This window comes from uncultured Dietzia sp. (assembly GCF_937873725.1).
Classification (GTDB): Bacteria; Actinomycetota; Actinomycetes; order Mycobacteriales; family Mycobacteriaceae; genus Dietzia.
Map to the genome: position 1 here is coordinate 1 of NZ_CALMYY010000046.1, position 47,434 is coordinate 47,434.

A 47,434-nucleotide genomic window follows, 5' to 3' on the forward strand; every position below is an offset into this window, starting at 1 on the left:
GGGGCGGGGGGGGGGGGGGGGCGGGGGGGGGCGGGGGGGGGGGGGGGGGGGACGGGGGCCGTCGGCGGGCGCCGCCCGGGCCCCGCCACTCGGAGGCCTCGTCGTCGAACGGGGCGCTCGGCTCGAGCAGCTTGGTGTCGTCCGGGTTGAGGACGAAGTGCAGGAATCGCCGCAGCGACGACCCGCGACCGGTCACCGACTTCTCCAGGTCCGAGTCGCCCACGTAGTTCGCCAGATCGGTGATGAACTCCACGGCCAGCCCCAGCTGCTCCGGGTCGACCATGCCGGGGCCGACCTCGATGTCGCGGTCGAGGCCGGCCACGACGTAGGAATTGTCCTCGGTCACGTGCACGTCGAGGCTGCCGTCCGTGGCGGCGATCTTGATCCGCTCGTACGTGGCCACGCGGCTGAGCGTCGCGTCGTCGTTGTCCGCCAGGTAGCGGGCCAGGCCGCGTGCGCTGGTGAACACGTACACCTGGTCGCCGTCGCCGAGGAACACCGGCCGGTCGCCGAGGTAGCACCGCAGGGTCAGGTACTCCTGGTCGGCAAAGACGATCCTGATCGGATCGATCCCGACCGTCTCCCAGATCGACCCCTCCGGGTAGCCGGTGGGGGCGGGCTCCGGCTCCGGCTCGGGCTCCGGGAGGGCGGCCTGCGCGGCCTCCAGGTCTCCGCGGGCGCGGTCGACCTCGGCGGGATCCAGTTCGGGGGTGGTCATGACGGCCTGGATCGCGTCCAGCACGTCGTCCCAGCCCTTGGCGACGGTCTTGCGGATCGACTTCCACAGCTTGAGGCCGTCGCGTCCGTAGAACTCGTCCATCCCGCGGGTGACGGCGGCGAGGATCGGGTTGCCGTTGAAGAACTTGGTGACCGTGTCCAGCTCGCAGACCTCGCCGATCGAGCGGGCGATCGCGAAGGACTGGTCGATCTCGTCGACCGACTCCTCGGTGGGGTTCTCGCCGAGGAGTTCCAGGACGCCCACGAGGTCGTAGCAGTCGTCGTCCGAGGCCCGGAACGCCAGGACGTCGGACTCGGCGAACCCGGCCCACGACGGGTGGTCCTGGAGGTCGTGCGGGGCGCCGCTCCGGACCAGGGCGACGAGCTCGGCGGTCGACTCGAACGCGTAGAGGTCCTCGTCCAGCCCCAGGAACGCCTCCCAGTCGTCGTTGTCCTCGCGCCAGCTGGGCGCCCAGAGGGTCGTGACGTCTCCCTCCGGGAGACCGAGCTCGATCGGGACGATGTCCTTGGCCATGCCGGTCAGCATATCCACGCCCGGTCAGCCGGTGCCACGGGCCGCCGCCCGGGCCTCGACGAAGCGGGCCGCCGCGCCCTCGGCGGCCCGCTTGCGGCCGCTCACCGCGAGCTCGACGGAGCCCGAGACGAGTTCCGCGCGGCGGGCGTTGGCCTGCTCGACGGCGGCGGACGTGGCCTCGAGGATCGAGGTCGACACCGCCTGGCAGCCGTGCCCACGCAGGCCCGGCGCCAGGGTGAGGTCGATCACCGCGCCTCCGGAATCCGCGGTGGCGGTGGCCAGCCGATCGCGGCTCGAGGCCACCACCCGCAGTGTCTCCAGCTGGTCGTGGGCGGACTCCCACTCCGCCGCGATATCCCGCAGCCGGTCGAGGAACGCGTCGACGTCCAGCGCGCCGCCGCTCACCGCACGCCCTCGCGCCACTCGTCGTCACCGCGTCCGGGGTCGTCCCACTCGTCGCCCTCGGCGTCGTCCCATTCCTGCTCCGCGAGCTGCTCGAGGAGGTCCCGGGCCCCACCCGCCGCCGCGGTGAGGGCGCGCAGGACGGCCCGTGCGACGTCGGCGGGAGCGCGATCGAGCAGGTTCTCGGGCAGGGCCAGGCCCACCGGCACGCCGTCGGTACCGACCTCCGCGACCACTCCGGTCATCGGGTCGGTATGGCGGCAGGTGTGGGACGTCATCCGCCGGTCGGGCGGTAGAAGCCGTGGAAGGACATGCCGATATTGTCCGTCCGCAGCCCCGATACGGCTACGGGGTCCCCGGCCTCGACGAGTTGGCCGTTCCCGATGTACATGGCGACGTGGCCGTCCCACACCGCGAGGTCGCCGGGCATGAGGTCGGCCTGCGCCACCGGGACCCCGACGTCCTGCTCCTGGGCCAGTCGGGGGATCTCCACCCCGGCGTCCCGGTACGCCCACTGGGTCAGGCCGCTGCAGTCCAGTCCCTGGCCGGGGGTCGTGCCGCCCCACACGTAGGGCACGCCCTGCTGGCTGAGCGCGTTGCGGACCGCCCCGGCCGCCTGCTCGTTGGGGGCGGTGGCCACGGACCCGTCGGGCAGGACCACCTCGACGCCGGCCCCGACGAACCCCGCCCCGGAACCGGCGCCACCCGCCGCGCCGGCGGCCCCGTCCCCGGCCGGCGACCCATCCCCGGCCGCCGCCCAGGTCCCGGCCTCGGTGCCGGCGACCGGCGAGGCGACCGGCGAGGTGAGCGCGGTGCCGGTGCTCGAGTCGGGGCTGATCACACCCGGCATCCGGGGGGCATCGGGGATGCCGGCGGCGATCGCACGCAGTTCGGCCGTGGGCCCCTTGAGCTCGAGTTGGACCCGCTCGGCCACCTGGATGCCCCGGGCCAGGTGCTCGGCGGCCAGGCCGAGCAGGGCGGCCTGGCCGGGTGGGGTCATGAGGGTCGGTCCCAGCGCGGCGGCGCGGGCGAGGAACTGCTGGACGATCCCGATCACCTCGACGGTGCCGCGGACCACGATCTCCGCGGCCACCGCCGTGACGCGCGCGATCTCCGCCGCGGACTCCGCGAGCGCCCCCACCGTCCGGCCGACCTCGGCCACCGACCGGGCCGCGCCGAGCGAGGCGAGGGAATCCCAGGACTCCGAGAGCAGCCGCTCGAGCGGGGGGCCCAGGCGCTGCGCCACCTCCAGCCCGTCGCTCACGGGCCGCATGACGTCCCGGGCGGGCTCGGGGACGAACTCCTCCGCCGAGAGCAGGTCGAGGATCTGACGGATGGGCCCGGCGTAGGCCAACGCGTCGGCGATCACGCGATCATCCCTCCGCCGTCGGACACGCCGGAGCCGGCGGCGCCGATCGCCTCGGCCCCGCCGGAGTCGGTGTCCTGGTACACCCGGGCCGTCTCCAGGACCAGCCGCCCGGCCGCGTCGCTCACCCGGGCCGCACCGGCGAGCACCTCGCGGTGCCGCGCGGTCGCCGCCAGCAGCGCGGACAAGAAGTCCGCGCCCACCGGGCCGACCACTGGGGCCACCGCGTCGATCGGCAGGGTGTCCACCGCCTCGAGCGCCCCGCGCAGGGTGTCCGCCAGCGCCGTCAGCCCCGCGCCCAGGTCACGCAGTCCGTCGACGTGGACGTCGATCGCTCCGTCCGCCATTGCCCCGCCCCTCGTCGCCTCTTATCCCGTCACAGGGTTCGACGCGCCGATCCCGGCGTCCGGTTCCACCAGGATCGGAAAATCCGCCCGTGTGGAATCCTGTCGGTCATGGACATCAACGTCGTGGACCACCCACTGGTCGGGGACCGGCTCCGTACGCTGCGGGATGCGGCCACCACCACCGCCGGTTTCCGGGCCGCGATGGACGCCCTCGGGACCATGCTCTGCTACGAGGCCTTCCGGACCATCCCGACCGTCGAGGTGCCGGTGACCACGCCCGTCGCCGAGACGACCGGTGTCGAGGTGGACGGCGTCCCCCTGGTGGTGCCGGTCCTCCGCGCCGGTCTCGGCCTCCTCGAGCCGGCCACCCGGCTACTCCCCGGGGCGCAGGTCGGGTTCGTCGGCCTGGCGCGCGACGAACAGACGCACGACCCGGTCTCGTACCTCTGCTCCCTGCCCGAGAACCTGGCCGGGCGTCACGTCGTGGTCCTGGACCCCATGCTCGCCACGGGCGGTTCGCTGGTGTCGACGCTGGAGACGCTCGCGGCGCGCGGGGCGACCGGCGTCACCGTGGTGTGCGTGCTGTGCGCGCCGGAGGGGGTCGAGAAGGTGCGCTCGTCGGGACTGGCGGCCACGCTGGTCACCGCGACGATCGACGACAGGCTCGACGACGACGCCTTCATCGTCCCCGGGCTGGGCGATGCCGGGGACAGGCTCTTCGGGCCCCGCTGACCGTCCTCAGGGCCTCGTCGCCGCGGCGACCGCACCGGCGAGCGCGTCCAGCCTCCGCGCGGCGTCGTGGACGTCGGCGCGGGACGGGTCCGGTGGGGTCCACGCCTCGACGTAGGTCTTGAGCAGCGGCTCGGTGCCCGAGGGGCGGACCACCGCGCGGGCCCCCGCCACGTCCACCCGGAAGCCCGGGGTGCCGTCCAAGAGGGTCACCGTGCCCGTAGAGGACAGCCGGTCGGCCGCCCGCGCGAGCGCGGTCGACGGGTCGGACCCGGCCCCCAGCGCGAGCGGCTCGTTGCGCCGCAGGTGCGCGCCGAACTCGCGCGCCAGCGCGTCGAGCCTCGCGCCCACCGGGGGCCCGCCGGACCCCACCATCGCGCACCAGGCCCCGGCCGCCGAGATCCCGTCCTTGTCCGCCACCACGTCGGGCAGCACGCAGTGCCCGATCGCCTCCTCGTACGCGTACCGCAACGGTTCGCCCGCCCGGACCAGCCACTTGAACCCCGTCAGCGTCTCCACGTGGCGGCCGCCCCGGGCCGGGACCAGCAGCGACGGCAGCCGCGAGGACACGATCGTCGACGCCACCACCGGCGCCACGCCGGCCCCGCCCGGCCCGGCCGACCCCGGTAGCGGCTCGCGGGGCGGGGGGTCGGCGAGCACCGCGCCCCCGGCGTCGCCGTCGAGCATCCGCCAGCGGCCGCCCGGGGCCCGGAACCCCACCGCGCAGCGGTCGGCGTCCGGGTCCAACGCGATCGCGACGTCGGCGTCGATCTCCTCCGCCAGCCGCAGCAGCCGGGCCGTGGTGGCGGCCCGCTCGGGGTTGGGGGAGTCGACGGTCGGGAAGTCCGGGTCCGGGGCGGCCTGATCGCCGACCATGGTGACGTCGCGGACCCCGATCCCCGCCAGGACGCGGCGGCAGATCTCGCCCCCCACCCCGTGGACGGGGGTCAGCGCCACGCGGGGGGGCCGCGCGGGCGAGGGCAGGCCGGCGATCACGGAGGCCACGTAGTCGTCGACGAGCGTGGGGTCGACCCGCACCCCCGTGCCCCGGGCCGCCGGGGCGGCGACCCCCTCCCGCGCCGCGGCGCGGAGGTGACGCTCGATCCCGGTGTCGGTGGGCGGGACGATCTGCGCCCCGCCGCGGCCGAAGACCTTCATGCCGTTGTCGGTGGCGGGGTTGTGCGAGGCCGTCACCATGAGCCCGGCCACCGCGCCGCGCGCGCGGACGGCCGCGGCGACGACGGGGGTGGGGACGGGCGCGCCGGGGACGACGACGACGAGGCCCTCCGCCGCCAGCACCGCGGCGGCGACGTCGACGAACCGGGCCGACCCGTGCCGGGCGTCCCCACCCACGATCACGGTCGACCCGGATGGTTCACGCTCGCGCAGGTAGCGGGCGAGGGCGGTCGCGACCAGGGTGACGGTGCGGTCGTTCATCCGGTCGGGCCCCGGGCCGAGCGGGGCGCGGACGCCGGCGGTGCCGAAGGTCAGGGTCACGGGCGGTCCGGGCTCTCCTGCGCCGTCACGCCCGGGCGACGGCGGGGACGAGGGCGCGCAGCGCCGCGGTGAGACGCGGGGTGCCGGCCGCGCCCGCCGCCAGGACCTCGGCGTGGTCGAGGGGCTGCCCGGTGACCCCCGCCGCGAGGTTGGTCACCAGCGAGGCGGCCACCACCTCCAGCCCGAGCGCCCTGGCGGCGATCACCTCCGGGACGGTCGACATCCCCACCAGGTCCGCGCCGAGGGCGCGCAGCATGCGGATCTCGGCCGGGGTCTCGTACTGGGGCCCGGGCGTGGCGGCGTAGACGCCCTCGGGCGGTCGCCGCCCGGTGGCGGCCTCCAGCGCCCCGGCGGCCGCGGCCCGCAGGCGGGGGGAGTAGGCGTCAACCAGATCGACGAACGCGGCACCGGTCAGCGGGGTGCGGCCGGTGAGGTTGAGGTGGTCCGAGAGGAGGACCAGGTCGCCCACCGCGAGTCCGTCCCGCACCCCGCCGGCGGCGTTGGTGAGCACGAGCGCGCGGGAGCCGACCGCGGCCGCCACGTGGGCGGGATGGACGACGGGGTCGGTACCCAGGCCCTCGTACAGGTGCGTCCGGCCGGCCACGGCCAGCAGCGGGACGCCGTCGACCAGGCAGCTGGTGACGGTCCCGCGGTGGCCCGCCGCCGACGGGGGGACGAACCCCGGCAGCCCCGCCACGGGGACGGTGACCGCGCTGCCCGGGTCGGCCAGCCCGGCGACGACCTCCGACCAGCCGGAACCCAGGACCAGGGTGATCTCGTGGGTCGGGCGCCCACCGGCGCGGGCGACCGCGTGGGCCGCCGCGCGGGCGTCCGGGGAGGGACTGAGCATCGCCGACACGGCGTCAGGCGCCCGGGCCCACGTTGCGGGACTCGCGGGTGCGCAGGTGCCGGACGTAGGCGTCGGGCGCTCCCGCGCACTCCGCCGCGTCGGCCAGCAGACCCAGGTAGCGGGCCGACGGCAGGCCACCCTCGAAGGCGTCCATGACGTAGAGCCACACCAGCACGGTGTCCTCGGCGTCCACCGTGGTGGACGACGGGACGGCGAACTCGGACTCCTGGGCGCCGACCGGGGGACCGGCGGGCACGGTCGGGTGCCGCTCCACGCGCACCCGGATCTTCCGGGCGGGCATCAGGTCCGTGCCCTCCCAGCGGTCCATGGCGCGGACGTCGTCGTCGGGGACGTCGTAGAGCACCACGAACACGCGAGAGCCGGAGTCCTCGACGAGGGTGGCGACCGCGCCCTCCCAGGTGGGGTCGTCGCCCGCGAAGGTCAGGCGCCAGCCCTCCAGCCACCCGGTTCCGGCGAACGGGGAGTGCGGCGCGCGGGTGTTCATCTGCTCGGGATGCATGTTGGTCCCGTACGCGGCGTAGAGAGGCACGTGGACCACAGTAGTCCCTCCGCCGGGTGTGGCCACGGCGTGCTCCGGCCGCGCGCCGGTCGTTCGACTACCGTGTACCGCGGACGCGACGCGAACTCCGCTACAGCGGGAGGCGGCGCCCGGCCCCTGACCCCGTGAGCCGTGGAGGACCCCCAGTGACCCAGCGCATCATCATCATCGGCGGCGGCCCCGCCGGTTACGAGGCCGCGCTGGTGGCCGCGCAGCACGGTGCGGACGTCACGATCGTGGACTCGGACGGGATCGGCGGCAACTGCGTCCTGCACGACTGCGTCCCCTCCAAGACCTTCATCGCCACCACGGGCGTCCGGACCGACATGCGCCGCGCCGAGGAGATGGGCGTCGAGGCGCACTTCGACCCCACCGCGTACCGGCTGACCCAGGTCAACGGCCGGGTCAAGTCCCTCGCGCGGGCCCAGTCGGCCGACATCCGCTCGCAACTCCAGCGCGAGGGTGTCCGTCTGCTCTCGGGCTCCGCCCGGCTGCACGACTCCGCGCCGGGGTTGGCCGCCCACCGCATCGCCGTGACCTTCGAGGACGGCCAGGAGAAGATCTTCGACGCCGACGTGGTGCTGATCGCCACCGGCTCCAGCCCGCGGATCCTCGCGGACGCGGAGCCGGACGGAGAGCGCATCCTGACCTGGCGGCAGCTCTACGACCTCACCGAGCTGCCCTCGCACCTGGTCGTGGTGGGGTCCGGGGTCACCGGCGCCGAGTTCGTCTCGGCGTTCACGGAGATGGGTGTCAAGGTCACCATGGTCTCGAGTCGGGACCGGGTCCTCCCGCACGAGGACGCCGACGCCGCGCTCGTCCTGGAGGAGGCCCTCAGCGAGCGGGGCGTGTCGCTGGTCAAGCACGCGCGCGCCGACGCGGTCGAGCACCACGAGGGCGGCATCATCGTCCGCCTCGGCGACGGCCGGACCGTCAAGGGGTCCCACGCGCTGATGTGCGTGGGCTCGGTCCCCAACACCGAGGGGCTCGGCCTGGAGAGCGCGGGCATCGAGTTGCAGCGCAGCGGCCACATCAGGGTCGACCGCGTCTCCCGGACCAGCGCCGCGGGGATCTACGCGGCCGGCGACTGCACCGACCTCTTCCCGCTCGCCTCGGTCGCCGCCATGCAGGGCCGGATCGCCATGTACCACGCCCTGGGCGAGGGCGTCAGCCCCATCAAGCTCCGCACCGTGGCCTCCGCGGTGTTCACCCGCCCCGAGATCGCCACCGTCGGCATCTCCCACGCGCAGATCGAGAGCGGCGAGGTGCCGGCGCGTGTCGAGGTCTTCCCGCTCGCCGGCAACCCCCGCGCCAAGATGCGCAGCCTGCGCCGCGGCTTCGTCAAGTTGTTCTGCCGCCCCGCCTCGGGCGTGGTGATCGGCGGCGTGATCGTGGCGCCGACGGCGTCCGAGCTCATCCTGCCGGTCTCGGTGGCGGTGCGGAACCAGCTCACCGTGGGCGACCTCGCCGCCTCCTTCTCCGTGTACCCGTCCATGACGGGCTCGATCACGGAGGCGGCCCGTCACCTCATGCGGCACGACGACCTGGACTGAGGCCCGAGCAGGCGGCCCCGGCGCTCCCGGCGTGTGCCCGCGGCTAAGTTGAGGCTAAGCTCACTCGTGGTGCCGCTACCGCGGTGCCGGGACTGTGAAGGATGACCGTGATGACTGGACGCCGTCTGGCCGCTCTCGCCGCGGCCGCTTCCCTCGTGGTGGGCCTGGCCGCCTGCGCCTCCGGTGGTTCGGGCGACGAGCCCGGCGCGCTGGTGGTGTACTCCGGCCGCAGCGAGAGCCTGGTGGGCCCGTTGCTGGCCCAGATCGAGGACTCCACCGGCATCGACCTCGAGGTGCGCTACGCGAGCACCCCCGAGATGGCCGCCCAGATCGCCGAGGAGGGGCAGGCCAGCCCGGCCGACATCTTCTTCTCCCAGGACGCCGGCGCGCTCGGCGCCCTCTCCAAGGCCGGGTTGCTCGCCCCGCTCGATCCCACGGTGGTCGCCGCGGTTCCCGCCGGGTACCGCGCCCCCGACGACACCTGGGTCGCGACCAGTCTCCGAAGCCGGGTCCTCGTCTACGACTCGGAGGTGCTGGAGGAGTCCGAGGTGCCGGACACCATCGACGCGCTCACCGCCCCCGAATGGAAGGGCAAGGTCGGCTATGCCCCGACCAACGCGTCGTTCCAGTCGTTCGTCACCGCGCTGCGCGTGGACCGGGGCGACGAGGCCGCGGAACAGTGGCTGCGCGACTTCCTGGCCAACGACCCCAAGTCCTACGACAACAACGTGGCGCTGCTCGAGGCCACCGACACCGGCGCCGTCGAGCTCGGTCTCACCAACCACTACTACTGGTACAACGCCGCCGCGGAGAAGGGGCCCGAGAACATGCGGGCCCGGGTCCACTACCTGGCCAAGGGCGACCCCGGGGCCCTGGTCAACGTCGCCGGGGTCGGGATCCTCGCCTCGTCGGATCGGCCCGACGACGCGGCGCGGGTGGTGGAGGCGCTGCTCAGCGAGCAGTCGCAGCTCTACTTCCTCGAGGAGGCCAGCGAGTACCCCGTGCTGCCCGGCATCACCTCCGACGCCGTCGACCTGCCGCCGCTCGAGAGCCTCGGCGGCCCCGACATCGAACTCGGTGACCTCGACGGCCTGGAACAGACCCAGCAGATGCTCACGCGCGTGGGCATGATCTGACGGACACCGTCATAGACCTCCGGTCCCGCCTGCGCCGCGGCCGCCCCCTGCTGGGTGCGGCCGCGGTGCTCGCGTGCTCGGCCACGCTCATCCCGCTGGTCTACCTCGTCATCCGCGCGGGCGAGCGGGGGCCGGGGTACGCGCTCGAGGTGGTCCGCACCGGCCGGTCGGCGGAGTTGCTCGCCAACACGGTCGTGCTCGTGGTGCTGGTGACCGCCATCAGCGTGGTGGTGGGAGTGGCGCTCGCGTGGCTCACCGTCCGGACGGACCTTCCCGGCGCGCCCGTGATCGGCGCGCTCCTCTGCGTGCCCCTCGCGATGCCCTCCTACGTCCTGGGTTACCTGTGGGTGGCCGACTTTCCGCAGGTGATGGGGCTGCCGGGGTCGGTCATCGTGCTGACGATCTCGTGCTACCCGTACGTCTTCCTCCCCGCCGCCGCGGCCCTGCGGACGGTGGACCCGGGCCTGGAGGAGGTGGCCCGGAGCCTCGGTCGCGGAACCGCCAGGGCGGTTCTCGGGGTCACGTTGCGCCAGATCCGGCCGGCGGTGGCCGCCGGCGGCCTGCTCGTCGCGCTCTACACCCTCTCCGACTTCGGTGCCGTGGCCATGCTCCGCTACGAGGCGTTCACGGTGGGGATCTACCACAGCTACCGGGCATCCTTCGACCGCGTTCCGGCCGCCGTGCTGGCGTGCGTGCTCATCCTGGTCGCCCTCGTGGTGATGGTGGGCGAGCGGCGGGCCCGACGCGGTGAGGTGGCGCGGGTCGGCGGCGGGGTGGACTCGGTTCCCGACCGCCTCCCGCTCGGGTGGCGTCGGCTTCCCGCCCTGGCGGTGGTCGCGGCCGTCCTCGCCGGCGGCGTGGCGGCCCCCCTCATCGGGCTGTTCAGGTGGGTCCGGGCCGCGGCCGAGGTGGACGTGTCCTGGGGTCCGGTCCTCGCCGCGGCGGGCACCACCGCGAGCGTGTCCGGCATCGCGGCGCTCGTGACGATCGTCCTGGCGCTGCCCATCGGGGTGCTCGCCGCGCGCTCGGGCGGACCGCTGTCCCGGACCACCGAGGCGGTGGCCCAGATCGGGTTCGCGCTTCCCGGGATCACCGTCGGCCTCGCGGTGGTCTTCGTCGGGATCCGCCTCGTCCCGGGGCTGTACCAGCGGGTCCCCATGCTCGTGTTCGCCTACGTCGTGTTGTTCCTCCCGCTCGCGGTGGGGGTCGTCCGGTCCGCGGTCGACGCCATTCCCACCGCGCTCGAGGACGCGTCGGAATCCCTGGGCTCCGGCCGGGTGCGCACGTTCCTCCGGGTGGTCGCGCCCCTCGCGGCCCCCGGTGTCCTCGCCGGCGGGAGCCTGGTGTTCCTCAGCGTGGCCAAGGAGCTCCCGGCCACGCTCCTGCTGCGCCCCACCGGTGCGGAGACGCTGGCGTCGGCGATGTGGGCACACACCGAGGTGGCGGCCTATTCGCAGGCCGCGCCCTACGCCGCCATGCTCGTGGCCGTGGCGGTGATCCCCGCGGCCGTACTGGGCCGGTCGTTCGGGTGGGGTTCCGGAGGGTCCGGCCGGGGCGTCCCGGAGCGGGCCGCGATCGCGGCGCAAGCGGAGAGGACCGAGGTGGGGCGGCGATGACGGTGGGAAGAAACCCGGGCGGGGTCCTCGAGCTGGAGGGGGTGGCCGGCGGGTACGGCGGGACCACGGTCGTCCGTGACCTCGACCTGCGGGTGGGGTCCGGCGAGTCGCTGGCCGTGCTCGGCGCGTCCGGATCGGGCAAGACCACGGTGCTGCGCATGATCGCGGGTCTGCACCCGGTGTCGGCGGGCCGCATCCTCGTGGACGGCCGACGCGTGGACACCCTGCCCGCCCAGCGGCGCGGGATCGGCCTCGTCCCCCAGCAGGGGGCGCTCTTCCCGCACCTGACGGTCGCGCAGAACGTCGGGTTCGGGCTGGTTCCCGTCGACCCGGTCGCTCGCTGGCGCGGTCGAGCCGGGCGGGCGGACCGGGTGCGCGAGGTCCTCGAACTGGTCGGGCTCGCGGACCGCGCCGACGACCGCCCGTCGCAGCTCTCCGGAGGCCAACAGCAGAGGGTCGCGCTCGCGCGGGCGCTCGCGCCGGGCACCGGGCTCATCCTGCTCGACGAGCCGTTCAGCGCGCTCGACGCCGCGCTGCGCGGCCGGGTGCGCGCGGAGGTCGCCGCCCTGCTCTCCGAGTCCGGCGCCACCTCCGTGCTCGTCACACACGACCGCGCCGAGGCGCTGGCCACCGCCGACCGCGTCGCCGTCCTCATCGACGGGCTCCTCGCCCAGGTGGACGCACCCGAGCGGCTCTACCACCATCCGGCGAGCAGGGAGGTGGCCCGGCTGTCCGGCGACGTGGTGCTCCTGCCGGCGACCGCGGACGGCCCCGTCGCGCACTCCGTCCTCGGTCGGGTCCCCCTCGACACGGCCGCGCGAGGGGTCGGGACCGTCCTGTGGCGTCCGGAGAACCTGGCGGTCCACCGGGTCGCGTCAGGCGGGCACGGCGTGTGCACCGGGGTCGAGTTCGTCGGTGCGTCGACCCTCGTCCGGGTGTCGTTCGACGGCGCCGACCACAGCTTCGCGATCCCCGTGTCGGGAGGCGAGGTGGTCGAGGTCGGCGCCCGGGTGGAGGTGACGCCGCAGCGGCCGGCCGTGTTCCACCCGGGGTCCTCGGATCCGGCGTGATCGCCCCGCCGCGCTGATCGCCCCTCGCCGTCGGTCACCCCTCCGCGTGGGTCATCCCTCCGCGACGGCCCAGTCCGGCGTCCGTCCCCCCGCGTCGTCCCAGGGGCCCCACGGGCGCCGGCGCTCTTCGGCGGACGTCCGCGGCCCCCTGCGGGGGTCTCCCCGCCACAACTCGCGGAGCCGGTCGGGGGAGTCCCACTGTCCCACCGCGAGCCCGGCGGCGAACGCGGCCCCCAGCGCGGTGGTCTCGGTGACCTCCGGCCGCACCACGTCGATGCCCAGGATGTCGGCCTGGAACTGCATGAGGAAGTCGTTGACCACCATCCCGCCGTCCACGCGGAGCGACTCGGCGACCTCCCCGGCATCGGCGGCCATCGCGTCGGTCATCTCACGGGTCTGGAACGCGGTGGCCTCGAGCGCGGCTCGCGCCAGGTGCGCCCGGGTGTGGAACCGCGTCAGCCCCACCAGGGCCCCGCGGGCGTCCGGCCGCCACCGCGGCGCGAGCAGGCCGGAGAACGCGGGGACCAGGTAGCAGTCGCCGTTGTCCTCCAACGACGCCGCCAACTCCTCTGTCTCGCCTGCCCCCGAGATCACCCCGAGGTTGTCGCGCAGCCACTGCACCAGCGACCCGGCCACGGCGACCGAGCCCTCCAGTGCGTAGACCGGATCGGCGTCGCCCAGCTGGTAGCAGACCGTGGTGAGCAGGCCGTTCTCGCTGAACTGGGGGGTGGTGCCGGTGTTGAGGAGCAGGAACGCCCCGGTGCCGTAGGTGTTCTTGGCGTCGCCGGGGTCGAAGCAGGTCTGGCCGAACATGGCGGCCTGCTGATCGCCCAGGATCCCGGCGATCGGGGTGCCGCCGAACATCCGTCGCGCGGTGACGTGCCCCACGACCCCTGACGAGGGGACGATCTCGGGCAGCATCGTCCGCGGCACCCCGATCTCGCGGCAGAGCTCCTCGCTCCACTCGAGCGTCCGCAGATCCATCAGCAGCGTCCGTGACGCGTTGGTGACGTCGGTGACGTGGAGCGCGGGTTCGCCGTGGTCCCCGCCCCGCCGGCCGCCGGTGAGATTCCAGATCAGCCACGAGTCCATGGTCCCGGCCAGCAGTTCCCCGGCCTCGGCCCGTTCGGTGCCGCGCTGACCCTCCTCGTCGAGGTGCTCGAGGATCCACCGGATCTTCGGCCCCGCGAAGTAGGTGGACAGCGGCAGCCCGGTGACGTCCCGGAAGCGGTCGTCGCCGTCGGGGTGCTCCGCTGCGAGCCGGGCGCAGATCCCGGAGGTGCGGGTGTCCTGCCAGACGATCGCGTTGTAGACCGGCCTTCCCGTCTCCCGCTCCCACACCACCGTGGTCTCGCGCTGGTTGGTGATGCCGATCGCGGCGACCAACGCCGGTTCGAGGTCGGCGAGGCCGGCCACCTGGGCCATGGCCGTGCGGACGTTCTCCCAGATTTCGAGGGGGTCGTGTTCGACCCACCCGGCCCGCGGCAGGATCTGTCGGTGTTCGACCTGGGCCGTGGCCGTGGGGACCGGGAGACCCTGCTGATCGAAGAGGATGGCCCGGGAGGACGTGGTCCCCTGGTCGATGGCGAGGATGTAGGTGTTGCGCGTCACAGGCCAAGACTACGTCCGGCCGGGCGTAGAGTCGGGCGCGACCGGCCGGAACCCTCACCCGGCCCCGGAGGGGAGTGCGATGCCCACGATCAGATCCCGGTCCGTCCTCGGCCCGGAACACAGGGCCCAGGCGTGGCGCAGGTTGTCGGAGGAGTCCTTCGACGTGGTGATCGTGGGCGGGGGTGTCGTCGGCACGGGCAGCGCGGTGGACGCGGCCACGCGCGGCCTGAGCGTGGCGTTGGTGGAGGCCCGCGACTACGCCGCCGGCACCTCCTCCCGCAGCTCGAAGATGTTCCACGGCGGGCTCCGGTACCTGGAGCAGCTCGACTTCGGGTTGGTCGCCGAGGCCCTCCACGAGCGCGAGCTGAGCATGACCCGACTCGCCCCCCACCTGGTCAAACCCCTCAAGTTCCTCTTCCCCCTCACCCGCCGGTTCTGGGAGCGCCCCTACATGGCCGCGGGCTTCGTCCTGTACGACGTGATGGGGGGCGCCAAGAGCGTCCCGCCGCAGAAGCACTACAGCCGTGCGGGTGCGCACCGGGTGGCCCCGGGGCTCCGGGAGGACGTCGTGGTGGGCGGGATCCGCTACTGGGACACGCTGGTGGACGATGCCCGCCACACCCTCACGCTCGCCCGTACCGCCGCCCACCACGGGGCGGTGGTCGCCAACTCCACCCAGGTGATCGGGTATCTGCGGGAGGGCGAGCGGGTGACCGGCGTGCGGGTCCGGGACGCCGAGACGGGCCGCGAGACCGACGTGCGCGCCGGGGTCGTCCTCAACGCCGCCGGCGTGTGGACCGATCACCTCAAGGAGATGCTGGGCGAGGAGGGGGGCTTCACGGTCCGCGCCTCCAAGGGGGTCCACATCGTGGTGGACCGCGACAAGGTCGACTCGGAGGCCGCGCTCATCCTCCGCACGGAGAAGTCCGTGCTCTTCGTGATCCCCTGGGGCGAGTACTGGATCATCGGGACCACCGACACCGACTGGCAGCTCGACCTGGCGCACCCGGCGGCGACCGGCGCGGACATCGAGTACATCCTCGGGCACGTCAACGCGGTGCTCACGGAGCCCATCGGGCGGGAGGACATCCGCGGCGTGTACGCGGGGCTGCGTCCCCTGCTCTCCGGTGGGGCCGATTCCACCACCAAGCTCTCGCGGGAACACGCGGTGATGACCGTGGCCCCGGGCGCGGTGGTGGTCGCCGGCGGAAAGTACACGACCTACCGGGTGATGGCCGCCGACGCCGTCGACGCCGCGGTCGTGGAACTGGGGGAGGAGCGCGCCCGGAGCGTGCCGGCCTCCACCACCGAACGGATTCCGCTGCTGGGCGCGGACGGCTATCCGGCCATGGTGAACCGCGCCGACCGGATCGCCGACCACTACGAGATCCGCGAGGAGCAGGTCCAGCATCTGCTCGGCCGCTACGGCTCCCTGCTCGAGGAGGTCCTGGAGACGGCGTCCGATCGCCCCGACCTGCTCGAGACGCTCACCGGCGCGGAACGGTACCTCCGGGTGGAGATCGTCTACGCCGCGCGGGCCGAGGCCGCTCTCCACCTGGAGGACGTCCTGGTCCGTCGCACGCGGATCTCCATGGAATACCAGCACGGCGGGGTGGAGTGCGCCAGGGAGGTCGCCGGGCTCATGGCCGAGGTGCTGGGCTGGGACGCCGACCGCGTGGAGCGGGAGGTGGATCTGTTCGAGCGGCGGGTCGCCGCGGAACTGGCCAGCCAGGTGTCGGAGTCCGACGACGAGGCCGACGGTTTCCTCCGCCGTGTGCCCGAGGTCCGCGAGTTCCTCGTGGACGCGGCCGTCGACCCCGCCACTGCGGAGCCGGTCGTCGACCGACCGGTCCTCCGGCGCGGCTGAGGCGGCACTCCGGCGCCCCACCTCCCCGCACACACGAAATCCGCTACCCCGCCGCGTGATCCGCTGCCCCGATTCGGGGAGCGGATGGTGCGGGGGAGTAGCGGATCTCGTCGAGGGGGGGACGGGCGGCGCCGTCAGGAGATCACTTGATCTCGCAGAGCACCGCACCCTGGGTCACGGCGGCGCCGGCGTCGACGGACAGGTCGGTGATCACGCCGTCCTTGTGCGCGGTGACCGGGTTCTCCATCTTCATGGCCTCGAGCACGGCCACCAGGTCGCCGGTCTTGACCTCCTGGCCCTCCTCGACGGCCACCTTGACGACGGTGCCCTGCATGGGTGCCGACACGGCGTCGCCGGAAGCGGCGGCACCGGCGGCGCCGCCACGGGTGCGGGCCTTGGCCTTGCGGCGGACGGTGCCGCCGTTGTGCGAGCCACCGAAGGCGAGGTCCCCGGGCAGGGACACCTCGACGCGGCGGCCGTCCACCTCGACGACGACCTTCTTGCGCTCGACGGGCTCGTCGTCGTCGACGGGGGCGCCGGTCGGGGTCCACGGCTCGAGCGGGTTGTCCCACTCCTCCTCGATCCACTTGGTGTAGATGTCGAAGCCGTCGCCGTCGCCGACGAAGGCGGGGTTCTCGACGATGTGGGCGTGGAACGGCAGGACCGTCGCCATGCCCTCGATCTTGTACTCGGCGAGCGCGCGGGCCGAGCGGGCGAGCGCCTGGTCGCGGTCCTCGCCCCAGACGATGAGCTTGGCGAGCATCGAGTCGAACTGGCCGCCGATGGTGTCACCCTGCTCCACGCCGGAGTCCATCCGGACGCCCGGGCCCGTGGGCTCGTGGTAGCCGGTGATCGTGCCGGGGGCGGGCAGGAAGCCGCGGCCGGCGTCCTCACCGTTGATGCGGAACTCGAACGCGTGGCCGCGCGGGGCCGGGTCCTCGGTGAACTCGAGCACCTCGCCCTCGGCGATCTTGAACTGCTGCAGCACCAGGTCGATGCCGGCGGTCTCCTCGGTGACCGGGTGCTCCACCTGGAGGCGGGTGTTGACCTCGAGGAACGAGATGGTGTCGCCCTGGACCATGTACTCGACGGTGCCGGCGCCGTAGTAGCCGGCCTCCTTGCAGATGGCCTTGGCCGAGTCGTGGATCCGCTTGCGCTGGTCGTCGGTGAGGAAGGGTGCCGGGGCCTCCTCGACGAGCTTCTGGAAGCGGCGCTGCAGGGTGCAGTCGCGGGTGCCGGCGACGATGACGTTGCCGTGCTGGTCGGCGAGGACCTGGGCCTCCACGTGGCGGGCCTTGTCGAGGTACTGCTCGACAAAGCACTCGCCGCGGCCGAAGGCGGCGGTGGCCTCGCGGGTGGCGGAGTCGAAGAGGTCGGAGACCTCGGACATCTCGTGGGCGACCTTCATGCCGCGTCCGCCGCCACCGAAGGCGGCCTTGATGGCGATGGGCAGGCCGTACTGCTCGGCGAACTTCACGACCTCGCTGGCGTCCGAGACCGGGTCCTTGGTTCCGGCGGCCATCGGGGCGTTGACGCGCTCGGCGATGTGGCGGGCGGTGACCTTGTCGCCGAGGTCGCGGATGGCCTGCGGCGGCGGGCCGATCCAGATGAGGCCGGCGTCGATGACGGCCTGGGCGAAGTCGGCGTTCTCGGAGAGGAAGCCGTACCCGGGGTGGATGGCGTCGGCGCCGGACTTCTCGGCGGCATCGAGGATCTTGTCGAAGACCAGGTAGGACTCCGCGGAGGTGGTGCCCCCCAGGGCGAAGGCCTCGTCGGCCAGCTTGACGAACAGCGCGTCCGCGTCGGGCTCGGCGTACACGGCGACGCTGGCCAGGCCGGCGTCCTTCGCCGCGCGGATCACACGGACGGCGATCTCGCCGCGGTTGGCGACGAGGACCTTGGTGATGTGAGAGCTGGCATGACTGGGCACTCAGGGCCTCCTGGTGATGGACGTCTCTAGAACCGGCGCGCCCGGTGGGGCCGCCGATGTTCCTCCGCAGTCTAATGAGAGGTCCACCTCATGTGTGGGATTGGGGGTCCATGGGCCACCCCGTGGGGGCGGTCCCGGTGGCACGCCGCGGCCGCGACCTGCGGTTCAGGGGCGGAGTTCGGGACGCCACACGCGGTGGGCGTGGAGCCCGGCCCCCTGGAGGAGCCGCCGCAGGAGCGGCAGGCTGAGCCCGATGACGCTCGACGGGTCGCCCTCGATCCGGTCGATGAACCACCCGCCGAGGGACTCGATCGTGAAGGCGCCCGCGCATTCCAGCGGCTCGCCGGTCCGGAGGTACACGTCGAGGTCGGCGTCGGAGGGGGCGCCGAAGTGGACCGTGGTGTCGGAGGTGTCCTGACCGGAATGTGTGACGACGAGGTGGTCGTTGCCTGCGTGGTCGTCCCCCGCGAGGTCGGCCACGATGAGGGCGTGGCCGGTGAGCAGCACCCCGTGGCGCCCGCGCATGGCCCTCCAGCGCTCCATGGCCCTCTCGTAGGTGTGTGGCTTCCCCTGGAGCCGGCCGTCCACGAGGAGCATCGAATCGCAGCCCACCACGATCAGCGTGTCCGCCCCGGCCGCGCGGGCCTCGGCCGCGAGCCCCGGACCCTCCCGGTCCAGGACCTCCTCCGCCTTGGCCCGCGCGAGCTCCTCGACCACCCGGACGTGCGGGGTCCCCTCGGGCAGCGAGGCCTGCAGGGCGTCCTCGTCGACCCGCGGGTGCCGGACCAGCGGATCCACCCCGGCCTGCTCGAGGATCCGCAGGCGGGACGGGGAGGCGGAGGCGAGGACGAACGCGATCATGGGGTCAGCGTAGCCACGGCGTCAGGGGCGCGGCAGCAGCATGGTGACGGTGAGGGTGGTGGGCTCGAGCGCCAGGACCCGGTGCCGCAGCTTCGCGGTGAGGTGCAGGACCTCCCCGGTGCGCAGGTCGAGCGTGCGGTCCGGCAGGCCGAACTCCACCCGGCCCCGCAGCACCTGGATCAGCACGGGGTGGAACGCGGCGTGGTCGGGCAGCTCATGGCCCTCGGCGAACTCGAACGCCACGATCTTGGTGGTCTCGTCCACGTGGACGATCGAGGCGCGGGGGCGGTCGGGGAACGGCTCCACACGGCCGATGATCCCCGTCACGTGGGTCGCGGTGCCGTCGTCGGTGCCGGCGCGCTCGCCGTGTTCGCGGTCCTCTGCACCGGGGTCCAGCCCGACCTCGGCGGCGGTGGGGTCGTCGGACATGGGGTACCTCCCGGACTCGGCTGGCCCCCGAGCCTACCCACTCCGGGGACGCGACAGCCGCCCCCCGACCGCGTGGTGGGGGGCGGCTGTCGATGCCGGTGCCGGCCGGTGTGGCAGGTGTCGGTCAGTACTGCCGACGGTTGAGGAACGAGCTCGGGTTGTAGCCGAACGGCGGGCGCAGCCGGTCGGAGTACGAGCCCCAGTCGTCCTTGACGCCGGTGGGGGAGTCGCCGGCGCTCACCGCGTTGCCCTGCGCGGTCGCCAGGATGGCGGAGAGCACGCCGACCTCGACCGCGGTGGGGTTCCCGCGCACGACCTCGAAGAACGGGGAGGGCGCCGTGGTGTCCCCGGCCTGCGCGCTCACAGCGGGATGTTCCCGTGCTTCTTGGCGGGCACCTCGACGACCTTGCGGTCGAGGAGGCGGAGAGCCTGCGCCACCTGCAGCCGCGTGTGCGACGGGGGGATGACCGCGTCAACGTAGCCGCGCTCGGCGGCGACGTACGGGTTGACGAGGGTGTCCTCGTACTCCGCCTGCAGCGTCAGGCGCAGCGCGTCGACGTCCTCGCCGTTCGCGGCGGCCTGCTTGAGCTCGTTCCGGTAGACGAACCCGACGGCGCCGGAGGCGCCCATGACGGCGATCTCCGCGGTCGGCCACGCGAGGTTGATGTCCGCGCCCATGTGCTTGGACCCCATCACGTCGTAGGCGCCGCCGTAGGCCTTGCGGGTGATCACGGTGACCTTGCCGACCGTGGCCTCGCCGTAGGCGTAGAGCAGCTTGGCGCCGCGGCGGATGATGCCGTCGAACTCCTGGCCGGTGCCGGGCAGGAAGCCCGGGACGTCGACCAGGGTGAGGATCGGGATGTTGAAGGCGTCGCAGGTGCGGACGAAGCGCGCGGCCTTCTCGGACGCCTTGATGTCCAGGCAGCCCGCGAACTGGGTGGGCTGGTTGGCCACCACCCCGACGCTGCGGCCCTCGACGCGTCCGTAGCCGACGATCACGTTCATGGCGTACTGCGCCTGGACCTCGAGGAACTCGCCGTCGTCGACGATGCGCGAGATGACCTCGTGCATGTCGTACGGGCTGTTCGAGGAGTCCGGGACGATCGTGTCCAGCTCGTGGTCCTCGGGGGTGAGGTTGTCCTCGATCGCGCCCTCGGCCTGCGGGAACGGCAAGCGGGGGGCCTCGGCCCGGTTGTTGCTCGGCAGGTAGGAGAGGAGGTCCTTGACGTAGTCGAGGGCGTCCTGCTCGTCGCTCGCCGTGTAGTGCGAGACGCCCGACTTGGTCATGTGCGTGGTGGCGCCGCCCAGCTCCTCCTGGGAGACCTCCTCGCCGGTGACGGTCTTGATGACGTCGGGGCCGGTGACGAACATCTGCGAGGTCTTGTCCACCATCACGGTGAAGTCGGTGAGCGCGGGGGAGTACACGTGACCGCCGGCGGACGGCCCCATGACCAGGGAGATCTGGGGGATGACGCCGGAGGCCTGCACGTTGCGGTGGAAGATCTCGCCGTAGAGGCCGAGCGAGACCACGCCCTCCTGGATCCGGGCACCCGCGCCGTGGTTGATGCCGATCATCGGGCGGCCGGTCTTGAGCGCCAGGTCCATCACCTTGACGATCTTCTCGCCGTAGACCTCGCCGAGCGATCCGCCGAACACCGTCGCGTCCTGCGAGAACACGCAGACGCTCCGACCGTCGATCGTGCCGTAGCCGGTGATGACACCGTCGCCGAGCGGCCGTCGCTCGGCCAGGCCGAAGGTGGTGGCGCGGTGGCGCGCGAGGGCGTCGATCTCGACGAACGACCCCGGATCGAGCAGATTCTCGATCCGCTCGCGGGCGGTCATGAGGCCCTTGTCGTGGGTCCTGTCGATCGCGGCCTGGCCCATCGGGGCGCGGGCCTCGTCGAGGCGCCGGCGCAACTCGGAGAGCTTCCCGGCCGTCGTGTGGATGTCGGGCGTCGCAGCGTCGGTCTGGACGTCGTCACTCACGTCCGGTTCTGAGGCAGTCGTCATGTTGTAGGACTCTAACGACTCGGGACGGGCCGTGGCGATGTGACCCGGTCGACTCCCCCTGCGGGCGACCCCGCCCGGGGTCGGGGTTCCGACCTACTCTGGACGCCGTGAACCCGGAGACCGGAATCCATGACCTGCGCCCGTTGGACGTCGACGCGCTCCGCGGTGCGTTGGTCGAGGGGCCCGGCGCGCCGTACTCCGCGCTCGAGGTGGTCGAGGAGATCGGCTCCACGAACGCCGAGATGATCCGACTGGCGGGCCTCGGGGCCCCGGACCGCAGCGTGCTCCTGGCCGAGTACCAGGCCGCCGGCCGGGGCAGGCTCGGCAGGAGCTGGGTCGCGCCGCCGCGGACGCAGGTCGCGGTCAGCGTCCTGCTCCGGCCCGGGGCGGTCTCGCCCACGCTGTTCGGGTGGCTGCCGCTGGTCACCGGCCTCGCCGTCCGCGACGGGCTCGCGGCCGCGGGCGGGGTGGACGTCACGCTCAAGTGGCCGAACGACGTCCTGGTGGACGGGCGCAAGCTCGCCGGGATCCTCGCCGAGATGACCACCGTCCCGGGTGGCGGCGACTTCGACATCCGGCTGCCGGCGCTGGTGGTGGGCATGGGGATCAACGTGGGGCTGACACGGGAACAACTGCCGGTGCCGCACGCGACCTCCCTCGCCCTGGCCGGCGGGACGACGGACCGGGACGCCGTCGCGCGGGCGGTGCTCGAGGCCCTGGCGCGCCGACACGCGCAATGGCGGGCCTGCGACCGGGGGAGCGGATCGTCGATCTCGGACGAGCTCATGGCGGAGTACTCCGCGGCCTGCTCCACCCTCGGCGCCGACGTGCGGGTGGAGCTCCCGGGAGCCCAGGTGCGCACCGGGAGGGCCGACCGCGTGGACAGGGACGGCCGCCTCGTCGTCGTCACACAGGACGGCGAGTTCACCGTGGCGGCCGGAGACGTCACCCACATCCGCCCCGCCGCCGGCCGGTGGGGCGGCTGACCCGTGGGGTTCGTCGGGTCGGTCCTCGCGCCGGGGGAGACGCTGATCGTCCACAGTCACCCGCACTGGCGGGGGCTCGTGCGGCCGGCGCTCGTCACGGTGATCGGCGCCGGGCTCGCGGGGATCGTGGCCGGGTTCATCGAGGTCCAGGTCGTGCACGCACCGGATCGCGCCGCGACCTGGGCGATGGTCGCGGGGCTCTACGCCCTGCTGGTCCTGCGCTTCGGGCTGTGGCCGGCGATCCGGTGGGTGCGGACCGACCTCGTGGTGACGGACGAGCGGGTGCTCTACCGGCCGGCCGGGTCCTCGCGGCGGTGCGTCGACGTGCCGCTCCGCCGGGTGAGCGCGGTGCGGTTCCGGCACACGCTCGCCGACCGCGCGCTGGGCACCGGGTGCCTGATCCTGGAGTGCGGACACCTCCCCCCGGTGGAGATCGACCACGTCCCCGACGTGGCCGGCGTGCACGCCGCGGTGTACGACGAACTGCTCCGGCTGCCCCCTCCGCCGCCGCCGGTGCCCCTCGCGCCGGCGCCCCGGTTCCGCTGGGGCCTCCCGGGGTGGCGGTGACCGACCCGCCGCGCGTGAGACCATGGGCGGCGTGAACGACGACTCGCGCATCCGCCGCAACCCGCTCGGCACCCCCGTCGTGGCGATGATCGGGGGAGGACAGCTCGCCCGCATGACCCACCAGTCGGCCGTGGCGCTCGGGCAGACGCTGCGCGTGCTCGCCGCCGACCCGCTGGATCCGGCCGCGCAGGTGACCCCGGACGTGGTGATCGGCGCCCACGACGACCCGGACGCCGTCCGCCGGGCCGCCGCCGGGGCCGACGTGGTGACGTTCGACCACGAGCACGTGCCGCCCGAGATCCTGCTCGGGCTCGAGTCCGCGGGCGTCGCCGTGCGCCCCCGCGCCTCGGCGCTGATCCACGCCCAGGACAAGCTCGTCATGCGGCGCGCCCTCGCCGAGATCGGCGCGCCGGTCCCGCCGTTCACCGGCGTCGAGTCGGTCGAGGACGTCCGACGGTTCCACGCGGAGCAGGAAGGGCGGATCGTCCTCAAGGCCGCCCGCGGCGGATACGACGGTCGCGGCGTGTGGATGCCGGACTCGCTCGCCGAGGCCGAGCGGATCGCCTCCGACCAGCTCGCCGCCGGCGTGCCGATGATGGCGGAGGCCCGCGTGCCGTGGACCCGCGAACTGTCCGCGCTCGTCGCCCGCTCGCCGTTCGGCCAGGGCGCGGTGTGGCCGGTCGTGGAGACGGTCCAGCGCGACGGCATCTGCGCCGTGGTGGTGGCGCCGGCCACCGGGCTGCCGGACGACCTGCGCTCGGCCGTCCAGGCGACCGCGCTGCGCCTGGCCGAGCACCTCGACGTGACCGGGGTGATGGCGGTGGAGCTGTTCGAGGTCATCGGCTCGGACGGTCGGCCGGGGGTGCTGGTCAACGAGCTGGCCATGCGGCCCCACAATTCCGGCCACTGGACCATGGACGGGGCCACCACCAGCCAGTTCGAGCAGCACCTGCGCGCGGTGCTCGACTACCCGCTCGGCTCGACGGTCCCGACCGCACCCGTGACCGTGATGGCCAACGTGCTCGGCGCGGGCGAGGCCCCGCTGATGAGCATGGACGAGAGGGTCCACCACCTGGGCGCCCGGTTCCCGCACGCCAAGGTGCACCTCTACGGCAAGTCCGAGCGGCCGGGGCGCAAGATCGGCCACGTCAACGTCCTGGGCGACCCCGGGGTCGATCCCGACGACCCGGATCAGGTCGGCACCGTCCGTGCGGTGGCCGAGCTCGCGGCGCACTGGCTCTCCCACGCGGAATGGACGGACGGCTGGGACCCCCACGCGGGGGCGCCCGTCGGGTCGTACGACCGCTGATCCCAACTCGAGGAAAGGAAGCGACATGACTTCGCGACAGGGCGGACCGCAGGTCGGCCTGATCATGGGCAGCGACTCCGACTGGCCCACCATGGAGGCGGCCGCGGAGGCGCTCGCCGAGTTCGGGATCCCGTTCGAGGTGGGGGTGGTCTCGGCGCACCGCACCCCGCAGAAGATGCTCGACTACGCCCGCTCCGCCGCCGGGCGCGGGATCAGGGTCGTGATCGCCGGTGCCGGCGGGGCGGCGCACCTGCCCGGGATGGTCGCCTCCGCCACCCCGCTGCCGGTCATCGGCGTGCCGGTTCCCCTGAAGTACCTCGACGGGATGGACTCCCTGCTGTCGATCGTGCAGATGCCCGCCGGCGTGCCCGTGGCCACCGTGTCGATCGGCGGCGCCCGCAACGCCGGGCTCCTGGCGGTCCGGATCCTCGCGGCCTCGGACCCCGCGCTCCTGGTCCGGATGGAGAGCTTCCAGGCGGACCTCGAGGCGATGGTGGAGCGCAAGGACGCCGCGCTGCGGGAGAGCCTGCTCGGCTGACCGGGTCCCGGGCCGCGAGCCGGTTACCCGCTGGTAACTTGGGGGCCGGACGCCCGCGGACCGACATCGCGGCGATAATGACGACCAGACGTGCGTCGTCGGCATCGCCGGGAGATGACCGGGACGGTGTCCGCCGCGCGACCAGCACCGACGATTCCCTCATGGAGGCCCGCACATGTCCGGTAACCCCGACTTCGATCTGTACCGCCCGGCGGAGGAGCACGAGGAGCTCCGCGCCGCGATCCGCGCTCTCTCCGAGAAGGAGATCGAGCCCCACGCCGCGGACGTCGACGAGAGCGAGCGGTTCCCGCAGGAGGCCCTCGACGCGCTCAACGCGTCGGGCTTCAACGCCGTCCACGTCCCGGAGGAGTACGGCGGGCAGGGTGCGGACTCGGTGGCGTCGTGCATCGTCATCGAGGAGGTCGCCCGCGTCTGCGGGTCGTCCTCGCTGATCCCGGCCGTCAACAAGCTCGGCACCATGGGGCTGATCCTGGCCGGCGGCGACCACCTCAAGAAGATGGTCCTGCCCGAGATCGCCGAGGGCAAGATGGCGTCCTACGCGCTGTCCGAGCGCGAGGCCGGCTCGGATGCCGCGGCCATGCGCACCCGCGCCCGCCGGGACGGCGACGACTGGATCCTCAACGGCAGCAAGGCGTGGATCACGAACGGCGGCAAGTCCACCTGGTACACCGTCATGGCCGTCACCGACCCGGAGAAGGGCGCCAACGGCATCTCCGCGTTCGTGGTGAACGCCGCCGACGAGGGCTTCGGCGTCTCCAAGACCGAGAAGAAGCTCGGCATCAAGGGCTCGCCCACGGCCGAGCTGTACTTCGAGAACGTCCGGATCCCGGGCGACCGCATCATCGGCGAGCCGGGCAGCGGCTTCAAGACGGCGCTCCAGACGCTCGACCACACCCGTCCGACCATCGGCGCCCAGGCCGTGGGCATCGCCCAGGGCGCCCTCGACGCGGCGATCGCCTACACCAAGGAGCGCAAGCAGTTCGGGCGCGCGATCTCGGACTTCCAGAACACGCAGTTCATGCTGGCCGACATGGCCATGAAGGTGCAGGCCGCCCGCCTGATGGTCTACACCGCCGCCGCCAACGCCGAGCGGGGCACCGCCCCGGGTGGCGAGAAGCTCGGCTTCATGGCCGCGGCCTCCAAGACCTTCGCCTCCGACGTGGCGATGGAGGTCACCACCAACGCGGTGCAGCTCTTCGGCGGTGCCGGCTACACCCGTGACTTCCCGGTCGAGCGCATGATGCGGGACGCCAAGATCACGCAGATCTACGAGGGCACCAACCAGGTCTGCCGCATGGTGATGGCGCGCCAGGTCCTCGCCTGACCCGAGGCGCGCCCCGCGGCGCGCCCCGCGCCCGCGCCCCGCGCCCCGAGCCCCGCGCCCGAGATCCGCTACCCCGAGGCCGGATCCGCTACCCGCACAGGAGTAGCGGTTCCGGCGGGAGGGTAGCGGATCTCGGCGTTGCGGGGTGTGGCGTTGCGGGGTGCGGCGTTGCGGGGTGTGGCGTTGCGGGGGCGGTGTCCGGGCCGGTGCCGGGTGAGCGCGTCAGAGCGCCAGCGTGGTGCGCTCGGTCGCGGCCACCTCGGCGACGCGGGGATCGCCGGGGTCGGCGCCGGTGACGAGCACGGCCGTGCCGCCGGAGGCGAACACGCGGGCGAGGACGGTCACCACGTCGTCGCGAGAGCGTCCCGCCACCAGGACCCGACCGCGCAGGGCCGGGTCCGCGAGCCGCCCCACGGCCACCCCGTCCAGCGCGTGCGCGCCGCCGCCGGACGGCACGAACGCGTCCGGATGGATCCGGCACGCCTCGGCGAGGTCGGTGACCCCCGGCGGCACGTCCACGCCCAGGGAGGCCAGCGGGCGGCCCATGGGGTCGGTGGTCATGAGGAGCGTCTCCACGTCGGCCGGGTGGCGGTCCAGGCGTTCCGGGACGGTGATGACGGCGACGGCGGTGGCCGCGTCGGATGCCTCGGTGCGGACCTCCGCGCCCGCCCACCAGGCGCCGAGCAGCACGCCGGCGGTGAGCCAGTGCGCGGGGAGGTCGCACACCACGACGTCGCCCGGGGCGACCCCCACCTCGTCGCGCAGGAGCCCGGCGATCTTGGCGGCCCAGTTGGCGGTCGAGACCACGGACAGCTCGATCCGGGACGGTGCCCCGAGGTCGTAGTGGGTGATGAGCGGCGCTCCCGGATCGGCGGCGAGGAGCGGGCCGAGCACGGTGTCTGCGGCGGTGGTCACGGGCGTCCTCCGGGGTGGTGGATCAGTTCACGCAGGGGACGTCGGATCCGCCCGCGTCGAATGTCGGGCGCTGGGCGATGGACGGCGGCAGCGGCGCGTAGCTGGTCGTGGCCGGGGTGAGGGACTCGATCCCGGTGGCGTCCCCGGCGGGCCCGCTGTAGTCCTCGGCCAGGACCACGCGCACCGACCCGGCGGGGATCGCCGGGTCGACCTGCACGGGCAGGCCGCCCAGGGCGTCGGATACGGCGAACGCGGCGGCGTCGTCCGCGGAGGACGCGGCGACGTGGGAGGTGTACGCGACGGCGGGGTCGGTGAGCAGGTCCCCGGGGGTGTAGCCGAGTTCCGCGAGCGAGCCGGACACGCGGGCGGCCAGTCCGTCGATCGCGGTGGTGTTGACCACCGAGACCGTCACGTCCGCGGGGACGACCCCGCCGCCGGCGGTGGCCTCGGTGGTCCCGGTGGTCTCGTCCTCGGTACTGGCGAACCCGCCCACGAACTCCGCGACCTGGGCGGGGTCGACGGTGACGATGGACTCGCCCCACTCCGTGACCGAGTCGATGCTCGTCACGGGGATGGTCTCGAACCGCACGTTGCCGCCGCTGATGTCCTGGAGCTTCATGGCGAAGTCGACGAAGTCCCAGTTCTCGTCGATGACGAAGGACCGCTTGGCCGCGTCGGCGAGGGCGCTGAGCTTGGAGGGGTCCGCGAGGGTGCCGGCGGACAGCGTCCTCTTGACCAGCTGGGACATGAACACCTGCTGGCGGACGATCCGGTCGAGGTCGCCGGCGGGCAGGTCGTGGCGCTGGCGCACGAAGCTCAGCGCGTCCGAGCCGGAGACCGTCTGGACCCCCGCGGCGAACTTCGCCCCCGACAGCGGCTCGTCGACATCGGCGTTGAGGCATACCTCGACCCCGCCGACGGCGTCGGTGAGCAGGACGAATCCCAGCAGCCCGATCTCGGCGTAGTGGTCGACCGACACCCCGGTGAGGTCACGGATGGCCTCGATGAGGCCGTTGCGGCCGGCCTGGACGGCGTCACGCTGGTCCTGGTCGGTGAGCGAGCCGTCGGGGCTGGCGGCGAGGGCCTCCTCGAGGTAGGCCTCCTTGTACGCCGAGTAGACGCCGTTGATCTTGCTCCCGCCGATGGTCGGCGTCTCCACGTAGACGTCCCGGGGGATGGAGATCGCGGTGGCCGAGCTGCCGTCCTCGGGGATCCGGATGAGCAGGATGGTGTCGGTGTTCTCGCCCACCTCCTCGCCGGTCCGGATGGTGGCCAGCTCCTCCGGGCTCAGGGCGTTGCCCTGGGCGTCGGTCCGGTTGTCGGTCCCCACCAACAGGATGTCCACCGCACCGTCGAGGCCGCCGACGCCCACGTCGAGCCCGCCGGCCGAGGCGAGGTCGGAGTTGAGGCCGTTGAACACCGTCCAGCCGACGCCGGTGACGAGGAGACAGAAGGCGGAGACGAGGGCGGCGAGCGTGCGGGCGACCCGGGCGGCCAGCGGGCGGCCGGGGTCGGCGTGGCGCCGGCCCCGGGCGGGAGCGCGGCGGGGCGTCACGGGCTGCTCGGCGCTCATCCACCGTCCTTGTCGTTGAATCCGGGCGGTCGGGCCGCTCCCGGGAGGGGGAGCCGGACCAGCGCAGACCGCCGTCGATGCGGCTCGCGGGCCGCCCGGGCCGCCGATAACGATCCCACGGTACCGCGCCGCGCGCCGGGCGCCGGAATCGGCAGCACGCGTCGTAGGGTGTTCCGGGTGACGACCCGACTGCCCGTCGTGACGGTGACCTATTCGCCCGGCGACCACCTCCGCACCTTCATCGACACCCTGCCCGGGTCCACCACGCGGCCGGTGGGTCTGGTGATGGCGGACAACGGGTCCACCGACGGGGCGCCCGAGGCGGCGGCCGCCGCCCACGACTTCGCCGAGTTCCTCCCCACCGGCGGGAACCTGGGCTACGGGACGGCCGTCAACCGGGCCGTGAGCGAGATCGCCTCCCGCCCGGACGGTTTCGACCAGGAGTTCGTCCTGGTGGTCAATCCCGACGTGTGGTTCGAACCGGGGTCGGTCGACGCGCTCCTCGCCGCCGCCGAGCGGTGGCCCCGGGGCGGGTCGTTCGGCCCGCGCATCGCCGAGCCGGACGGGTCGGTGTACCCCTCGGCCCGGTCGGTCCCGCGACTTCGGGCCGGTATCGGCCACGCGGTGCTGGGTCCGGTGTGGCCCGGCAACCCGTGGACCGCCCGGTACCTCGACGACGCGGACATGGAGACCGAACGCCCCGCCGGATGGCTGTCGGGCTCCTGTCTGCTGCTGCGGGGGTCGGCCTTCGACGCGGTGGGCGGGTTCGACGAGCGGTACTTCATGTACCTGGAGGACGTGGACCTGGGCGACCGCCTCGGCCGCGCCGGGTGGCAGAACGTCTATGTCCCGTCGTCCGTCATCCACCACGATCAGGGGCATTCGACCAAGTCGGTGCCCGAGTTCACCCTGCGGGCCCACCACCGCAGCGCGTACCTGTTCCAGGCGGACCGGCATCCCCGTGCGTGGCAGGCACCTATACGCTGGGCCCTCAGGGTCGGCCTGGAGGCACGGTGCCGCCTCGCGATCCGCTCCGCGAGGCGAGCCCTGCGCTGAGCGCCGGACAGACCACCGGCCACCCGGTAGCCGCGCGACCGCGCGTCCCGGGGGGCCCATGACAGCGGGAGCAACAGCGTGACCTCGACGAACTCCGAGAGCCCGGTGCGGGGCGACCTGATCGCGGATACCGAGGCGGTGATCCTGGTGGGGGGGAAGGGGACCCGGCTGCGGCCGCTCACCATCTCCGCGCCCAAGCCGATGCTGCCCACCGCCGGCCTGCCGTTCCTCACGCACCTGCTCTCGCGGATCCACGCGGCGGGCATCCGCCGCGTGGTGCTGGGCACCTCCTTCAAGGCGGAGGTATTCGAGGAGTACTTCGGCGACGGGTCGGACCTGGACCTCGAGATCTCCTACGTGGTGGAGACCGAGCCCCTGGGGACCGGCGGCGGTATCCGCAACGTCCTGGACGAGCTCACCGCCTCGACGATCATGGTGTTCAACGGCGACGTCCTGGGGGGCACCGACCTCACGCAGATCCTGGACCTGCACCACGCGAAGGACGCCGACCTCACCATGCACCTGGTCCGGGTGTCGGACCCCCGCGCGTTCGGCTGCGTCACCACCGACGACGACGGCCGGGTCCTGGAGTTCCTCGAGAAGACGCAGGATCCGCCGACCGACCAGATCAACGCCGGCTGCTACGTGTTCAAGCGTGAGCTCATCGAACAGATCCCCGCGGGCGTCCCCGTCTCCGTCGAGCGCGAGACCTTCCCCCAACTGCTCTCCGAGGGGAGGCGGGTCTACGGGTTCGTGGACTCGGCGTACTGGCGGGACATGGGCACCCCCGAGGACTTCGTCCGCGGGTCCTCGGACCTCGTACGCGGCATCGCCCCGTCGCCGGCCCTCGCGGGGCACCAGGGTGAGGCCCTCGTGCACGAGGGTGCCGGGGTCGGAGCCGGGGCGGTCCTGGTCGGTGGCAGCGTCGTCGGCCGGGGCGCGGTGATCGGGGCGGGCGCCCGCCTGGACGGCGCGGTCGTGTTCGACGGCGCCCTGATCGAGGCCGGCGCGACGGTCGAGCGGTCGATCATCGGCTTCGGCGCCCGCATCGGGCACCGGGCGCTCATCCGCGACGGCGTGATCGGCGACGGCGCGGACATCGGAGCGCGCTGCGAGCTCCTGCGCGGCGCGCGGGTCTGGCCGGGCGTGGTGATCCCCGACGGCGGGATCCGCTACTCCACGGACATGTAGGCGTCCCCGGCCGGCCGGGTCCCCCGCGGGGTGACCGGGTCGGCCGGCACCCCCACGGCCACGGCCCCCAGGGGCCGCCACGACGCCGGCAGGCCGAGCTCCCGCCGGGTGGTGTCGGCGGCGAAGATCGTCGACCCCACCCAGCACGAGCCCAACCCACGCGCCGCCAGGGCGACCAGCAGCGACTGCACGGCGGCGCCCCCGGCCACGGTGAACATGGTCTCCTCGCACGCCCGGCGCCGGGCGTCGGGGTATGCGTGCGCGCCGGCGGCGTCGTCGACGAACGGCAGGATGAGCTCGGGGCTGGTGCGCAGGAGGTCCCCCCGGGCCAGCCGGCGGGCCAGCACGTCGGCCGGATGGCCGTCGGCGCGCAGGTCCGCCTCCCAGTCCGCGCGCAGGGCGTCGAGCAGCCGGGTCCGCGCATCCCCGGCGACCCGGACGAACCTGATCGGGGTGCTGTGGTGGGGCGCCGGCGCGGTGAGCGCGTCGGCCACCGCGTCGGCGAGGGCCCCCGCGGGGACCGGCTCGCCCGAGAACCGACGGACGGAGCGGCGCCCGGGAACGGCCTCGCGCCGCCCCTGCGCCACCGCCTCGGCGGTGCCCAGCCGGAACAGGTCCGACGCGCTGTCGCGGACCAGGTCGCGGGCCCGCCGCGGGGAGCCGCCCTCGTCGTCGTCGTCCTGGTCCTCGTCGAGCAGGAGGTGGCGCACCCCGCGGACCACCGCGACCGGTCGGGCCCCGAGCTTGCCCTTGACCAGGTCGGCCGCCGCGGCGATCTCGTCGGCCACCGCGACGTCGGTGACCAGCAGCTCGTTGCCCTGGCCGTCCACGGCGCCGTCGTACCCGACCGACACCCGCAACCCCGCGGCGCCGATCGCCATGTCGACCTGGCCGGTGCGCCAGGCCCGCCCCATGGTGTCGGTCACCACCACGGCCACCCGCGCCCCGGTGAGCCGGTGCAGGTCACGCGCGAGCGCGTCGGCGGAGGCGTCGGGGTCCTCGGGGAGCAGCGCGAGCTCGCCGGACTCGACGTTGGAGCCGTCGACGCCGGCGGCCGCCTGGACGATGCCCAGCCGGTTCTCCGTGATCACCGTCCGGTTGACGCGCGCGACCACCCGCACGGACTCCTGGTCGACCAGGCGCCGGCGGAGGGCGTCGCGCTCCTCGGGATCGGTGGGCGCGGGCACGATCCGGCCCTCGGTCTTGGACAGGACCTTGGACGTGAGCACCACCACGTCGCCGTCGGCCAGCCCGCGCGGGTCCCCGGTGAGCGCGGCGGCGAGGATGCCGGCCAGGTCGTCCCCGGGGCGGAACTCCGGCAGCCCGTCCGGGGCCCACAGGTGGACGTCGGCGGGGGCCGCGTGCTCGCCCGACCAGGGGCGGCCCTCGGGGAGCGCGCCGTCGGTCATCGGTCGGACCGCGCGGGGACGTCGAGGCCGACCAGCCTGATCGCGGCGGCCACCATGTCGGCGGTGGCGTCAGGGTCGGTCATGAGCAGCGGGGCCTCGCCGACGGTGATCCCGTCCACCTCGCCGACCCCGCCCGCGGGGCCGTCACCGGGGGCCACCAGCCAGCCGTCGAGCAGGCCGGTGGCGGACCGGGAGCCGAAGTGGCGGGCCACGGCGAGGGCGTCCGTCTCGACCCCGATCGCGGTGAGGCACGTGTCGGCCATCCCGCGCAGCACCGCGCCGCCGATGACGGGGCTGACGCCCACGACGGGCGCGGGCGTGGCGCGCAACGCGGCGCGGATCCCGGGGACGGCGAGGACCGCGCCGACGGAGACCACGGGGTTGGAGGGGGCGACGACGACGAGGTCGGCCGCGGAGATCGCCTCGAGCGCCTCCTCGGTGGGCCGGGCGGCCTCCGCCCCGACCTGCACGAACCCGGAGGGCGGCAGCTGCGCCCTGTGCCTGACCCACCACTCCTGGAAGTGGATCGCCCGCGTGCCGGTCCCGCCCGCGGCGTCATCCCGGACCACCACGTGGGTCTCGCAGCGCTCGTCGGTGACGGGCAGCAGCCGGACGCCGGGGGACCAGCGCGCGCACAGCGCTTCGGTCACGTCGGTCAGGCGGTAGCCGGCGTCGAGCATCTGGGTGCGCACGAGGTGCGTGGCCAGGTCCTTGTCCCCGAGCCCGAACCAGTCCGGCTGCACGCCGTAGGCGGCCAGCTCGTCGCGGCAGTTCCAGGTCTCACCCGCGTGTCCCCACCCGCGCTCGGCATCGATGCCACCACCGAGGGTGTACATGATGGTGTCCAGATCGGGGCAGATGCGCACGCCGTGCATCCAGGCGTCGTCACCGACGTTGACCACCGCATCGATCCGGTGCGCATCGCTGCGGTGCGGCGCGTCCGCTCCCGGCCCGGGGTCCAGCCCGAGGAGGCGGCGAGCGCCCAGAAGGAAACGGGCGCCACCGACGCCACCGGCCACCACACAGATCCTCACGACGCCCAAGGGTAGTGACGAGGGGGCGGGTGGGTCCGGGTGGGCCACGGTCACCGCGGCGCGGCGTGGGGCGGGCGTGGCCCACGCCACAGGGTTTCTGGCGTGTCGCGGGCGCGCGTGGCCGACCGGCGGTGCTAGGTTTCCCCGTTTTCGCTTGACCTGAGCGACTCGCATGTGTGTAATCACAGGTGTGTCATTCGCATCTGAGCGGCACCGGGTCCGTCAGACGCGCGAGCGACGAGCAACGTAACACGAGGGGATGACCGTGGATCGACAGTCACGCACCGCAGCGGGACCCGACCTGACCCTGGTCGACTTCGGCTCCACCGCCCTCTTCGCGGAGGACGAGGAGGAGAGCTGGCAGGACCGGGCCCTCTGCTCCCAGACCGACCCGGAGGCGTTCTTCCCGGAGAAGGGCGGCTCGACCCGCGAGGCCAAGAAGATCTGCACGGGGTGCGAGGTCAAGGCCGAGTGCCTGGAGTACGCCCTCGCCAACGACGAGCGCTTCGGCATCTGGGGCGGGCTGTCCGAGCGCGAGCGTCGCCGGATCAAGCGCGACGCCGTCATGTGAGTCCCCCCGCACGCCCCCGCTTCCGCAGGTCCTGACCGCCCCACGGGGCGGTCAGTCGTCGTCCGGGCCGGCCTCGACCTCGTCGGGCGAGACCTCCAGGTGCTGGGAGACCAGCTCCACCAACACCGAGTAGACCAGGTCGCGCAGATCGTCCCCGCCCTGAGTGCGTCGGGTGAGCGGCTTGCGGAAGAGCACCAGCCTCGCCCGGGTGGGTTGGCCGGACCGGTCGACGCCGGCGGGGACGAGGCGGGCGAGCGGGACCAGCCCGTCGGCGACGACCTCTTCCGGCCACGACTCGCCCGGCTTCAGCCGCATCCTCGGCACCATGTCCACCGCGAGGTCCAGGTGGACCAGGCGGGAATGCCAGTGCTGGTCGATCTCGGCGAACGCCTCGAGCGCCGCGGCGTCGAACTCGGCCGCCCTGCTCCGCCACCGGGGGACCTCCGGGGGCAGGACCGGGCCCCGGGGGCCGTGGCCACGGCGTTCGGCGCGCCGGGTCGTCACCACGCGCGGGCCGCGCCGGCCGGGATCGCCGGGGAAGTCCCGCACCGAGATCCGGCTGCCCGCGCACACGTCGGACTGCCCGGCGCCGGGGATCGCGTTCCCCGTCGGCGGACGTCCGGGAACCGGGGTGGTCGGCGTCATGGCGCGAGGATAACCCCCGTCGGCCGGGCTCCGCGACATCGGCGCGGCGGGTCGCGGCCCGCCCGTCGACCGGACGGGTCTACCCTGGGGCCTCGTGAGTGAGAACCGTCGTTGCTGCCGCCCGGGGTGCCCCAATCGTGCGGTCGCCACGCTCACCTACGTCTACGCGGACTCCACCGCCGTCATCGGACCGCTCCCGGCGGTCCGCGAGCCGCACGCGTGGGACCTGTGCGCGGCCCACGCGCTGCGCATCACCGCCCCCCGGGGCTGGGACCTGGTGCGACACCCCGACATCGACACCTCCGCGGAGGACGCCGACCTCACGGCCCTGCTGGACGCCGTCGCCGGCGCCCCCGTCGGCGGCCGGAGGGCGGGAGCCGCGCTGGTGGACGCGGACAGGCTGCGGCGGCTGGGGGTCTCCGACCCCGGACCCGTTCTCGCGGAGGCCCCCGTCGATCCCTCCGGCGGCCGCCCCCACCTCCGGGTGGTTCCCGACGTGCCCGACCGCGCCGAGGCCGACCCCGGCCCGCCGGGTGACGGTGTGGGGGAGTCGGGTCCGGGCGCGGGCTGACCCTCCGCCCGACGCGTGTCCCGTCAGCGGGTCACGCCCCACGGGTAGTGTCACGGGCAAGACCCACCCGACCGCCTCTCATCCCTGGAGCAGCACGTGGCACGCAGCGCCGAGTCCGTCCGAGCAGTCATCAAGGCCTACGACGTCCGTGGCGTCGTGGGTGAACAGATAGACGAGGGCTTCGTCCGTGAGGTCGGGGCGTCGTTCGGCCGTCTCATGCGGTCGGAGGGCGCGGGCACGGTGGTGGTCGGCCACGACATGCGCGACTCCTCCCCGTCGTTGTCCCGGGCGTTCGCCGCCGGGGTCACGGCCCAGGGCCTCGACGTGGTGACGATCGGCCTCGCCTCGACGGACCAGCTCTACTACGCCTCGGGGCTGCTCGACTGCCCCGGCGCCATGTTCACCGCCAGCCACAACCCGGCCCGGTACAACGGCATCAAGCTGTGCCGCGCGGGGGCCAAGCCCGTCGGCCAGGAGTCCGGCCTCGGGACGATCTCCGCCGACCTGGTCGAGGGGGTGCCGGAGTACGACGGTGCCCCCGGCGCGGTGACCGAGCGGGACGTGCTCGCAGGCTACGGGGAGTACCTGCGCGGCCTGGTCGACCTGTCCGGCATCCGGCGGCTCAAGGTGGCCGTGGACGCCGGCAACGGGATGGGCGGCCACACCGTGCCCGCGGTGCTCAGCGGGCTGCCGCTCGAGATCATCCCCCTGTACTTCGAGCTGGACGGCAACTTCCCCAACCACGAGGCCAACCCCCTCGAACCGGCCAACCTGGTCGACCTCCAGGCGCTCGTCCGGGAGAGCGGCGCGGACATCGGGCTGGCCTTCGACGGCGACGCGGACCGGTGCTTCGTGGTGGACGAGCGGGGTGAGCCCGTCGCCCCGTCCGCCATCACCGCCCTGGTGGCCGGGCGCGAGCTCGACAAGGAGCCCGGCGCCTCGATCATCTACAACCTCATCACGTCGCGCGCCGTCCCCGAGTTGGTGGAGGAGAAGGGTGGCGTGGCCATCCGCACCCGGGTCGGCCACAGCTTCATCAAGGCGCAGATGGCGGACACCGGCGCGGTCTTCGGCGGCGAGCACTCGGCGCACTACTACTTCCGCGACTTCTGGGGCGCCGACTCGGGGATGCTGGCGGCCATGCACACGCTCGCCGCGTTGGGTGAGCAGGAGTCCACGCTGTCCGAGGTCATGGCGGAGTACACCCGCTACGCCGCGTCGGGTGAGATCAACTCGACCCTGGACTCGGCGGAGGCCCAGGTGGAGCGCATGGAGGCCGTCCTCACGGCGTTCTCCGGCCGCGCCGTCTCGGTCGATCGCCTGGACGGGGTGACCGTGGACCTCGGGGGCGGCGCGTGGTTCAACCTCCGGGCGTCCAACACCGAACCGCTGCTCCGCCTCAACGCGGAGGCGCCCACCACCGAGGGTGTCGCCGCGGTGGTCGACGAAGTCCTCGCGATCGTCCGTGCCTGACCTGACCAGCGACACCGGGGCCGGTCGGGTCGATCTGGACGACGCGGAGGCGCTCCGGTCCTCCGACGCCACCGGCGCCCTCCTCCACGCGTCGATGGGCGGTGCCCAGATCCGCGCGGTGGCGACGGCGGTGGACGCCGGGGCGCTCGAGGCGCTCGTCGGGTTCCGGCCCCGCGCGCTGGTGTGGGTCCACGGCCGCTCCGCCCGGGCCCGCCACGCCGCCGGCGTCGTCACGGCGCTCGCCGAGGGCGTCGGCGGGCCCGGCGTGCCGCCGCTGGTCCACGCCCACACGCTTCCGGCGTGGGTCGGGGCGCTGGACGTCGTGCTGGTCTCGGGGGACGACGCCGGGGACCGCGACCTCGCCTCCGCGGTCGACGCCGCCGCCCACCGGGGTGCGGCCGTGGTGGTGGACGTCCCGCGCGAGGGTCCGGTGGGGGAGTCCGGCGGGGGTCGCGCGACCTGGCTGCCGCCGTTGCCGTACCTGCCCCCGCACCGGGGGATCCTCCATCACCTGGCCGCGGGGATGGCCGTCCTGGACGCGCTCGGCGTGCCCGGCCTCGGCGTGGCCGCGGCCGCGGACGCGGTGGATGCCGAGCTCGAGGGTCTCGGGCCGGACCTGTCGACGCCGGTCAACCCCGCCAAGCTCCTCGCCAGGTCCGTCGCGGGGACGGACCCGCTCGTCTGGATCCACTCGGATCCGGTGTCCTCGGCCTACTGTGACCGGGCCGTCGCGGCGTTCTGTGACGTCGGCCGGGTCACGGCGTCCTCCTCGGTGTCGGATGCCGTCCGCTCCCAGGCGGAACGGGCCCAGGGCCGTCCCCCCGTGGATCCCCTGGCGAGCCTGTTCCACGACGACCAGCTCGACGGCGCACGGGAGGTCCTCCCCATCCGGCACCTCGGTATGGTGTTGGGCGCGGACGAGGACGTCGTCCGCCTGGCCGCGGGCCCGCTCGCGGACGTCGAGTGGATCACCGATCGCGGTCGGGACACGGTCGGCGACCCGCCGACCCCGTTGAGCGGAAGGGTGGCCGCGCTCATGGCTCGGACCGAACTGTCCGCCGCATACCTGTTGGTCGGGGGTCTGTGACCCGTGGTGACGCTCAGTCCTGTCGTCCAGGCCTACGCGTGGGGGTCCCGGACCGCGCTCCCCGAGCTGTGCGGGACGCCGTCCCCGGCTCCGCATCCGGTGGCGGAGTTCTGGTACGGGGCCCACGACTCGGGCTCCTCCCTCTGCTCTGACGGGGGCGGGCTGGACGCGCGGATCGCGGCCGACCCCGTGGGCGAACTGGGGGAGCGGGTGCTGGCCCAGCACGGGGCCGGCCTGCCGTTCCTGGTCAAGCTGCTCTCCGCCGAGCAGGCCCTCTCGCTGCAGGCGCATCCCTCACCCGAGAGGGCGAGGGAGGGGTTCGCCGCCGAGGACGCCCGCGGCCTCGCCGTGGACGCGCCGGACCGCAACTACCGGGACCCCAACCACAAGCCCGAGATCCTGGTGGCGCTGACCGACTTCCATGCCCTCGTGGGCTTCAGGCCGGTCGCCCGCACCGTCGCGCTGCTCGACGCGCTGGACGTCCCCGCCCTGCGCCCCTACCGGGACATGCTGGACGGGCAGCCGGACGCCGAGGGGGTCCGGGCGGTGTTCACCACCATCGTCACGATGCCGCACACCGCGCTGGACACGATCGTCCCGCAGCTGGTCACCGGCGCCGTCGCCTATCTCGGCGCGGTGGGCGTCGGCGGCGAGTGGGCGCCCGAGGCCACCACCGTCGTGGAGCTGGCCGAGCGCTATCCCACCGACCCCGGGGTGCTCGGCGCCCTCCTGCTCAACCGGGTGTCCCTGGACCCCGGGCAGGCGGTGTACCTCGGCCCCGGGCAGCTGCACGCCTACCTGCGGGGCGTGGGGGTGGAGGTCATGGCCAACTCGGACAACGTCCTACGCGGTGGCCTGACCCCCAAGCACGTCGACGTCCCCGAGCTGATGCGGGTCCTGGACTTCCGCCCCCTGGTCGATCCCACCGTGCGCGCCGTCCCGGCCGACCGGGGGATCCCGGGCGAGACGGACTACCCGACCCCCGAGCCGGACTTCGCCCTGTCCCGCATCGGGTTCGCCCACGGTTCCGCGCCCGTGACCTACCGGCCGGACGGCCCCGAGGTGCTCCTGTGCACCTCCGGGGAAGTCCGGGTCCGCGAGGGGACGAGGGTGGAGGTCCTCGGTCCGGGGGGTGCGGCGTGGGTGCCCGCCTCGACCCCCGAGGTGACGTTGACCGGCACCGACGGCGCCACCGTGTTCCGCACCCGCGTCGGCGATCGGGCCACGGGGACGCAGCCCCACTGAGCCGTCCCGCTAGGGTGGGGCGGAAGTCTTTCCCCTAGCTATGAGGAGCTGGTCGCACACATGTCTGCTGATCTCCGGGTGCAGTCCGTCAACGGTGTCGAGTTCAAGGTGGCGGATCTGTCGCTGGCGGAGGCGGGCCGTAAGCAGATCCGTCTGGCGGAGCACGAGATGCCCGGCCTGATGGCCCTGCGCGAGGAGTACGCCGCCGAGCAGCCGCTGGCCGGCGCGCGGGTCGCGGGCTCGATCCACATGACGGTGCAGACCGCGGTGCTGATCGAGACGCTGACGGCGCTCGGCGCGGAGGTGCGGTGGGCCTCGTGCAACATCTTCTCCACGCAGGACGAGGCGGCCGCCGCGGTCGTGGTGGGCCCGGAGGGCACCCCCGAGGCGCCGGCGGGCGTGCCGGTGTTCGCGTGGAAGGGCGAGACGCTCACCGAGTACTGGTGGTGCACCGAGCAGATCATGACCTGGCCCGGCACCGAGCCCAACATGATCCTCGACGACGGCGGCGACGCCACGATGCTCGTGATCAAGGGCAAGGAGTTCGAGCAGGCCGGGGCGGTCCCGTCGGATGACGACGCGTGGTCCGCCGAGGAGAAGGTCTTCCACGCGCTGCTGCGCGAGTCGGTCCCGGCGCACCCGGGCAAGTACACGGCGATCGCCGACGCGGTCCAGGGCGTGACCGAGGAGACCACCACGGGCGTGCACCGCCTGTACCACTTCCACTCCGAGGGCGTGCTGCCGTTCCCGGCGATCAACGTCAACGACGCCGTGACCAAGAGCAAGTTCGACAACAAGTACGGCACCCGCCACTCCCTGCTCGACGGGATCAACCGCGGGACCGACGCCCTCATCGGCGGCAAGAAGGCACTGGTGTGCGGTTACGGCGACGTGGGCAAGGGCTGCTCCGAGGCGCTGGCGGGTCAGGGCGCGCGCGTCCAGGTCACGGAGATCGACCCGATCAACGCGCTGCAGGCGCTGATGGACGGCTTCGACGTGGTGACCGTCGACGAGGCGATCGCCGACGCCGACATCATCATCACGGCCACGGGCAACAAGGACATCATCACCTTCGAGCACATGACGCGGATGAAGAACAAGGCCATCCTCGGCAACATCGGCCACTTCGACAACGAGATCGACATGGCCGGACTCGAGTCCGCCGAGGGCGTCACCCGGATCAACATCAAGCCGCAGGTGGACGAGTTCGTCTTCGACGACGACGGCCGCTCGATCATCGTGCTGTCCGAGGGTCGCCTGCTCAACCTGGGCAACGCCACCGGGCACCCGTCGTTCGTGATGTCCAACAGCTTCTCCGATCAGGTGATCGCCCAGATCGAGCTGTTCACCAAGGCCGATCAGTATCCGATCGGGGTGCACCTGCTGCCCAAGATCCTCGACGAGAAGGTCGCCCGCCTGCACGTGGAGGCGCTCGGCGGGTCGCTCACCCGGCTGGCCAAGGACCAGGCCGAGTACATCGGCGTGGACGTCGAGGGCCCGTACAAGCCCGAGCACTACCGGTACTGACCGGTCGAGTGGTGGGTGCCCGGCTGGTCGTCGTCGAGGGTCTCGACGGCGCGGGGAAGAACACGCTGACGACGGCGCTGGTCGGTGAACTCGCCGACCGCGGGGTGTCGGTGGGCCGGCTCGCGTTCCCCCGGTACGGCACACCCCTCGCCGACCTGGCCGCCGATGCCCTGCACGGCGGTCAGGCCGGCACCGCGGAGTCCCCGCACGCCATGGCGCTGCTGTTCGCCCTGGACCGGCACGCGGCGCTCGGGGAGCTGCGCGGGCTCCTGGCCGGGAACGAGGTGGTGCTGCTCGACAGGTACGTGGCCTCCAACGCCGCCTACACGGCCGCCCGGCTCGGACCGGGCAGGGAGGCCGAGGTCCTCGAGTGGATCGGCGGGCTCGAGTTCGGCCGGCTGGGCCTGCCGCGCCCGGACCTGCAGCTCCTCCTGGACACCCCCGCGGCGCTCGCGGCGGAGCGGGCGGGGACCAGGGAGGCGGCGGACGCGGGTCGGACCCGCGACCGGTACGAGCGCGACGCCGCCCTCCAGGCGGCGACCGGGGAGGCCTACCGCCGGCTCGCCGCGTCAGACTGGAACTCGCCCTGGTGCGTCCTGGGTGTGGACCCCGACGTGGCGCGGCTGGCGGACCTCGTCGTCGGGCCCGGGACGGACGGGTAAGGTCGTCTGGGAGTAGCACGACCTGCGGGGCGCCCCGAATGGCCCCGCCGAGACACTGCTCCCGCCGACACTCCCGCCGACACAAGTGGTGACCATGACCCCGAAGATCCTCGTCGTCGACGACGACGCCGCCCTGGCAGAGATGCTCACCATCGTCCTGCGGGGCGAGGGCTTCGAGACCGAGGTCGTGGGCGACGGTGTCCAGGCCATCGAGACGTTCCGCGCGGTCCAACCCGATCTGGTCCTGCTGGACCTCATGCTGCCAGGCAAGAGCGGGATCGACGTGTGCCGGGACATCCGCGCCGAGTCCCGCGTGCCGATCGTCATGCTCACGGCCAAGACGGACACCGCCGACGTGGTGCTGGGGCTGGAATCCGGGGCGGGCGACAACATCATGAAGCCGTTCAAGCCCAAGGAGCCCGTCTCCGGGATCCGGGCGAGGCTGCGGCGGGGCGACGACGAGCCGAGCGAGCTGCTCCACATCGGTGACGTGACGATCGACGTCCCCGCGCACACCGTCACCCGCGACGGCACGCCGATCCCCCTCACCCCGCTGGAGTTCGACCTGCTGGTCGAACTCGCGCGCAAACCCCGGCAGGTGTTCACCCGCGAGGTCCTCCTCGAGCACGTGTGGGGCTACCGGCACTCGGCGGACACGCGGCTGGTCAACGTCCACGTCCAGCGCCTGCGGGCGAAGATCGAGAAGGACCCGGAGAACCCCGAGGTCGTCCTCACCGTGCGCGGCGTCGGGTACAAGGCGGGCCCGGTCTCGTGACCCTGCGTCGCCCGGATGACGCGGCGGCGTCCCCCGGCGACGACCTCGACGCCGCGGACGGGGCCGGACCGTCGGCGACGTGGCGTGAGCGCCTCGGGGCACTCGATCCCACGGTGGTGGGGCACCGGCTCGCCCGTGCGTGGCGCCGATCCCTCCAGCTCCGGGTGGTCACCTCGACCCTCGCCCTCTCGATGGGCGTGATCCTCACGATCGCGTTCATGCTGCAGAGCCAGATGGCCGCGCAGCTGCTCTCGACCAAGTTGGACGCGGCGGTCGAGCAGGCGGGACGGCTCAGGGTGACGGTCGAGGCGCAGATCGCCGCGACCGACGAGGGCACGAGCGAGCAGTCGCGGCTCGACCAGGCGCGCAGCGCGTTGGGGGAGCGGGGGATCGCGTCGGGCGGGGACTCGGTCCACGCCGGCACCTTCGACCCCATCCTCGTGGTGCCGGACACGGCCGGACGCGGGCAGGTGACCAGCCCCGCCGACGCGGAGGTGCCCCCCGAACTGCAGTCGTTGGTCCAGCGGGGGCGGATCGCCTACCAGTACGTGACCATCGACTTCCGCGGTGAGCCCGCCAAGGCGCTCATCATCGGCACCCCCACGGACTCGGCGATCCCGGGCCTCGAGCTGTATCTGGTCTACCCGCTCATCGCCGAGGAACAGACGCTCGGGATCATGCGCGGGATCGTGGCCACCGCGGTTCTGGCGATCATCGTCCTCAGCGCGGCGATCGCGTGGATGGTCGCGCGGCAGGTGGTGTTGCCGGTCCGGCAGGCGGCCTCGATCGCCCAGCGGTTCGCCAACGGTCACCTCAAGGAACGGATGGTGATCAGGGGAGAGGACGACGTCGCCCGGCTGGCCCTGGCGTTCAACGACATGGCACAGAGCCTGTCCGACCAGATCGCACAGCTGGAGGAGTTCGGGGACCTCCAGAAGCGGTTCACCTCCGACGTGTCCCACGAGCTCCGGACCCCGCTCACCACGGTCCGGATGGCGGCCGACATCATCTCCGACTCCGCCGAGCACCTCGACGCGCCCACCAGGCGGGCCGTGGAACTGCTCGAGTCCGAGCTCGACCGGTTCGAGAGCCTGCTCACCGACCTGCTCGAGGTCTCCCGCCACGACGCGGGCATGGCGGAGCTGTCGGTGACCCCGATGGACGTGCGGACCGCGGTCCAGGACGCGGTGTCCACGGTGTCCCACATCGCGGAATCCGCGGGCGTGCAGGTGGAGGTCGACATGCCCGACGAGCCGCTCGTCGCCGACGTCGACCCGCGCCGGGTGGAGCGGATCCTGCGCAATCTCATCGCCAACGCGCTGGACCACTCGGAATCCAAGCCTGTGCGGGTGACGCTCCGCGGCTCGGACGCCGCCCTGGCGGTCTCGGTCCGCGACCACGGCGTGGGGCTCAAGCCCGGCGAGGAGACGCTGGTGTTCAACCGGTTCTGGCGGGCCGATCCCTCGCGGGTCCGCCGCTCCGGCGGGACCGGACTCGGGCTGGCGATCGCCCTCGAGGACGCCAAGCTCCACGGCGGTCGGCTGGACTGCTGGGGCAGCCCCGGCGAGGGGTCCTGCTTCCGGCTGACCATTCCGCGGCGCCACGGCGGCACGCTCACCTCGAGCCCTCTCCCGCTCACCCCGGACGACGAGGCGCGCCTCGTGCGGACCGGTTCGCCGACCCCGCTGGACCGGGTACCCGGACACGAGGCGGCCGGCTCGTGACGGGCACCCGGGCCGTGATGGCGACGGTCGCGCTGGCCTGCGCGACCGTGCTCGGTGCCACCGGGTGCGCGACGCTGCCCTCGTCGTCGTCCCCCCAGGTCATCGACACCTTCTCCCCGTCGGCCACCGAGCTGTCCGTCCCCACCCCGGTCCCGGACCAGGAGCCGGACCTCCTGGTCCGCGACTTCCTCAAGGCGGCCGCCATAGCCGACCAACGGCACGCGGCGGCCCGGCAGTTCCTCACGCCGGACGCGGCGCGGACCTGGGACGACTCGGCGGAGACGATCATCGTGTTGCGCGCCGACCTCAGTGCGCAGGGCGGTCGCAGCGCCGACCGGGCGGAGTACACGCTGCGGGCGGAGAAGGTCGGATCGCTCGACCCCGGCGGGATCTTCCGGGAGGACGTCGGGCAACTCGAGGTGACGATCGGCCTCGAGCGGCAGGACGGGCAGTGGCGGATCGACCGGCTGCCCCCCGGCGTCGTGATCGAACGGACCGAGTTCTTCTCCACGTATGCGCAGCGGGACCTGTTCTTCCTCTCCGGGACGGGGGAGTCGCTGGTGGCGGACCCACGGTGGACCGCCGCCGACCGATCGGACCTGGGGTACTCGCTCGTCAACCTGCTCGCCACCGGGCCCCGGCCGGGGATCGCGGCGTCGGTCCTCTCCCGCATCCCGTCCTCGGTCTCGGTGCGGCCCGACGAGGGCGACGGCGTCTCGGAGGGGCCCGCCGGGACGACCATCGACTTCACCGGGCTCCCCGTGCTCAGCACCCAGGCCACGACGCAGTTCGCCGCGCAGGTCGTGTGGACCCTCGCCCGCGCCGACGTCCCCGGGCCCTACCGGCTCGAGAGGGACGGGGCGCCCCTCGACGAGCGGTACCGCGACGGGTGGACCACGGAGGACGTCCGGTCGTTCGACCCGTACCCCGCGGTGGCGCCGATGCGCAACGCCCTCACCGCCGCCGACGGGCTCGTCCGACTCGAGGAGACCGGGGCCCGCCCCGCCGGGGGGCCGTGGTCGGAGATCCGCGGCGGGCGGGCCGGGACGATGTCCTACGACGGACGTCTGCTGGCGGTGGTGGCCGGCGAGAACGGGTCCGGGCCGCAGCGGTTGCTGGTCGGGCCACTCGACGGCGCGCCCACGGAGGAGCTCGCGGCCAGGACCCTGGCCGGGCCCACGTTCCATCCCGTCGACGGGCGGGTGTGGGTGATGGCCGACGACGCCAGGCTGCTGCGCGTGGGTGCCGGTGGGGGATCGCCGGAGGTCACGGAGATGGACGCCACCCCGATCCGGGCGCTGGGGACGCGGGTGACGGGACTGCGGATCGACCGGTCGGGGGCCCAGCTGGCGGTGGTCGTCGACGGCAGGGTGTTCATCGGCGCCCTGTCGGCCGACACCGGTCAACCGCTCGCGGGGACCTTCCGTCAGATCGGCAGGGCGCTGGGGGAGAGCGCCACGGCCGTGGCGTGGCGGGACCAGTCCACGATCGTCGTGGGCCGCACCTCCGCCGAGGCGCCGGTCGTGACGATCTCGGTGGACGGCGCGGTCACCGAACCCCTGTCCCAGCGCAACATCTCGGGCCCGGTCACCGCCGTCGCCGCCGCGGGCAGGGAGGTCTACGCCGTGGACCAGCGGGCACTCCTGCGGCTCGACACCGGTGCCGAGACCGGGGACCGCTACTGGCGGGAGCTGAGCGGACTGGCGGCGATCCGGGCCGACCCCGTGGTCGCGGGCTGACGCGATGTCCGGCGGGGCCGACGGGGGTCGCCGGCCGGGGCCCGGGTGGGCGGGGGCGCTGGCGGACCTGGTGGTGCCGCTCGAGTGCGCGGGATGCGGCCGTGCCCACGAGCGCTGGTGCGCGGACTGCGCCGGGACGCTCCTCGGCGCCCCGCTGCGGGTACGGACGCGCGCCGACCTCCGGGTTCCGGCCTGGGCCCTCGCCCGGCACACGGGAGCCCCCGCCCGCGCGGTGTCCGCGTACAAGGACCGTGGCCGCCCGGATCTGGCCCGCCCCATCGGTGCGGCCCTGGCCTCCGGGATCGATGCGCTCCGGGCGGCGGGGGAGCTCGCCGAGGCCTCCGAACGCCCCACCGTCCTCATCCCGGCGCCGGCGTCCCCGCGGGCGCGACGGCGACGGGGGTTCGACCACGTCCGCGACGTGGTGGACGCCCTCGCGGCGGAGTTGGCGGGCTCGGTCCCCGGCGGCCCCGTGGCCGTGGCCCCGGTGCTCGAGGTGCGGGGCCGGGTCCGGGACGCCGCGGGGTTGGACGCGCGGGCGCGATCGGACAACCTCGCGGGTCGGATCCGCCGGCGCCCCGGGCGCACCCCGATCCCGGCGTCCCGCGGGGCGCCGTCGTCCGTGGCCGCGCTCCTGGCGTCCCCGGCCACGGTGATCCTCGTCGACGACGTGGTGACGACGGGGGCGACGGCGGCCGCGTGCGTGGAGGTCCTCCGGGCGGGCGGACTGAGGGTGGACGGGGTGCTCACCGTCACCGCCGCATGAGGCGCGGGTGTCTCCGGCACGACATATCGGGGACTGCGAACCGTCGCGGAGGTGACCGGGTATCGTGATGGGCGGATGGGGTTCACCAGCACTTTCGGTGAAATCGGTGACGGTGTTCCGCGTCCGGAGAGTGTCCACTCAGCCATGTGGGTTGACCCCTCGGTCGGAGTCCCGGGCGGTTGTCCGGGTCCCGTCGGAGAGGTCCGCCGCAGGCCCGATGAGGAGGAGCTTCGATGGCGAAGACCCCCGCAGTCCTGCTCGACCCCGCCACCTTCGACGGTCCGTCGACCGACGATCCCGGCACACCCGACGCCCAGGTGACCATCAAGGGTCGCAACGTCGAGGTTCCCGATCACTTCGCGACCAGGATCAACACCAAGCTCGCGAAGATCGAGAAGATCTCGCCGGCGATCACCCGATTCGACGTGGTGTTGTTGCACGAGAACAACCCGCGTCTGGCCAAGGCCAGCCAGCGGATCGAGATCACGCTCAAGGGCAAGCCCGGGGTGGCTCGGGCGGAGGCGGCGGAGGACACCTTCTACGCCGCGCTCGAATCGGTGGTGGCCAAGCTCGAGCGGCAGATCCGCAAGGCACGCACCAGGCGCAAGATCAGCCACTCCGGTCACCGGCGCCCGCAGTCGGTCGCCGAGGCCACCGCGGAGCTCGCTCCCGAGGCGGCGCCCGCCGAGGTCGTGGACCGGTACGCGGACGGGGTCGACGAGCAGCTCCCCGGCCAGATCGTGCGCCGCAAGGAGCACGACGGGACCCCGATGTCGGTCGATGAGGCCCTGGAGAAGATGGAGCTCGTGGGCCACGACTTCTACCTCTTCCGGGATTCCGAGACCGGCCGCGCCACCGTCGTCTACCGGCGGCACGCGTTCGACTACGGGCTCATCACCCTGAGCGACGACGCCTGACGGCCGAGCTCCACGCCTCCCCGGGGCGGTCGGGTCCACACGGACCGGACCGCCCCTCGGCGTGCGGGCAGAGGCCCGGAGCACCTAAGATGGGCCCGGACCACCGTGTGATCGCGATGGTCTCCAGATCCCCCGACCACGAGGACGTTCGAGACTGTGTCCATCCTTTCCAAGCTGCTCCGGGCCGGCGAAGGCCGGAAGCTCAAGCGGTACAGCGCCCTCGCCGACTACGTGGACTCGTTCTCCGACCAGACGGAGGCGCTGACCGACGACGAGCTCCGCGCGAAGACCGACGAGTTCAAGCGGCGGTTGGGCGAGGGTGAGACGCTCGACGACCTCCTGCCGGAGGCGTTCGCGGTGGCCCGCGAGGCCGCCTACCGGGTCCTCGGTCAGAAGCCGTACAAGGTGCAGATCGTCGGCGCGATCGTCCTGCACACGGGGGCGGTCTCGGAGATGAAGACCGGTGAGGGCAAGACCCTCACGTGTGTGCTCCCCGCGTACCTCAACGGCCTGGCCGGCGAGGGCGTGCACGTGGTCACGGTCAACGACTACCTGGCCAAGCGCGACGCGGAGTGGATGGGCCGGGTGCATCGCTTCCTCGGCCTGTCCGTGGGCGCGATCCTCAGCGGGATGACCCCGGCGCAGCGCCGCGAGGCCTACGCGGCCGACATCACCTACGGCACCAACAACGAGTTCGGGTTCGACTACCTGCGCGACAACATGG

At 73.4% G+C, this 47,434-nt stretch carries 44 protein-coding genes and 1 pseudogene; 26 read left to right on the plus strand and 19 right to left on the minus strand.

The genetic code is table 11. The features are described from left to right. The 5 genes from Q0444_RS04300 to Q0444_RS04320 form a co-directional block, all read right to left on the minus strand. The coding region (locus Q0444_RS04300; RefSeq protein ID WP_299021650.1) for a primosomal protein at positions 1 to 1,252 on the minus strand (1,252 nt) is incomplete at its 3' end. 24 nt (positions 1,253 to 1,276) lie between these two features. Further along, complete coding sequence (locus Q0444_RS04305; protein ID WP_291081468.1) at positions 1,277 to 1,657, minus strand: YbaB/EbfC family nucleoid-associated protein; 381 nt, start codon at positions 1,655 to 1,657, stop codon at positions 1,277 to 1,279. Beyond that, positions 1,654 to 1,899: a hypothetical protein gene (locus Q0444_RS04310; RefSeq protein WP_291081466.1), complete on the minus strand. Its 246-nt coding sequence runs from the start codon at positions 1,897 to 1,899 to the stop codon at positions 1,654 to 1,656. The genes Q0444_RS04305 and Q0444_RS04310 overlap by 4 nt, the downstream gene beginning before the upstream one ends. A gap of 29 nt (positions 1,900 to 1,928) precedes the next feature. Next, the gene (locus Q0444_RS04315) at positions 1,929 to 3,023 is read right to left on the minus strand and encodes a C40 family peptidase (RefSeq protein ID WP_291081464.1); all 1,095 of its coding nucleotides are present in this window, start codon (positions 3,021 to 3,023) and stop codon (positions 1,929 to 1,931) included. After that, positions 3,020 to 3,367: a type VII secretion target gene (locus tag Q0444_RS04320; RefSeq protein WP_291081462.1), complete on the minus strand. Its 348-nt coding sequence runs from the start codon at positions 3,365 to 3,367 to the stop codon at positions 3,020 to 3,022. The genes Q0444_RS04315 and Q0444_RS04320 overlap by 4 nt, the downstream gene beginning before the upstream one ends. 108 nt (positions 3,368 to 3,475) lie before the next feature. Between Q0444_RS04320 and upp the strand changes: the two genes are divergently transcribed. Beyond that, positions 3,476 to 4,099 carry a uracil phosphoribosyltransferase gene (upp, locus tag Q0444_RS04325; protein ID WP_291081460.1) on the plus strand — a complete coding sequence of 208 codons (624 nt, stop codon included), beginning with the start codon at positions 3,476 to 3,478 and terminating at the stop codon, positions 4,097 to 4,099. A gap of 6 nt (positions 4,100 to 4,105) precedes the next feature. Here the strand turns inward: upp and Q0444_RS04330 are convergent, their stop codons facing one another. From Q0444_RS04330 to Q0444_RS04340, 3 genes are read right to left on the minus strand one after another with little or no spacing between them, the layout of a single operon-like run. Then, positions 4,106 to 5,593 (minus strand): phospho-sugar mutase, encoded by a 1,488-nt coding sequence (locus tag Q0444_RS04330; RefSeq protein WP_299021654.1) that lies wholly within the window; start codon positions 5,591 to 5,593, stop codon positions 4,106 to 4,108. Between the two features lie 25 nt (positions 5,594 to 5,618). Next, entirely contained in the window at positions 5,619 to 6,443 is an 825-nt protein-coding gene (locus Q0444_RS04335; protein WP_291081456.1) for a purine-nucleoside phosphorylase, read from the minus strand. A gap of 13 nt (positions 6,444 to 6,456) precedes the next feature. Beyond that, positions 6,457 to 6,993, minus strand: a complete 537-nt coding sequence (locus tag Q0444_RS04340; RefSeq protein WP_291081454.1) for a gamma-glutamylcyclotransferase family protein — start codon at positions 6,991 to 6,993, stop codon at positions 6,457 to 6,459. A 155-nt stretch (positions 6,994 to 7,148) separates the two neighbouring features. On the opposite strand from Q0444_RS04340, the gene Q0444_RS04345 reads away from it, so the two are divergent. The 4 genes from Q0444_RS04345 to Q0444_RS04360 all read left to right on the plus strand — a co-directional run bounded on the left by Q0444_RS04345 (position 7,149) and on the right by Q0444_RS04360 (position 12,377). Continuing rightward, positions 7,149 to 8,555 carry an NAD(P)H-quinone dehydrogenase gene (locus tag Q0444_RS04345; RefSeq protein WP_291081452.1) on the plus strand — a complete coding sequence of 469 codons (1,407 nt, stop codon included), beginning with the start codon at positions 7,149 to 7,151 and terminating at the stop codon, positions 8,553 to 8,555. A gap of 110 nt (positions 8,556 to 8,665) precedes the next feature. Continuing rightward, the gene (locus Q0444_RS04350; protein WP_291081451.1) at positions 8,666 to 9,691 is read left to right on the plus strand and encodes an iron ABC transporter substrate-binding protein; all 1,026 of its coding nucleotides are present in this window, start codon (positions 8,666 to 8,668) and stop codon (positions 9,689 to 9,691) included. A gap of 65 nt (positions 9,692 to 9,756) precedes the next feature. Then, a complete protein-coding gene (locus Q0444_RS04355; RefSeq protein WP_291081449.1) occupies positions 9,757 to 11,307 on the plus strand; it encodes an iron ABC transporter permease in 1,551 nt (516 codons plus the stop codon). Beyond that, positions 11,304 to 12,377: an ABC transporter ATP-binding protein gene (locus Q0444_RS04360; protein ID WP_291081447.1), complete on the plus strand. Its 1,074-nt coding sequence runs from the start codon at positions 11,304 to 11,306 to the stop codon at positions 12,375 to 12,377. The genes Q0444_RS04355 and Q0444_RS04360 overlap by 4 nt, the downstream gene beginning before the upstream one ends. 51 nt (positions 12,378 to 12,428) lie before the next feature. On the opposite strand, the gene glpK is transcribed toward Q0444_RS04360, so the two are convergent. Continuing rightward, positions 12,429 to 13,988, minus strand: a complete 1,560-nt coding sequence (gene glpK / locus Q0444_RS04365; protein WP_299021660.1) for a glycerol kinase GlpK — start codon at positions 13,986 to 13,988, stop codon at positions 12,429 to 12,431. Positions 13,989 to 14,067: 79 nt separating this feature from the next. On the opposite strand from glpK, the gene Q0444_RS04370 reads away from it, so the two are divergent. Further along, positions 14,068 to 15,855 carry a glycerol-3-phosphate dehydrogenase/oxidase gene (locus Q0444_RS04370; RefSeq protein WP_291081443.1) on the plus strand — a complete coding sequence of 596 codons (1,788 nt, stop codon included), beginning with the start codon at positions 14,068 to 14,070 and terminating at the stop codon, positions 15,853 to 15,855. A 142-nt stretch (positions 15,856 to 15,997) separates the two neighbouring features. Here Q0444_RS04370 and Q0444_RS04375 read toward each other — a convergent pair whose 3' ends face one another. The 5 genes from Q0444_RS04375 to Q0444_RS04395 form a co-directional block, all read right to left on the minus strand. After that, positions 15,998 to 17,785: an acetyl/propionyl/methylcrotonyl-CoA carboxylase subunit alpha gene (locus Q0444_RS04375; protein WP_291081441.1), complete on the minus strand. Its 1,788-nt coding sequence runs from the start codon at positions 17,783 to 17,785 to the stop codon at positions 15,998 to 16,000. A 165-nt stretch (positions 17,786 to 17,950) separates the two neighbouring features. Beyond that, on the minus strand, positions 17,951 to 18,646 hold the full coding sequence (locus tag Q0444_RS04380; RefSeq protein ID WP_291081439.1) for a nucleoside triphosphate pyrophosphatase: 696 nt from the start codon (positions 18,644 to 18,646) through the stop codon (positions 17,951 to 17,953). A gap of 21 nt (positions 18,647 to 18,667) precedes the next feature. Next, positions 18,668 to 19,075 carry a cupin domain-containing protein gene (locus tag Q0444_RS04385; protein WP_291081437.1) on the minus strand — a complete coding sequence of 136 codons (408 nt, stop codon included), beginning with the start codon at positions 19,073 to 19,075 and terminating at the stop codon, positions 18,668 to 18,670. Between the two features lie 124 nt (positions 19,076 to 19,199). Continuing rightward, complete coding sequence (locus Q0444_RS04390) at positions 19,200 to 19,439, minus strand: acyl-CoA carboxylase subunit epsilon (protein WP_291081435.1); 240 nt, start codon at positions 19,437 to 19,439, stop codon at positions 19,200 to 19,202. Further along, positions 19,436 to 21,085, minus strand: a complete 1,650-nt coding sequence (locus tag Q0444_RS04395; protein WP_299021665.1) for an acyl-CoA carboxylase subunit beta — start codon at positions 21,083 to 21,085, stop codon at positions 19,436 to 19,438. The genes Q0444_RS04390 and Q0444_RS04395 overlap by 4 nt, the downstream gene beginning before the upstream one ends. Positions 21,086 to 21,192: 107 nt before the next feature. Between Q0444_RS04395 and Q0444_RS04400 the strand changes: the two genes are divergently transcribed. From Q0444_RS04400 to Q0444_RS04420, 5 genes are all read left to right on the plus strand, one after another. Next, positions 21,193 to 22,071, plus strand: coding sequence for a biotin--[acetyl-CoA-carboxylase] ligase (locus Q0444_RS04400; protein ID WP_291080473.1), 879 nt, complete (start codon positions 21,193 to 21,195; stop codon positions 22,069 to 22,071). A gap of 3 nt (positions 22,072 to 22,074) precedes the next feature. Further along, a complete protein-coding gene (locus tag Q0444_RS04405) occupies positions 22,075 to 22,638 on the plus strand; it encodes a PH domain-containing protein (RefSeq protein ID WP_291080471.1) in 564 nt (187 codons plus the stop codon). A gap of 22 nt (positions 22,639 to 22,660) precedes the next feature. After that, complete coding sequence (locus Q0444_RS04410; RefSeq protein ID WP_291080470.1) at positions 22,661 to 23,947, plus strand: 5-(carboxyamino)imidazole ribonucleotide synthase; 1,287 nt, start codon at positions 22,661 to 22,663, stop codon at positions 23,945 to 23,947. A gap of 25 nt (positions 23,948 to 23,972) precedes the next feature. After that, positions 23,973 to 24,485, plus strand: coding sequence for a 5-(carboxyamino)imidazole ribonucleotide mutase (gene purE / locus Q0444_RS04415; protein ID WP_291080468.1), 513 nt, complete (start codon positions 23,973 to 23,975; stop codon positions 24,483 to 24,485). A 175-nt stretch (positions 24,486 to 24,660) separates the two neighbouring features. Beyond that, complete coding sequence (locus tag Q0444_RS04420; protein WP_291080466.1) at positions 24,661 to 25,830, plus strand: acyl-CoA dehydrogenase family protein; 1,170 nt, start codon at positions 24,661 to 24,663, stop codon at positions 25,828 to 25,830. 222 nt (positions 25,831 to 26,052) lie between these two features. Here the strand turns inward: Q0444_RS04420 and Q0444_RS04425 are convergent, their stop codons facing one another. Both Q0444_RS04425 and Q0444_RS04430 read right to left on the minus strand, forming a co-directional pair. After that, a complete protein-coding gene (locus tag Q0444_RS04425) occupies positions 26,053 to 26,745 on the minus strand; it encodes a TIGR03089 family protein (protein ID WP_299021671.1) in 693 nt (230 codons plus the stop codon). Between the two features lie 22 nt (positions 26,746 to 26,767). Beyond that, complete coding sequence (locus tag Q0444_RS04430; RefSeq protein ID WP_291080463.1) at positions 26,768 to 28,318, minus strand: LCP family protein; 1,551 nt, start codon at positions 28,316 to 28,318, stop codon at positions 26,768 to 26,770. A gap of 177 nt (positions 28,319 to 28,495) precedes the next feature. Between Q0444_RS04430 and Q0444_RS04435 the strand changes: the two genes are divergently transcribed. Together Q0444_RS04435 and Q0444_RS04440 are read left to right on the plus strand one after the other, a co-directional pair. Continuing rightward, positions 28,496 to 29,374, plus strand: a complete 879-nt coding sequence (locus Q0444_RS04435; RefSeq protein ID WP_299021674.1) for a glycosyltransferase family 2 protein — start codon at positions 28,496 to 28,498, stop codon at positions 29,372 to 29,374. Between the two features lie 105 nt (positions 29,375 to 29,479). Beyond that, positions 29,480 to 30,565: an NDP-sugar synthase gene (locus Q0444_RS04440; protein ID WP_291084409.1), complete on the plus strand. Its 1,086-nt coding sequence runs from the start codon at positions 29,480 to 29,482 to the stop codon at positions 30,563 to 30,565. Here Q0444_RS04440 and Q0444_RS04445 read toward each other — a convergent pair. Then, entirely contained in the window at positions 30,547 to 31,974 is a 1,428-nt protein-coding gene (locus tag Q0444_RS04445) for a coenzyme F420-0:L-glutamate ligase (RefSeq protein ID WP_291084401.1), read from the minus strand. The two genes, Q0444_RS04440 and Q0444_RS04445, sit on opposite strands and share 19 nt — an antisense overlap. Continuing rightward, the gene (gene cofD / locus Q0444_RS04450; RefSeq protein WP_291084398.1) at positions 31,971 to 33,008 is read right to left on the minus strand and encodes a 2-phospho-L-lactate transferase; all 1,038 of its coding nucleotides are present in this window, start codon (positions 33,006 to 33,008) and stop codon (positions 31,971 to 31,973) included. Before cofD ends, Q0444_RS04445 begins: the two co-directional genes overlap by 4 nt. Before the next feature lie 259 nt (positions 33,009 to 33,267). Between cofD and Q0444_RS04455 the strand changes: the two genes are divergently transcribed. Beyond that, on the plus strand, positions 33,268 to 33,579 hold the full coding sequence (locus tag Q0444_RS04455) for a WhiB family transcriptional regulator (protein WP_291084393.1): 312 nt from the start codon (positions 33,268 to 33,270) through the stop codon (positions 33,577 to 33,579). 51 nt (positions 33,580 to 33,630) lie between these two features. Here Q0444_RS04455 and Q0444_RS04460 read toward each other — a convergent pair whose 3' ends face one another. Continuing rightward, the gene (locus Q0444_RS04460; protein ID WP_349679629.1) at positions 33,631 to 34,152 is read right to left on the minus strand and encodes a metallopeptidase family protein; all 522 of its coding nucleotides are present in this window, start codon (positions 34,150 to 34,152) and stop codon (positions 33,631 to 33,633) included. A 166-nt stretch (positions 34,153 to 34,318) separates the two neighbouring features. On the opposite strand from Q0444_RS04460, the gene Q0444_RS04465 reads away from it, so the two are divergent. The 12 genes and pseudogenes from Q0444_RS04465 to Q0444_RS04520 all read left to right on the plus strand — a co-directional run. Further along, the gene (locus Q0444_RS04465; protein WP_291084390.1) at positions 34,319 to 34,795 is read left to right on the plus strand and encodes a DUF3499 domain-containing protein; all 477 of its coding nucleotides are present in this window, start codon (positions 34,319 to 34,321) and stop codon (positions 34,793 to 34,795) included. Positions 34,796 to 34,891: 96 nt separating this feature from the next. Then, complete coding sequence (locus tag Q0444_RS04470) at positions 34,892 to 36,268, plus strand: phosphomannomutase/phosphoglucomutase (protein WP_291084388.1); 1,377 nt, start codon at positions 34,892 to 34,894, stop codon at positions 36,266 to 36,268. Beyond that, on the plus strand, positions 36,261 to 37,355 hold the full coding sequence (locus Q0444_RS04475; protein ID WP_291084386.1) for a hypothetical protein: 1,095 nt from the start codon (positions 36,261 to 36,263) through the stop codon (positions 37,353 to 37,355). The genes Q0444_RS04470 and Q0444_RS04475 overlap by 8 nt, the downstream gene beginning before the upstream one ends. A gap of 6 nt (positions 37,356 to 37,361) precedes the next feature. Further along, on the plus strand, positions 37,362 to 38,600 hold the full coding sequence (manA, locus tag Q0444_RS04480) for a mannose-6-phosphate isomerase, class I (RefSeq protein WP_349679628.1): 1,239 nt from the start codon (positions 37,362 to 37,364) through the stop codon (positions 38,598 to 38,600). Positions 38,601 to 38,660: 60 nt separating this feature from the next. Beyond that, positions 38,661 to 40,127 carry an adenosylhomocysteinase gene (gene ahcY, locus Q0444_RS04485; protein ID WP_299021680.1) on the plus strand — a complete coding sequence of 489 codons (1,467 nt, stop codon included), beginning with the start codon at positions 38,661 to 38,663 and terminating at the stop codon, positions 40,125 to 40,127. Between the two features lie 11 nt (positions 40,128 to 40,138). After that, entirely contained in the window at positions 40,139 to 40,789 is a 651-nt protein-coding gene (locus Q0444_RS04490; RefSeq protein WP_291080518.1) for a dTMP kinase, read from the plus strand. Positions 40,790 to 40,874: 85 nt separating this feature from the next. After that, complete coding sequence (mtrA, locus tag Q0444_RS04495) at positions 40,875 to 41,564, plus strand: MtrAB system response regulator MtrA (RefSeq protein ID WP_299021683.1); 690 nt, start codon at positions 40,875 to 40,877, stop codon at positions 41,562 to 41,564. Continuing rightward, entirely contained in the window at positions 41,561 to 43,288 is a 1,728-nt protein-coding gene (gene mtrB, locus Q0444_RS04500) for an MtrAB system histidine kinase MtrB (RefSeq protein ID WP_291080514.1), read from the plus strand. The genes mtrA and mtrB overlap by 4 nt, the downstream gene beginning before the upstream one ends. Then, positions 43,285 to 45,027, plus strand: coding sequence for an LpqB family beta-propeller domain-containing protein (locus Q0444_RS04505; protein WP_291080512.1), 1,743 nt, complete (start codon positions 43,285 to 43,287; stop codon positions 45,025 to 45,027). The genes mtrB and Q0444_RS04505 overlap by 4 nt, the downstream gene beginning before the upstream one ends. 4 nt (positions 45,028 to 45,031) lie before the next feature. Further along, positions 45,032 to 45,793 (plus strand): ComF family protein, encoded by a 762-nt coding sequence (locus tag Q0444_RS04510; protein WP_299021686.1) that lies wholly within the window; start codon positions 45,032 to 45,034, stop codon positions 45,791 to 45,793. 233 nt (positions 45,794 to 46,026) lie between these two features. Continuing rightward, positions 46,027 to 46,710, plus strand: coding sequence for a ribosome hibernation-promoting factor, HPF/YfiA family (gene raiA, locus Q0444_RS04515; protein WP_299021689.1), 684 nt, complete (start codon positions 46,027 to 46,029; stop codon positions 46,708 to 46,710). A gap of 162 nt (positions 46,711 to 46,872) precedes the next feature. Further along, a pseudogene (locus tag Q0444_RS04520) lies at positions 46,873 to 47,434 on the plus strand (preprotein translocase subunit SecA); the annotation flags it as partial.

What these genes read in the sequence shown, in the direction of transcription:
- Q0444_RS04310 (WP_291081466.1), bottom strand. Translation starts at nt 1,899, where the DNA reads ATGACCGGAGTGGTCGCGGAGGTCGGTACCGACGGCGTGCCGGTGGGC.
- Q0444_RS04320 (WP_291081462.1), bottom strand. Translation starts at nt 3,367, where the DNA reads ATGGCGGACGGAGCGATCGACGTCCACGTCGACGGACTGCGTGACCTG.
- upp (WP_291081460.1), top strand. Translation starts at nt 3,476, where the DNA reads ATGGACATCAACGTCGTGGACCACCCACTGGTCGGGGACCGGCTCCGT.
- Q0444_RS04335 (WP_291081456.1), bottom strand. Translation starts at nt 6,443, where the DNA reads ATGCTCAGTCCCTCCCCGGACGCCCGCGCGGCGGCCCACGCGGTCGCC.
- Q0444_RS04350 (WP_291081451.1), top strand. Translation starts at nt 8,666, where the DNA reads ATGACTGGACGCCGTCTGGCCGCTCTCGCCGCGGCCGCTTCCCTCGTG.
- Q0444_RS04360 (WP_291081447.1), top strand. Translation starts at nt 11,304, where the DNA reads ATGACGGTGGGAAGAAACCCGGGCGGGGTCCTCGAGCTGGAGGGGGTG.
- Q0444_RS04370 (WP_291081443.1), top strand. Translation starts at nt 14,068, where the DNA reads ATGCCCACGATCAGATCCCGGTCCGTCCTCGGCCCGGAACACAGGGCC.
- Q0444_RS04380 (WP_291081439.1), bottom strand. Translation starts at nt 18,646, where the DNA reads ATGATCGCGTTCGTCCTCGCCTCCGCCTCCCCGTCCCGCCTGCGGATC.
- Q0444_RS04385 (WP_291081437.1), bottom strand. Translation starts at nt 19,075, where the DNA reads ATGTCCGACGACCCCACCGCCGCCGAGGTCGGGCTGGACCCCGGTGCA.
- Q0444_RS04395 (WP_299021665.1), bottom strand. Translation starts at nt 21,085, where the DNA reads ATGACGACTGCCTCAGAACCGGACGTGAGTGACGACGTCCAGACCGAC.
- Q0444_RS04410 (WP_291080470.1), top strand. Translation starts at nt 22,661, where the DNA reads ATGGGCGGCGTGAACGACGACTCGCGCATCCGCCGCAACCCGCTCGGC.
- purE (WP_291080468.1), top strand. Translation starts at nt 23,973, where the DNA reads ATGACTTCGCGACAGGGCGGACCGCAGGTCGGCCTGATCATGGGCAGC.
- Q0444_RS04420 (WP_291080466.1), top strand. Translation starts at nt 24,661, where the DNA reads ATGTCCGGTAACCCCGACTTCGATCTGTACCGCCCGGCGGAGGAGCAC.
- Q0444_RS04430 (WP_291080463.1), bottom strand. Translation starts at nt 28,318, where the DNA reads ATGAGCGCCGAGCAGCCCGTGACGCCCCGCCGCGCTCCCGCCCGGGGC.
- Q0444_RS04445 (WP_291084401.1), bottom strand. Translation starts at nt 31,974, where the DNA reads ATGACCGACGGCGCGCTCCCCGAGGGCCGCCCCTGGTCGGGCGAGCAC.
- Q0444_RS04455 (WP_291084393.1), top strand. Translation starts at nt 33,268, where the DNA reads ATGACCGTGGATCGACAGTCACGCACCGCAGCGGGACCCGACCTGACC.
- ahcY (WP_299021680.1), top strand. Translation starts at nt 38,661, where the DNA reads ATGTCTGCTGATCTCCGGGTGCAGTCCGTCAACGGTGTCGAGTTCAAG.
- Q0444_RS04510 (WP_299021686.1), top strand. Translation starts at nt 45,032, where the DNA reads ATGTCCGGCGGGGCCGACGGGGGTCGCCGGCCGGGGCCCGGGTGGGCG.
- raiA (WP_299021689.1), top strand. Translation starts at nt 46,027, where the DNA reads ATGGCGAAGACCCCCGCAGTCCTGCTCGACCCCGCCACCTTCGACGGT.